Consider the following 57,671-nt stretch of genomic DNA (forward strand, 5'->3'; position numbering starts at 1 on the left):
GTCACGCCGGGCGTCCAGGGCCAGCCGGGTCGCGCGCTCACGCAGTTCATCGTCGTACTTCTTCGGTGCGGGCATTACCGGTGTTCCTCCCAGGTTTCGATGTCTCCATCAAACCCGGTCCGGAACACAACCCAGCTGACAAAATGGCCCAACTACTCGGTGTTGCAACCACCGGTTGAGCTCGCCTATGGCGACGGTCGAGCTCCAAGATCTACACACGGACGCCGTCCGTGGCGATTGGCTGCCCCCGTGGGGGCAGCCAATCGCCACAGTCGACGCCTACCGCCATGACGTTGCCGCAATATCCCCGAAAACGCGGCCTCCGGAAAGCACGACACCGCAAAATCCCCGAACATGTCCCCTCCACCCACCGCCGCAAGACCGACCCGCCCGGACAGCACCCACCGGCACAGCGGCGCCGCGCCAGCCAAGGTCCGCGGGCCAGGATCACGGCCAGGCCGCGCCGATCAAGGGCATTCGCATCGATCAAGGGCAAACACACGCGGGAAGAGATCCAACCACGTGCATTCGCCCTTGATCGGCGGAAAGAGGGGCGGGCCGCCGCGCGACCGGCCGACGGAAAGGGAGCGGCGCGACCGAGCCACCGGCAGGGGGCGGCGCCACCGGCCCACCAGCCCGGCGCGGCGCAACCGGGCCGCGGAGCGGGGGGTTAGGTTAGGCCGGCGTCGTGGGCTAGGAGGGCTACCTGTACGCGGTTGTTCAGTTCGAGCTTGGTCAGTACGCGGGACATGTGGGCCTTTACCGTTGCCACGCTCATGAAGAGTTCGCCGCTGATTTCGGCGTTCGACTTGCCTTGGCCTACCGCCAACACCACCTCGCGTTCCCGTTCGCTCAGCCGGCTGAGCAGGTCGCTGGCGCGGCGCCGTCGGCCGTCGGCGCTGCCGTCGCTGACGTGCGCGATCAGCTGCCGGGTGACCACCGGTGACAGCATGGGTTCGCCGGAGGCGACGCACCGTACGGCGCGGAGGATCTCGGCGGGCGGGGTGTCTTTGAGCAGGAAGCCGCTCGCGCCGGCCCGGAGTGCTCGCAGCACGTACTCGTCCGCGTGGAACGTCGTGAGCACGATGATCTCAGGAGGGTCGGGGCGGCGGCGGAGTTGTTCGGTGGCGGCGAGGCCGTCGACCTGTGGCATACGGATGTCCATCAGGACCACGTCGGGCCGGTGCTGCCGGACGGCGGCGGCCACCTCGGCCCCGTCGGCCGCTTCGCCGACGACCGCGAGGTCGTTGGCCCCCCGCAGGATCATGGCGAGTCCGGCTCGCACCAGCGCGTCGTCGTCCACGATGAGCACCCGCACGGGCTCACCCTCCGACAAGTTCGGGGAGCTTGTCGAACCACCCGGCCGCGCGGAAGAAGGCGGACCCGCAGACGCAGACGGCCGCGCGGAAGAAGGCCGCCCCGCGGAAGGCGGATCCGCGGAAGAAGGCCGCCCCGCGGACGCAGCCGGCCCCGCGGAAGAAGGCCGCCCCGCGGAAGGCGGATCCGCGGAAGAAGGCGGACCCGCAGACGCAGACGGACCCGCGGAAGAAGGCCGCCCCGCAGACACAGACGGACCTGCGGAAACAGGCGGGCCCGCAGAAGAAGGCGGCCGCGCGGACGAAGACGGAGCCGCGGAAACAGGAGGGCCCGCGGAAACAGGGGGCCGCGCGGAAGAAGACGGACCCGCGGGCGGGTTCATGATGGCCACGGGAGCCAGGCCCAGAGGCGGAAGTCGCCCGAAGCCGTCCGGCCGTGTTCCAGGCGGCCGCCCGCCAGCGCCGCCCTTTCCGTCAGCCCCACCAGCCCCGTACCCGCACCCGGGATCGCCGGCGACGTCGCCCGGCCCACCGGCCACGGGTTGCGTACCTCTACCGAGAGCCCCGAACCGGCCGCCCCCGCCACGATAACGTCCACTGTGGATCCCCCCGCGTGCTTGCGCGCGTTCGTCAAGCCTTCCTGCACGATCCGGTACGCGTTGCGCCCCACGCCCACCGGCACCGCCGCCAAGTCTGGCACCTCGCGGTCCAGCCGCACGCGCATTCCGGCCTGGCGCGACTCTTCGATCAAGCTTGGCAGGTCGGCGAGGGTGGGCTGGGGGCGGTCGGGAGCGTCGTCGTCGCCGCCTTCGCGCAGTACACCAATCACCTCGCGCAAATCCTGCAGCGCCTGATGGGCGCTGTGGCGGATGACGCCGGCGGCTTCCGCGACCTCTTCCGGCGGCGCGTCGGGACGGAACTCCAGCGCGCCCGCGTGCAGGCTCAACAGCGAGATGCGGTGCGCCAGCACATCGTGCATCTCGCGCGCGATGCGCGCGCGCTCCATCTGCTGCGCCTGCGCGACCCGCAGCTGCTGCTCGGACTCGGCGCGGACGGCGCGCTCGCGCAGCGACAGCACGAGCTGCCGCCGGGCCCGCACGACCATGCCCCAGCCCAGGATCAGCGCGGTGACGACGAGCGCCCAGACGACGTCCACCCAGAACAGGCTGCTGGCCCAGTCGGGTCGCAGCACCGGGAAGACGAGCCCGCCCGCCACGCCGAACACGCCGGTCGCCGCCGCGACCGGGAAGCGCCGGTGCACCGCCACCGTGAAAAACGCGATGATCGCCGCGCCGACGCTGGTCACCGAGTACACGCCGGCGATGGCGATCACCAGGCAAACCGCGACGGGCCAGCGCCGGCGCCCCCACAGCAGTACGGAGCAGGCCAGCCCCAGGAGGGCGTCGATCGCGAGCGTGCCCTCGGTGACGCCCTGCTCGTCGCTGGCCGCCATCAGGACCAGCACCATGATGATCGAGAACAGGAACGCCAGCACGTCGACGACCCAGTCGCGCACCGTGCGGCGGGCCGGCCGCACGTCGGGGTCGAGCTCCGCGAGCAGCACGCCCGGCAGGAGCGCCCGATACTCGGGCACCACACCAGCCATGATCCAAATGGTACGGGCCGCCGCGCGCCCCGGCATCCAACCAAAGTAGAAGCGCGGGCTTAGACCTTGGTCGCGCGCCGCCGACCTGTGACGGAGGCCGCGGTACCGCTGGCGCCCGCACACTGGACCCATGATCAGCGTGGAACACCTGACGAAGCGCTACGGCGCGCACACAGCCGTCGACGGCGTCACGTTCGCGTGCGAGCCCGGCACGGTGACCGGGTTCCTCGGGCCGAACGGCGCCGGCAAGTCCACCACGATGCGGATGATCTGCGGGTTGACACCGCCCTCGGGCGGTTCCGCGACCGTGCACGGCGTACCGTACCGGCGGCTGCCGAACCCGGGCCGCGAGATTGGCGTACTGCTCGACGCCTCAGCCCAGCACCCGGGGCGCACCGGCCGGGAGGTACTCGGCCTGGCCGCACAGACGATGGGCGTCGACCGGCGGCGGGTCGGCGAGTTGCTCGACCTCGTCGGGCTGAACGCCACGGCCGCCAAGCGCCGCGTCCGGGCGTACTCGTTGGGCATGCGCCAGCGGCTCGGCATCGCGCTCGCGATGCTGGGCGACCCGCGGGTCCTGATCCTGGACGAGCCGGCGAACGGCCTCGACCCGGAAGGCATCTTCTGGATGCGCGGCGTGCTGCGCGACTTCGCGGATCGGGGCGGCACGGTGCTGCTCTCGTCGCACCTGCTGCGCGAGGTCGAGGCGGTGGCGGACCGGCTGGTGGTCATCGGGGGTGGCCGGGTCGTCGCGTCGGGTACCAAGGACGAGCTGCTCGCCGGCTCCGGCGTACGGGTGCGCGGGCTGGAGCCGGAGAAGCTCGAGTGGGCGCTGACCACGGCGGGCGTGCCGGTGACGCGTACCGCTGATGGCGCCCTCGTCGCGCAGGCCGACGCCGAGACGGTCGGCCGCGTGGCGGCGGCGGCCGGGGCAGTCCTTCTGGAGTTGCGCCCCGCCGACGACGGCGGCCTGGAGCAGCTGTTCCTCACCCTGACCGCCGGACGGACCGTCAAGGAGGCCGTGAAATGAGCGTGATCGCCGCACCGCGGGTGGCCGGTACCAGCAGCCGCCCCGGCCTTGGCCGGCTCACGGCCGTCGAGCTGCGCAAGATGACCGACACGCGGGCCGGGTTCTGGCTGATGGTGACGATCGGGCTCGGGTACGTCGCGCTGGCGGTGATCATGCTGTTCGCCGCCGACCCGGCCGACCTGACGCTGCGCAACCTCTTCCAGCTGATGATGATCCCTTCCGGCGTGCTGCTGCCGGTGCTGGGCATCCTCGCGGCCACCAGCGAGTGGACGCAGCGGACGGCGCTGACCACGTTCACGCTGGTGCCGGAGCGGAGCCGGGTGGCGGTCGCCAAGCTCCTCGCCGCAGTCGCGCTGGCGGTGGCGTCGGTGGGGGTCAGCCTCGCCGTCGCGGCGGCCGGAAACGTGGTCGGCTCGGCGCTGTTCGACGGCGACGGCTCGTGGAGCCTCGGCGCCATCCTCCCGTTCTCGCTGCTCGCCCAGGTGATCAACATCGTGATGGGCGTGGCGTTCGGCATGCTGCTGATGAACTCGGCGCTCGCGATCGTCGTCTACTTCATGCTGCCGACGCTGTGGAGCGTGGTGGGCGAGATGGTGAAGGCCCTCCAGACGCCGGCACAGTGGCTGGACCTGGGCGTCACCATGCAGCCGCTGCTGGAGGGCAGCATGCCCGGCCAGGCGTGGGCGAAGCTCGCCACGGCCAGCGCGGTGTGGGTGCTGGTGCCGCTGGCCGCAGGCTGGACGCGACTGCTCAAGCGCGAGGTGTCATAGCGGGTACCGCACGCCGGTCAGCTCCTCGGACCGCGCCCAGAGCCGCCTCGCGAGCTCCGGGTCGCGGGCCGAGGCGGCTGGGCGTACGACGGTGGGACGGCCCCACAGCTCCAGCGGCCCGCGCGGTCCGATGAACTGGCCACTGGCCGCCTCGGGCGCGGTCGCCGCGTACAGCTGGGGCAGGGCGCCGACCTCCGCGGGCTGCGCGAACAGCCGGCCGCCGAACCGCAGCGCCGCCCGCAACGGGCCGGTGGGACCGGTCGAGGGCAGGTTCGTGTGGGCGTACCCGGGGTGGGCGAGCAGGCTGCGCACCGGGCTGCCGGCGGCGCGGAGCCGGCGGTGCAGTTCGAGCCCGAACAGCACGTTGGCGAGCTTGGACTGCGCGTAGAAGGCGGGCGCCGAGTACCGGTGTTCGCCGGTGAGGTCATCGAAACGGATCCTGCCCTGCCGGTGTACCGCCGAGGCGACCGTGACCACGCGCGGGTCGCGGCCGGCGGCGAGGGCGGGCAGCAGCAGCCCGGTGAGCGCGAACGGGCCGAGGTGGTTGCCGGCGAACTGCGTCTCGTACCCCTGCGGGCTGAGCGCGCGCGGCGGCATCATCACGCCGGCGTTGTTGACGAGCAGGTCGACCGGCCCCACATCGGCGGTGAGCCGCTCCGCGAACAGCCGCACCGAGTCGAGGTCGGCCAGGTCGACGCGGCGCACCTCCAGCAGGGCGCCGGGCTGGGCGGCCAGCAGCGCGTCGCGGGCCCGCCGGCCGCGTTCCTCGTCGCGGACCGCCATCACGACCCGCGCGCCGCGCCGGGCCAGCTCGCGGGCGGTCACCAGGCCGAGGCCGCTGTTGGCACCGGTGACGATCGCGGTGCGCCCGGACTGGTCCGGCATGTCCGCCGCGCCCCACGACCTCACGGGTAACTAGTCTAGACCTCATGCGGCCTTACACGACAGACACGACGGCGTGGCAGGAGAGCTGGGACCGGCAGCAGGAGGCGTACCTGCCGGACCGCGAGGAACGGTTCGCGGCGCTCCTCGACACCGTCGACACCGTGACCGGCGGGTGGGCACCGAAGATCCTGGACCTCGCTGGCGGTACCGGATCGATCTCACTGCGGGCGCTGCGCCGCTTCCCCGGAGCGACCACGACGGTGCTCGATGTCGACCCGGTGTTGCAGCACATCGCCCGCGCGTCCCTCGACGGCCGGTCCGCGGTCGTGACCGCCGACCTGCGCGGTCCTGAGTGGACGGCCGCGCTCCCCCACCGGGAGTACGACGCGGTGCTCACCGCCACCGCCCTGCACTGGATCGAGGCGGACCGGCTGGCGGCGTTGTACGGGGAGATCCGCGACGTGCTGCGCCCCGGCGGCGTCTTCGTCAACGCCGACCACATGCCAGACGACGGCCTGCCCGGTTTCAACGAGAAGCGGCACGCGCGGTCCGAGGCGCGGCGGGCGGCCCTGTACGCGGCCGGCGCGGTGCTGTCCTGGGAGGACTGGTGGGCACACGTCGCCAAGGACCCGACGCTCGGCCCGCTGGTGGCCGAACGCGCGAAGGTCTTCGCCAACCATCACAGCACCGAGTGGACCCCGCCCGTGTCGTGGCACCTGGACGCGCTGCACGCCGCCGGATACACGGAGGTGGGCCTGGTGTGGCGCGGCGGACCGGACGCCGCGGTGGCCGCCATCTCCTGAGTGATCATTGCGTCATTCAAGTCGTAAGAGCGACTTGAATGACGCAATGATCACGGGAGGAGCGAGTAGCCGTAGCGGTGCAGTAGTGGGAACGAGAGCGCGGTGCAGAGCGCGCGTGGACCCAGCGGCTGCGCGCGCCGCCACTCCTCGTCCGGGTTGAGCGCGACCGGCCCGGTCCTGAACCGGCCCGGATTGCCCGACACGGTGTGGTTCTCGCCCAGCCGCACGGTGCGGCCGTCCACGAACGGCCCGCTGCCCGCCGCCACACCCGCCCACGCCATCAAGCCCTCGACGGTGCCGCGCGGGTCGGCGACGAAGTCCTCGTACCGCAGCAGCCGCCGCCCTCCCTCGTACCCGCGGGCCACCTGCTCGGTGAGCAGGTTCCACGCGAGCCACTTGGTGGTGCTCTCGGCCGGCCCGTGCTGGTCCATCAGCATCGGCCGGTGCCGGTCGAGCTGCGCCTTCGGGCGGGTCCACGAGTACGCGACGGCGCGCGGGTCGCGCACCATCTGCACCAGGTACGGCTCGACGCCCGCCACGCGCGCCAGCACCGCCGCACCGGAGGGCAGCTTCGACGAGTCGACCACCAGGTCGGCGCCGGTCACGTCGGCAACGGCCGTGTACAGCCTGCCGACCAGGTCGCGGTACTCGGCCGCCTCCGCGTCGAGTTCACCGCGGGTCAGCCTCCGCGTGTTCCGCACCCTTGTGACGCGGTACTGGAGATCAGCCGTCCGCCTCGGGCATGGCGCCTCGCTGCCGTACGCCACATGGAGCACCTTCGACCACAATGGGCACTCGGCGATCTTCTCCCCGCACCCGCAGCGCCGCCCCTGCACCAGGCCCCGCCGCCACAGGTAGTACAGCTCACCGGCCGAGAACACGTTCTCGTACGAGCCGAGGATGTTGTCCAGGATGGTCGTACCGCTGCGGCCCCAGCCGGCGATGTAGAGCACTTTCACCACACCAGTCACACCGAGTGAGCCTGGCAAAGGTTTCTTGGTTTTCTTCACTAAAAAGGTCAAGAATGCCTGGGACGTAGCATCGAGCGCATGAGCGAGCACTTCAACGTTGTCGTGCTGGGCGCCGGACCCGGCGGCTACACGGCGGCAGTCCGGTCGGCGCAGCTGGGACTCCGCACAGCGGTCGTCGAGGAGCGGTACTGGGGCGGCGTCTGCCTCAACGTCGGCTGCATCCCCTCCAAGGCGCTGCTGCGCAATGCCGAGCTGGCACACCTGTTCCACCAGGAGGCGAAGACCTTCGGCATCCAGGGCGAGGTGACCTTCGACTACGGCGCCGCGTACCAGCGCAGCCGCAAGGTCGCCGACGGCCGCGTCAAGGGCGTCCACTACCTGATGAAGAAGAACAAGATCGCCCAGTACGACGGGCGGGGCACCTTCATCGACGCGCACACGATCCAGGTGGGCGACCAGACAATCACCTTCGACCACTGCATCATCGCCGCCGGTGCGACCACGCGCCTACTGCCGGGCACGTCCGTGAGCGACCGGGTCGTGACGTACGAGGAGCAGATCCTCAGCGAAGAGCTGCCGGAGAGCGTCGTGATCGCGGGCGCCGGGGCGATCGGGGTCGAGTTCGGGTACGTGCTGCACAACTACGGTGTCAAGGTCACCATCGTGGAGTTCCTCGACCGGATGGTGCCGCTCGAAGACGCCGAGGTCTCCGCTGAGCTGGCCCGGCGGTACAAGCGGCTCGGCATCGACGTGCTCACCTCCACCCGCGTCGAGTCGATCGACGAGTCCGGTCCGAAGGTGCGCGTCACCGTGTCGCGCGACGGCCAGCAGCGGGTGCTCGAAGCCGACAAGGTGATGCAGGCGATCGGCTTCCAGCCGCGCGTCGACGGATACGGGCTGGACAAGACCGGCGTACGCCTCACCGACCGCGGCGCGATCGACATCGACGGCCGCTGCCGCACCAGCGTGCCGCACATCTACGCGATCGGCGACGTGACCGCCAAACTGATGCTCGCGCACGCGGCCGAGTCGATGGGCATCGTGGCCGCCGAGACGATCGCCGGCGCGGAGACAATGGAACTGGACTACGTGATGATCCCGCGCGCCACGTACTGCCAGCCGCAGATCGCCAGCTTCGGCTGGACCGAGGAGCAGGCCCGTTCAAAGGGCTTCGACGTACAGGTGGCGAAGTTCCCGTTCACGGCCAACGGCAAGGCGCACGGGCTGGGCGACGCGGTCGGCTTCGTGAAAATCCTGAGCGACGCCAAGTACGGCGAGCTGCTGGGCGCCCACCTGATCGGCCCGGACGTGACCGAGCTGCTGCCGGAGCTGACGCTGGCCCAGCAGTGGGACCTGACCGTGCACGAGGTAGCCAGAAACGTCCACGCCCACCCCACCCTCGGCGAAGCCGTAAAGGAAGCCATCCACGGCCTAGCCGGCCACATGATCAACATGTAGCTGATTGCGCGGCCGCCCGGCCGCCGCCCGGCCGGCGCGACACGGCGTGTCGCCACGCCACCTACGCCGATCAAGGGCGAACGCACGCGATTGGATCTCCGATCCGTCGCGCGGGCGCCGCCCGGCCAGCGCGACACGGCGTGTCGCCACGCCGCCTACGCCGATCAAGGGCGAATGCACGCGGTTGGATCTCTCTTTTCCGCGTGCATTCGCCCTTGATCCATGCAATCGCCCTTGATCGGCGAGCACCGCGGCGCTCTCCGCGGGCCCTCGCGGCCGTCGCGGGCGCACTCGACGCGCCCAAGGCGCGCACGGGCCCGCGTTCCACGCCGGCGGCGCCGCGCGGCATAGGCGGCGACCGCAGTCGCCGCCTCTTTCCGCCGATCAAGGGCGAATACACGCGATTGGATCTCCGATCCGTCGCGCAGCCGCCGCCCGGCCAGCGCGACACGGCGTGTCGCCACGCCACCTACGCCGATCAAGGGCAAACGCACGCGATTCGATCTCATTTCGCGTGCATTCGCCCTTGATCCATGCAATCGCCCTTGATCGGCGAGCACCGCGACAGCCTCAGCGGGCCCTCGCGGCCCCGCTCGACCCGCCAAAGGCGCACACACGGGCGATTCGCCCGCTTCACACCACCGCGCCACCGCCCGGCCGCAGACGGCGCCCGCGACATCGCGGAAAGCGCGGCCTCCGAGCCAGCCTGAAGGCGCAAGAACCCCGAAGTTCGTCCGCACGCCGCGCGCTCGGCCGGTCCCGCGCTCCCACCGAGCGACGACCTTTCGGACCATAGGCTCATTTGCCCCGGTCCGCGTCAGCGGCGGACCGCTTGCTCCCGCGGGCACCGCGGCGGCCGGCGGCTCGCAGAGCGAGCCGAATTCCCCGGCCCCCGCTGCCAGCTCCGAGCGCCCAGCCCAACCCGCCGCCAGCTCCGAGCGCCAAACCCAACCCCGCCGCCAGCTCCGGGACGCCAAGCCCCAACCCCCGCTGCCAGCTCAGAGCGCCAAGCCCAACCCCGCCGCCAGCGGCCAGCAACGCGGCCGCCGGCGGGATCACGTGCTGGACGCGGAGGGTGAGGCCGCGGGAGCTACGGCCCGGACCACGACGGCCGTCGCGGTAGCCCAATGCTCGATCAAGGAGATCTCCATCGATCAAGGGCGAATGCACGCGGAAAAGAGATCCAACCACGTGCATTCGCCCTTGATCGACGCAAAAACAGCCCGCCGCAGCGCAGCCACCACGCCGCGCCGCGGGGCGCGCGCCCCGCGGCGCGAGCAGCGCGGCGCGGGGCGCAGGGACGGGTGGGGTTAGCGGGACGAGGCGATGCGGCGGCCCACCGCGGAGATCAAGCGGTCGAGCTCCGAGCCGAACGGGTTGTCGTGCACCAGGTACGTCCACGTCGCGCTCGGCCGCACGAGCGTCGCCACCTCCGGCTCCCAGTCTTCGTCGATCTCGGATTCCTCGAACGTCGCCACCGTCCGCTCCTCGATCTTCGGGAACAGGTCGTTGAACGCCGGCACCGCCGCCCGGTGGAACTCGTCGAGCGGGTCGAGCCGCCCCAGCGCCCGCAAATGCACGCCCTCGCGCACCTCGGACAGCTCGGCCAGGTGCTCGGCCCACAGCCGGTCGAGGTGGTAGAGCGCGATCGACCGCCCGACCCGGTTGACGAGCTCGTCGTCTTCCAGGCTCTCGGCCTTCTCCTCGCAGCGCTCGCGGAGCATGTCGCCGGCCACGTCGGTGGTGAGCAGCCGCTCACGCCGCACGGCGAGCGCCAGGCGCTGCTGCTCGATCACCACGCTGTACCGCCACGTGTTGCGGTGGATCTCGTGGTTGACGCCTTCGGCGACCCGCTGGGCGTGCTCGATCGCGTAGTTGACCGCCTCGTCCTCCACGAGCCCGTCGGCGTGCATCCGGGGCGATGCCGGGATCAGCTCGGGCGCGTGCCGCACGACCAGCTCGTCTTCGAGGCTCACGAAGAACACCGACGTACCCGGGTCGCCCTGCCGGCCGGCGCGGCCGCGGAGCTGGTCGTCGACGCGGCGGCTGTCGTGCCGGCCGCTGCCGATGACGTAGAGCCCGCCCAGGTCCGAAACCCGGTCGTAGTCGGTCTGGTCGCTGCCGCCGAGCCGGATGTCGACGCCGCGGCCGGCCATCTGCGTGGAGACGGTCACGGCGTTGTGCATGCCGGCCTCCGCGATGATCGCGGCCTCCTCCTCGTCGTTCTTGGCGTTGAGGACGACGCACTCGACACCGGCCGCCTTGAGGCCGGCGGCGAGCTGCTCGGACTCCTTCACATCCAGGGTGCCGACCAGCACCGGGCGCCCCGTCTCGTGCGCCGAGCGGATCTCCTCGATCAGCGCCTCTTCCTTCTCGGCGCGCGTCGCGTAGATCCGGTCGGACTCGTCGACGCGGACACACGGCGTGTTCGGCGGGATCACCGCGACTTCCAGCTTGAAGAACTCGCGTAGCTCGTGCCCCACCAGTACCGCCGTGGCGGTCATGCCGCACAGCGTCTTGTACAGCCCGATGTACGCCTGCACGGTGATCGTGTCGAGCACCTCGCCCTCGGCGGTGGCGCCCAGCCCTTCCTTGGCCTCGACGGCGGCCTGCAGCCCGTCGGGCCAGCGGCGGCGCTGCGCGACCCGGCCGCGCATCTCGTCGACGAGCTCGACGGCGCCGTTGCGCACGATGTAGTCGACGTCGCGGTGCAGCAGCGCGTGCGCGTGCAGCGCCACGTTGACCGCCGAGAGCTGGTCGAAGTTCTCCGCGGCGTAGAGATCCACGTCGTCGAGCTCGGACTCGATCCGCGAGAGGCCCGCCGAGGTGAGCGCCACGCTGCGGCCGTCGTCGGCGATCTCGTAGTCGCGCTTGTTGCGCAGGCCGCGCACGAGGGCGTCGGCCGCGTGTACCGGGTCCTGCTCGCCGGGCACGGTGCCCGCGAGCACCATCGGCACGCGGGCCTCGTCGATAAGGATCGAGTCGGCTTCGTCGACGATGCACGTGGCAAGCTCGCGCTGCACCCGGTCGTCGATGTCGACCACGAGCTGGTCGCGCAGGTAGTCGAAGCCCGCCTCGCTCACCGAGACGTAGGTGACGTCGTTGTTGTAGGCCGCGCGCCGCTGCTCCGGCGTGGACGCCTCGGTCACCCAGCCGACGCTGAGCCCGAGCAGCTTGTAGACCGGTGCCATCCACAGCGCGTCGCGCCGCGCCAGGTAGTCGTTGACGGTCAGCACGTGCACCGGCCCGTGACCGCGCCGCACGTGGCCGTACGCCGCGATCGCGGCGGTCAGCGTCTTGCCCTCACCGGTGGCCATCTCGGCGACCTTGCCGGACAGCAGGGCCATCGCGCCGATGAGCTGCACGTCGTAGGCGCGCTGGTCGAGCCCGCGGCGCGCCGCTTCCCGCCCGACGGCGCAGATCTCGACGTACTCGTCGGCCTTACCGGCGGCCTCGGTCAGCTCGGCGTCGTCGAGCTCCTTCAGCGCGTCTTCGCGCGCCGCGACCTTGGGCAGCAACTTCTCCAACGGGCCGAGATCGACCGTGGTGCCAGGGCGCTGGAGGAACCGCTGGACCCTGCTCTTCAACCGTGAGGACACACCCATGAGGCGCAACGGTACTAGGGCGTGGGTCACAGTGGGGTGCCCGGGCTGCGGCGGACCCCAACGCTACACCTCCAAGATCACCGACACCTCCTGCCTTCGACGCTCGGCGAGATCGGTCAAAAGCGACGGAGCCTCGTCGAACGGCACGACCGCGGTCACCAGATGCTTGCGCACCACGTCCCCGTACACGCGCAAGAGCTCGATCGTCTCGGCCGACAGCCGCTCGCGGTCCCACGCCGTCGCGAGGCCGCGCGGCACCCGGCCGATCTGCGCGCAGCGCAGGCCGAGACCGTTGTGGTGGAACTCCTCTCCCAGCCGCACCGCATCGGCCCCAGCCTGGTAGAACGCCAGGTCGATCACCGTGCCCTGCGGCCGCAGCAGCCGCAGCGCCAGGTGCAGCGCCGACGCCTGGCCGCGGCACTGAAACACCAGGTCCGCGCCCCGATCGCCCGGCCCGTGCCGCCACCGGGTCTTCAGCGCGACCGCCGGGTCGCCGTCCGCCGGGTCGAGCGTCGCGAGACCGAGGGCCTCCGCGACCGCTCGCCGCCGCGACGTCTCATCGAGTACGCGGACATCCTGCGCGCCGTGGCGTTGGCAGAACAGCGCGGTCAGCAGCCCGACGGCGCCGGCGCCCACCACCGCGACACGCCGTCCCGCGACACCGTCCCCCAACCCGCGAACCGCGGCACCGAAAGCGTCCGCCGCGGCGTGCAACAGCCCGTTCGCGCAGATCGGTCCCATGTGCGCCACGTACACCCCGAGTGCCGGATCCAGGTCCTCCGGCAGGGGTACGACCCGGTCGACGAGGGGGTCGGCCAGATACCCGGTCCGGTGCCCGTACGCCATCGCGACCAGCTCCCCCGGTGCCACCGCCGGGGTACGGCTCTCCGCCACCCGGGCGACCTCCATGTACCCCAGCCGGGTCACCGGGTACGGCGTCGAGGGCTCGCCGTCGCGGAACAGCCCGAGCGATGCGTCGAACCGCGCCGACAGGTACGGGTTGGTGCCCTTGACGTAGCTCAGTTCGGTGCCTGTGGACACTCCACTGTAGAGCGTCTGGACCCGGAACGTGCCGTCCCGCAATGCTTCCGGCTCTTCCGACCGGATCTCCACCGCACCCGGTCCCGGCACGACGACCACGCGCTCAGACATCGCACGCCTCCCCGGTGGCCGCTGACTGAGCGATCGCACAGGCCAGCCGGTGGGTGCGCAGCCCTTCCGCGTACGGCACCCGGATGTCGTCCCCCTCACCCCGCACCGCGTCGATGAAGGCTCTGTCCACCGCCACCCGCGCCGCTTCCGGGTCACCCGGCATCCGGTACTCCCGCTCGCCCTCGCGTACGACGAGTTCGTCCTCCCCCACCGCGAGCGCGAGCCCGTCCGCGTAGATCTCCAGTCCCGCGCGATGCTTCCACCCGAGCACGCAGGCCGTGCTGAGCGTCCCCACCGCCCCTCCGGTGTAATGCAACGTGGCGGCCGTGACCGAGTCGACGTCCGCGCCGTCCCCCGGCGGGGGTAGGCCGTTGCCCACCGCGCACACCCGGCTGACCTCGCCGGCCAGGTGCCGGGCCAGGTCGAGCACGTGCGCGGCTTGCTCCACCACCGGCCCGCCCGACCTGTCCCGCCGCGACCACCAGGCCACCGGCGGCACCTTGTCGAGCCAGGCGCCGTTGACCAGCCGCACCGGCCGCCCGTCGAGCAGTTCGCGGGCCCGCTCGACCACGGCCAGGTACCGCCAGTGGTGACCGACGGCGGTCGGCGCGCCGTCCACCATGGCGGCGATCTTCTCGGCGGTCTCCAGGTCCGCGGCCAGGGGCTTCTCCACGAACAGCGGCAGCCCCGCGGACAGCACCGCCTCCTCGACGGGCCCGTGCGCGAACGGCGGCACGCACGCGTACACGGCGTCCAGATCCGCCCTCAGCAGCGCGTCGGCGTCCGCGAACGCCCTGGTCCCGTGCGTATCGGCCAGCCGCGCGGCCGCCTCGGGCAGCACATCCGTCACGCCCGCCAGTTCCACGTCCGGGAACCCCGACAGCACGCGCGCGTGCCGCTGCGCCACGTTCCCGGCACCGATCAAACCCACGCGACTCCTGCCCATGCGTCCCTCCCAACCTCCGTGTGGCGATTGAGTACCCCGATCCGAGGGAATTCGTACGTCCATGTGGCAATCCCGTTCGGTCATCCCTGTGGTGGAGGCCTGGTCGACATACCGGACCGGGTCGGCGGCGCAGTGGACGCCGCGTGAGCTCGTACGCGCCAAGGCGCGCAGCCGGGTCAGCGTGGTCATCCCCGCGCGCAACGAGGAGGAAACGGTCGGCGAGATCGTCGCGACGATCCACGGCAAGCTGGTTCGCGACGTCCCGCTGGTCGACGAGATAATCGTGGTGGACTCCCGGTCGAGCGACGGGACCGCCGCCGTGGCCCGCGCGGCGGGCGCCCGCGTCGTGGAGCAGGACGAGATGACCCGCGGCCTGCCCCGCATGGAGGGCAAGGGCGACGCGCTGTGGGCGGGGCTCGCCGCCGCACAGGGCGACGTGGTCGCGTTCGTCGACGCCGACCTGCGAGACTTCCGTCCGCACTTCGTCACCGGCCTGATCGGGCCGCTGCTGACCGACACCTCGGTCGCGTTCGTCAAGGGCTTCTACCACCGGCCGCTGGACTGTGCCGCCGGCTACGAACGGGACGGCGGCGGGCGGGTCACCGAACTGATGGCGCGCCCCCTGCTGAACCTCTTCTGGCCCGAACTGTCCGGCATCGTCCAGCCGCTGGCCGGCGAGTACGCGGGCCGCCGGGCGGTGCTGGAGCGGCTGCCGTTCGTGTCCGGGTACGGCGTGGAGATCGCGATGCTGATCGACCTGCTCGACATGGTCGGCTTGGACGCGTTAGCCCAGGTCGACCTCGGCGAGCGCCACCACCGCAACCAGGAGACCGAGGCACTGGGCCGGATGGCGGCGCAGATCCTGTTCACGGCATGGTCGCGGCTGCACCGCAAGGGCATGGCCGCCACACCCACCCCGCCGGCGGACGCCCTCACCCAGTTCCGCCGCGGCGGCGCCGAGGCACTGCCCAACCTGGACCGCGAAATCGTCGTAACCGACATATCCGTAACCGAACGCCCGCCACTCGCCCAACTGGTGGTCCGGTGAGGGGTTGTGTAGCCGCGAAGGGTGAGGCCGCGGGAGCAACGGCCCTGGACCGCCGCGGACATCGCGGTAGCCCGGCATCTGATCTTCTGGGCGGCCCAGTGATCAAGGGAGTCGGCGCGGCGCCGCCGCTGGAAAGGCGCCGCCTCAAGGCGCCGCACGACCGAGCGAACCAGGAGAAACAGTGAGCGAGGAAGTTGGCGCGGCGGCGCTTTTCCAGCGGCGCCACGCACCCAATCCTCAACGAACCCCGCCGCCGCTGGAAAGGCGCCGCCTCAAGGCGCCGCACGACCGAGCGAACCAGGAGAAACAGTGAAGGTGCTCATGAACGCCGGGCCGTGGTTGCCGGTGCCGCCGCGCGGTTACGGCGGCATCGAGAACGTGGTCGCGACCCTCGTGCCGCCGCTGCGCGAGCTGGGCGTGGAGGTGGTGCTGGCGTCCGTCGGCACGAGCGCGCTCCCCGTCGACGAGCTCCTGTCCGTGTATCCGGACGGCCAGTTCGGCGCCCTCCAGCGCCCGTACAACCAGGTCTGCGGCGTCGCGCAGGCACACCTGCACGGCGTGGTGCGGGCACTGCGCGAGCGCGACGACATCGATCTGGTGCACGACCACGTCGAAGCCGTCGGGCTGGCCACCGTCGCCGCGCTCGGCCCCGACGCGCCGCCCGCGCTGCACACCCTGCACTGGGATCTCGCCAAGCACCCCGACCTGTACGGCGGTTTCGACGGCGGCGGGCGGGTCCGGGTCAACGGTGTCTCCGCGTCGCAGCTCGCCCGCGCACCCGAGGCGCTGCGCGCGCACTCGGTCGGCCACGTGCACCTGGCCACCCCGCTCGCGACCGGCGCCGACCGCCGTCCTCGCCCCGCCAAGGGCGGCTACCTGCTGATCCTCGGCCGGATCACGCCCGGCAAGGGCCAGGACCTCGGGGCGCGGCTGGCGCACCAGTACGGGTTCGACCTGATCCTGGCGGGCCCCGTCGGGCCGTACCGCGACCCCGCCGACCTGCCATCCGACGCCGACAACCCGGACGCCCGATACTTCCACGAGAAGGTCGCACCGCACGTCGACGGCCAGCGGGTGCGGTGGATCGGCACCGTCCACGGCCAGGAGCGCGACGACCTGGTGGCCGGTGCCAAGGCCGTACTGGCGCCGCTGCGCTGGGAGGAGCCCGGCGGCACATTCGTCGTGGAGTCGCTCGCCCTGGGTACCCCGGTGGTGGCCCTGGCGCGCGGCTGCCTGCCCGAACTCGTCGACGACGGCCACACCGGCCTGCTCACCGACGACGAGGACGAGCTCGCCGAGCTCGCCCTGGCCGCCGACAAAATCGACCCGGCTGACTGCATGGCCGAGGCCGCGCGCCGGTTCACGCCCGCGCGGATGGCGATGCGGTACGTGGAACTGTATTCACTCATTCGCGATCATGTATTCATGTCGATACGCTGAGTTATGGGGTTGGATCGCGAACTGTTCCCTGAGCCCGTCTCGCGCCCACCGGGGCCGATCATCACCGGGCATGTCGTGCAGCTCCTCGGCGGGTACTCCCGCGAGGTCAAGGTCGGCCAGCCCGCGCTGATGGCGGTCTTCGCCGCCGCCACCGTCGCCCGGCTGATCGTCGCCGCGATCCTGTCGGTACTGCGCGCGGGGAGCGGCAGCGGCGGCCGGCGCTCGTTCAAGGAACTGAAGAAGGGCCCAGAGTTCCTGGTCACGCCGCTACGACTGCGCGACAGATACGGCACGCTGTGCGAGCTGGAAATCCACGGCCACCTGCCGCAAACCGCCCTGGAACCGGCCGACCACATCCAGGTCACCGTCCGCCGCCAGAAGGACCCCGACCTCGCCCCCCGAGTGGAGCGCATCGTCAACCTGACCACCGGACAGCTCCTGACCCCCCACCCTCCAACGATGTGGTCCCACCTAGGCCCCGCGCTCCTCATCCAAGCCACCACCGGCCTAGCCCTTCTAACCACAGCAGCCGCCTGCACGTTGTCCACCTAACCCTCACGCCTACTCCTCCCCCGCGCCCTGCCGCCCGTGTCCCGCTACCCACGTCCCCGCTGCCCGCAGGGCTCTTCCGCGCCCCGCGTCGCGCCCCTTTCCGCGCCGCGCCCCTTTCCGCCGATCAAGGGCGAATGCACGTGGTTGGATCTCTTCTCCGCGTGGATCGGCCTCCAGGCCGGCCCGGCACGGCGTGTCGCCACGCCCGGTACGCCGATCAAGGGCGAACGCACGCGGTTGGATCGCTAAACCGCGTGTATTCGCCCTTGATCCATGCGATTGCCCTTGATCGGCGCGCAGGGCGCGGCCGACACCTCGCCACGCCGCCGCCAACCCCAAACCCGGCGGCTGGCCCCGGCCGTGACGGCGCGCCGGCTCACACCCCGGGTGACCTCTTCGTCGATCAAGGCCATGTGCGTGGATCAAGGGCAAACGCACGCGGAAAAGAGATCCAATCACGTGCATTCGCCCTTGATCGACGGAAAGGGCGCACAGCGCGCGAGCATCACGCGGCCGCGACCCCAACGAACGCACCACCAGCATCGAGCGCAGCACGCACGGCCGACCCGGGACCGGAAGGCCGGGATATGTGACGTTACGTGGCAGGGATACGCCCTACGGTGGACGGTATGGCTGGGAAAGTGGCTCCCATCGCGACAGAAACCGGCAAGAAAAAGGTCTTCGCGTGGGCGGTGGAGTGGCCGGGTTGGTGCAGGTCGGCCAAGACCGAGGAGCTCGCGATCGAGGCGCTCGCCGCCTACGCGGGCAGGTACAAGGCGGTCGCCGAGGAGGCCGGCCTCGCGTTCCCACAAACCGACACCTTCGACATCCAGGAGCGCCTGCCCGGCTCAGCGAGCACCGACTTCGGCGTACCGGGGGCGATTGCCAGCGCGGACCGCAAGCCGGTCAAGGCCGCCGAGGCCGCCCGAGCCGGCGAGCTGCTCACCGCCGCCTGGGACATCCTCGCCACTGTCGCGGCGAGGTCACCGGCCGAGTTGACGAAGGGACCGCGGGGCGGCGGGCGGGACCGCGACAAGATGCTCGACCACGTGGTGGGTTCCGAGAGCGGATACGGGCGGATGATCGGGGTCAAGCACAAGCAGCCGGCGTTCGACGACGAGGAGGCGGTCGCCGCGCTCCGGGCCGATCTGAAGCGCGCGCTGTCGAGGCCGTCGGACGGCTCGCCGCTACGGCCGAACGGTTGGCCCGCGCGGTACGCGACCCGCCGCATCATCTGGCACGTCCTCGATCATGTGTGGGAGATGGAGGACCGGCATCCCTCTCGGGTATGAGATGGGCATCACCCACTACTGCGCATGACGTAGGGCACAAACCCACTGTCGGCCGACGTGCGAAGCCCTTTCGCGAGAGATCATCGTGTACATGAGTGCGTTGGCGCTGGCGGTCCTCTTCGCCATCGCGTCGGCCGCGGCTTACGCGGGCGGTGCGGTGACGCAGGAGCGCCTTGCCGCCGATGCCGAGCGGCACACCGTACTGGCGCTGCTGAAGCTCGGCCGGTGGTGGTTAGCGGTCGGCCTGAACGCGGCCGGCGGTGCCCTGCACGTCGCCGCCCTGGCGTACGGGCCCCTTTCCCTGGTGCAGCCCCTGGGTCTGCTCACGCTGGTACTGGCCCTGCCCATGGGCGCGGCTCTCGTCTCCAAGAGGGTCGCCACCGAGCACTGGCGCGGCGCCGGCCTGACGATCGCGGGGCTCATGGTGCTGCTGGTGCTCGTGGGGCCCGGCAACACGGCGACCGTCCTCACGACCGGCCGAGCCACCACGCTGGCGGTCGTGGCGGTCATCGCCGTCCTCGCCGTCATGGTCGCCGCCAAGTACGCCAAGGCGAGCATCGCCCGCAGCATCCTGTACGCCGTGGCGTCGGGTGTCGCCTTCGCGGTGGCGTCGGCCCTCACGCAGACCGTCACGCTCCGCGCCTCCACCGACGGCGCGAGCACGCTCGTCAGCCCCGTCGCCCTGGTACTCGCCGCGATGTCGGTCGGCGGCCTGCTCCTCTCGCAGGTCGCGTACCGGGATTCCGGCCTCGGCGCCCCGCTCGCGACGGTGAGCCTGGCGAACCCGATCGCGTCGGCGGTCATCGGCATGGCACTGCTCGGCGAGCGCTTCGCGGGCGGTGGCCGTGGCGCGGTGGTGGCCCTGAGCGCGGCGGCGGTCGCGGCGGCCGGCGTCGTCATGTTGACCCGCCCGGCGGAGGTCGAAGAGGCCACCACCGAGGCCCCGGTCGACACCCAGCCGCTAGAGGTGCCGAAGCCGCGCGAGTCGGAGCCCGTAGTACTGGTAGCGTAAGCGCCCCGCTCGTACCACTATGGAGTCATGGGCGAGGAGGTCGCGCGGCGCGAGTTCAGCCGGGAGGACCGCGCCCGATACCGGCTGAAGGTGCGGCAGTGCCTGGACGTGTTCGCGGAGATGCTGCGGGCGGCCCGGTTCGATGTCGAGCGCCCGATGACGGGCCTGGAGATCGAGCTCAACCTGGTCGACGAGGCCGCCGAGCCGGCCATGCGCAACGCCGACGTGCTCGCCGCCATCGCCGACCCGGACTTCCAGACCGAGCTGGGCCAGTTCAACGTCGAGATCAACGTGGCGCCGCGCCGGCTGGCCGACGACGGCACCGCCGGCTTCGAGCAACACGTACGGGCCAGCCTCAACGCGGCCGAGCAGAAGGCCCGCACGGTCGGCGCCCACATGGTCATGATCGGCATACTGCCGACGCTGCGCCGGGAGCACCTGACGCTGGAGTCGCTGTCGGCCAACCCCCGCTACGCGCTGCTCAACGAGCAGATCTTCGCGACCCGCGGCGAGGACCTCGACATCCGCATCGACGGCGTCGACCGGCTGGCGGTCACGACCGACACGATCGCGCCCGAGGCCGCGTGCACGAGCACCCAGTTCCACCTGCAGGTCAGCCCGGCGCAGTTCGCCGCCTACTGGAACGCGGCGCAGACCATCGCCGGCGTCCAGGTGGCGCTCGGCGCGAACGCGCCGTTCCTGTTCGGCAAGGAGCTGTGGCGTGAGACCCGCATCCCGCTCTTCGAGCAGGCCACCGACACCCGCCCCGAAGAGATAAAAGCCCAAGGTGTACGCCCACGCGTGTGGTTCGGCGAACGCTGGATCACGTCGGTGTTCGACCTCTTCGAGGAGAACGTGCGGTACTTTCCCGCACTGCTGCCAGTGTGCGACGACGACGATCCCGCGCAGACCCTGGCCCGCGGCGACACGCCAAAACTGACAGAGTTGCGCCTGCACAACGGCACCATCTACCGCTGGAACCGCCCGGTCTACGACGTGGTGCACGAGCGCCCGCACCTCCGCGTCGAAAACCGCGTGCTGCCCGCCGGCCCGACCGTCGTCGACACAATCGCCAACGGCGCTTTCTACTTCGGCACAGTCCGCATGCTCGCCGAGTCGGACCGTCCATTGTGGTCACAGATGTCGTTCAGCGCCGCCGAGGAAAACTTCCACTCATGCGCCCGCCACGGCATCGACGCCACCGTATATTGGCCCGGCCTCGGCAACCTACCAGTCACCGAGCTCGTGCTGCGCCGCCTACTACCGATGGCACACGAGGGGCTCGACCAGTGGGGCGTCGGCTCCAGCGAACGCGACCGGCTGCTGCGCATCATCGAGCAGCGCTGCCTCACCGGCCGCAACGGCGCCGCGTGGCAAGTCGAAACCCTGCACGCCTTGGAAGACAACAACAACCTCGACCGCCGGTCCGCGCTGCGCGAGGTGCTCAAGCGATACATCGAGCACATGCACGAAAACATCCCCGTACACGAGTGGCCTGTCTAGGCTAGAAACGCCGATATGCCGACCCGGGCGTTACGCACCAGGTCGAGGCCGGACGCTCATTCGGGGTCCGAGCGCTCCAGGTCCGGATCCTCGCGGTAGTCGCTGGGCACGTCCACCACCTCGGTCTCCGGCTGGAAGTCGGGGTACAACCGCACCAGGTCCCATTCGTTGATCCAGGCGCGGACGTACTGGCGCATCCGGGTCGCGCCGAGCCGTTCCAACCCGGCCACGTCCGGCGGCTGCCAGCCAAACGCCCTGCCGTGTAGGCCGCGTAGCCGGTCGTACGCCTCCTTGAGCTCGACGTCGTCCGGCGGCGTGAGCAGGTGCATCTCCCGATCGATAATCCGCATGCCCACCTCGGCAGCCGCCGCGAGGGCGGTCCCCTCGGCCGTCTCCTTGGCGCGGAGCTTCGCCGGCACCACCTCCCGGTCGTTGCGGCTGATGACCTCGGCCTCGAAGTCGTCGGTCATCGCCAACACGGCAGCGATCGGAGCCCCCTGGCCGTGCTCGCCACGCATCCACCGGGCCAGCTCCGCGTACGATTTGGCGCGTTGCAGCAGCGAGTACCGCCCGATGAGCTCGACCTCGTCGAAGAGCACCAGCCACCCGGGCGAACCCGCGGCGGCGAGCAGCCGGGCCGCGAAGCGCAACCGCTGCCTGGCCAGTTCCACCGCGGCGACCGGTGGCAGGGCGGGCCGCTGCTCGCCGATCTCCTTCAGCCGCCGCCGCAGCTCGGGAACTGCGATCGGATCGCCGGACCAGAACCGCAGGATCGTCTCCGCGAACGCGGCGTCGCGCTCCCGAACGTGGGCGAACAGCGCGAGCGTCGCGGGGAACCGCTCGTTGAGCTCCGACCCACTCGACACTGCCCAACGCAGCAGCTCGGCGTAGGCCCGGCCGTCAAGGTCCAGCGCCATCGCCGCCTCGATGATCGCCGGCCGGGCTTGCCCGGCCCGGAGGGCGGAGGCCGCCGCGGCCCGGAACACCTTCGCCGGGTCGTGCAGCGGCGTCTCCTTGCTGATCACTACCCGGCTGACCGTCCATCCGGCGCCGAGGGCGAGTCCAGCCAGGTGTTCCAGCAGGTGGCTCTTGCCAGCCCCGAACCCGCCGCCGAGCAGCAGGCCACCCGCCGCGCCGCGGCCGGCGCCTTCGCACAGTGCCTGGAACCGGTCCTCGATGGCGCTCTGTCCACTGCCCAGCGCCTCGACGGCGTCCCGGCTAGGCACGCCCGCCCGCAGCGCTTCGACCGCCCTCCGGGCAGTGAGGGTCGGATCCATACTGCCGTTCACTGTGTTCACTCCGCCTCCTGTCCGCCCGCGCCGATCCGGACCAGTGCCGCGTACGGGTTGGGTCGCCGCCGGTCGCGTACCTCGTCGGCGACGCGCAGTCGCAGGGCGGTGTACGCGGGAAGACCGCGCGCCTCGTCGTTGATCAGCACAGGCGGCACCTGTACCGCGACGAACAGCCCTTCGGTCTCGTCGGTGGCGTCGATCAGCTGGCGCACGAGCTCGTACGCGTCGAGGGTCGCGGCCTTGGAGTAGTAGTGCCCGTCACGCAGTCCCACCGGTGGGCGGCGGGCCACGGCGAGCCGGTCGAGGTCCAGGTGCAACACCAGTCCGGAGCGGCCCGCGATGCGCAGCCAGCGGGTCAGCGACAGCAGCAACGGCCTGGCGTTGTACCTGTTCACCTTGGTGCGCAGCCCAACCCTGCGCAGGTCCGCGGCGGGGAGCCGCTCGCCTCGCAGCCAGCCGATCACGGTCTCCCGCTCGGTCTCGCTCACGTCGCCGCGCCCCAGCCGCTCCTGGCACAGCCGCAGCATCGCGACCCGGAACTCGTGGCTCAGTTCGGTGTCCCGCAGCACGATCTGCTCGATCGCGCGGCGGACGCTGCGGTACAACTCGGCCGCGTCCACCTCGTGGTGGCGGGCGACCGCTGCCAGGTCGACGCCCTGGCGCTCGCCCGGGACGGGGAACGCAGCGCTCTCCAGTGCCGCGCGCACGACCGCCTCGGCCAGCGCGACCCAGTCGAGCTGCTGCGCGATCGCGGTGAACACCTGGTCGATCAGGTGGACGCGGGTGGTCGCCGCGTCGACTGCCGCGTGCTCGAACCGATCGCCGGACTTGGCGAGCCCGGTGGAGAGCCGGAGTCGTTCCGCGTCGTCCCCCACGGCAAGGACCTTGACCGCGGCGCCTCCACGCCCGATGTAGCTGGCGAGGTACTCCCGCTCGATGAACTCCAGGTACTCGTAGGCACCGATCGCCGCGACCGTCATCGCGGCGCCTCGGTGAACGAGATCCCCCAGTACCGCTGCTGCTGGCCGTTGCGTGCCACCGTGACCAGGGTGCCGGAGCCCTTGGTGCCGGTGCTCGCCGCCCACCTCAGCGTGCGCGGGCTGCGTGCGGTGTGCGTCACGCCGCTCTGGTCGAGCAGGTACAGGTCCCGGGCGAACTCCTGCTTGGAGTACTGGCCGCGCTGGCCGGGCAGCATCGTCAAAACCGACCAGATATCGACCAGCCGGATCACCGCGTCGTCCCGCTTGTCCGTGCCGGACACGAGCAGCTCGTACGCCGAACGGAGGCTGTCGAGGAACGCCTCGGCCTTGAACCGCGGCCCCCGCTCCTGTGCCCGTGCGAGCGCCGCCACCAGCACGGACGGTCGCAGCCGGCGATCGCGGACCTTGTCCACCTCGACCGCAGCGTCGCTGGGCAGGACCCGCAGCAGGGACGGGTAGCACAGCAGCCGGTCGTCATCCTCCACGATGGACAGTCCCTGGGTTTCCGCCTCGGCAAGCAACTCCTTGACGTATCCACCGGACGAGAGGTACGCCTGCTCGTCGAGGTCGAAGCCGTCGGCGGTCCCGCGAGTGTCGTCCGCGAGCCGGTTTGCGGCATCGCGGGCGGCGGCCAAGGACTTGCGCAGGTCACGTACGTGCCCGCTGCGAGCGGCACCCAGTGCACGCTTTAGCTCCCGCACGGTGACGGTCGCGCCGCGTAGGGCGGCCTCCACCTCGCGCTCGGTCGCGGCGAGCGTCTCCTCCATCGTCCCCAGCTCTGCCTGTGACACCGTGAGATTTCCCCCTATGGGCTGATTCGCCCGGTGGATACAGTTAGGACCGTGCGTGACCGCAAGGGCGGTCTCGCTGTCCAATCCGAGCAACGGCGTAAGGACCTCCCGGTTGACGTCGGGCAGATGTCCCAGCGCCGGCGGCCGGAACGACTGCCGATCATGCTCCTCCAGAAACACGCCGCGAGCGGCGATAACCTGCCGGTGCAGGGCGTCGTGCCGACGCGAGCACTCAGTGAGCAGCGCGGCGATCCGGGCGGCCGCCATGGTGACCTGCTGGTCGTCGGACTCCAGCGACTCGCGGACCTTGGCGAGCAGGCGGTGCTCGGCCTCCATCCGGCCGGCGATGTGCTCCCGGGCCGTGGCCAGACGATCCGGAACGGCCGTTGCCCACTCCTGAATGACGGCGCGCAGGTCCCGGCGGGTGTTCTTGATCAGCTCGTGAAGGTCCTCGGCGAGCGATACCGACAGCAGCCGGGCCCGGACCGCGGCACGTTCCGCGGCGTCGAACGCCCCTTTGGACAGCTGGCGTTCCAGCAGCACCTCGTTGGCGACCTGCTCGTCCTCGACATCGAACTCCAGCCCACCCACCAGTGCGTTGATCGCGTCGCGGGTGGCGTTGAGCACGACCTCGCCCCGCACCGGGTCCTCCCGCTCAATCAGCAGTCGGAACTGCACCTGCCGCTGCTGGTGGGTCCGCGCATCGTCGGTGAAGTCGCTGATCCGGTACGTGAACGGCGCCTCGCGCTCCCCCCGATTCAGAAGGGCGTCGACGGTATATTCGCCGACGCGGCGGTGCTCCGACACCGGCCGCTCCGGTGCGGAGCGCCGGGCAAGCGTGCTGAGTCCTTCCACGACCTCGTCGTAGGTGGCCTCCTCCGCGAAACCCTGCTGGGCGATGACCAGATCGATCGCGGCGAGGGCAAACGTCGCGATATCGTAGGTGGCTGCCGGCCAGTCCTGCCGGTTCGCGGCAATGATCGCCTCGATAATCGGGCGGGATCGCATGAGCACCGCAACCCGCGCCGGGAAGGTGCGGTCGAAGGCCGAGAGTTGCGCCGAAACTGGCGCCCCGGACACCGCGGTGCCGCCGGGCAAGTCGAAGAGCTCGTCCACTCGTCCCTCCACCAGCTTCGGTACCTGTACGGTAACCGACCGTCGTCGGCGGAGAGGGAACGGTTCTGCGGACGCAGCGTCCCGACGCTTTACACCCCGGCTCGGCAGACGCGTAGCGGGTCTCCAGTCCACGCTGCGGCTTGACGAACTGCCGAATGTACTCGCGGGTTTCCGCATCAGTTGTGTAGATGACCGTGCCCCGCATGCCCCGAGTCAGCAGCACCTTGTACGTGTTGCGGATCAACTGATCGGCCCGTTCGTCGGTCGCTTTGTTGCCCTTGAGTTCCGGGTCCCTCGACTCGAGACGTCGCGTGACCAACTGGCCGTCGCGCGCCACAAGGTCGGGGCCGATGATCACAGCCGACCAGTCGTACTCGAATCCCTGTGCTGTGTAAACACAGCCGACCTGCCCGAAGCCAGCAGGGTCCGTGGCCCAGTACGCCTTGCCGGGAGCGCCACCGATGCTCCGGTCGCTGTTGGCGTTCCAAGGACGCCGCCAGTCCCCGATCTGCACATCGTCGACCAGTGACCCATCAGGCAGCGGCTTGCTCCAGGGCCAACAGAAGCCCGCCGAGATACGCGCCGTTCCGCCCATGCTCTGCCATTCGGCCAGGACCGCCTCCATCTCGAACGGCGAGTCGGCCATCCGTACGTCGAAACGCCCGTCACCGGCCCAGATCGACGGTTGACGGCCTTCCAGACCGAGCAGGTCGAGAACCCAGTGCTCGTATGCTTCGCTGCCGCCGCACCGGAACTGACCGTGTAACGGCACAAACTCGAAATCCAGCCCGAGTTCGCCGGCCCTGCGCCGGATGATGTCGACGGTCCCCAACTCGCCGGGCCGCACAACTTGATGCTCGTCGAGCAGGAACATTGGTACCCGCGCCGCGGCGATCAGTTCATCGAGTTGCAGGCGTCCGGCAGCCTTCACGCGCAGGTCCTGGGACATGAAGCGGCTCAGCGAGTTCCTCCTGATTCGGTGGGCCTCATCGCAGACGAGCACGTCGAGGCCGTTGCGGCGTGCGTCTACGAAGAAGTTGAAGCACTTGAAGATCTCTTTGATCCGGGAGGAGCCGCGTCCGGCGTACCTGCGCATCGACTCGGTGAAGGAGTTCGACCCGGTGGCGTGCAGCACGGGGTATCCCTGCCTGGCCAACTCCGCGAGGACCGACAACGCGATCACGCTCTTGCCACTACCGGGACCACCGGCCACCACAACGACGCTCTTGATGTCTTGCTCTCGTGCCTGCTGAACCTTGTGCAGCACCAGTTCGTACGCGACGCGTTGCTCGTCCAACAGCGGAGAAGGCCCAACACGCGCCACGGGCTGGGTCCCTCCACTGGGTCTTCCCACGCTCTCATCCTGGTGGCTGCGGCGGCACCGCCAGCCTCGACGGCGCCGCCGCGGTGTTAGGCGAGCCCTCGACCTTTCTGGTTCGGGGCAGCCAGTGACTGCCGCGCGGGTTGCGGCTTAAGCACCACGGTCTCAGTCCAGTTACGCGTCCCCTTGGAATTCCACCCGGGGCAGGTCGGTGCGTAACAGCGCCAATGCCATCCCTTCTGCTTCGTGCGACGCAACTGCACGGTGGTTCCACGGCAGGCACCGCAGCGCGGCGGCGCCGCAAAGACAGTGGCGTGTTCATGTTCGAGGAGTTTGCGCGCGAAGTGCTCGCCGTGCAGCGTCAGCATCACCTCGCGCGTTGTGCGCTGAGATAGGGCATTGAGGCTGCCGAGCAGCACGATTCGCTCGTCAATGACGACGATCTTCTGGTGCATCTCGTGTACTTCGACGACCGTCGGCAGGGCCGTCCGGAGTTGAGCGAGGTATGCCTGACTGGAGGTCCTGCCCTGCAGGTTGTCGCTGGGGTCGCGGACGAACAGCCGGACGGCGACGCCGCGGGCGACCGCGTCGGTGAGCACCGGCAGCAACGAGGTGACTCGGCTGGTAGTCCATGGCGCCCACAGCCAGATCGAGCGCTCAGCAGTGGAGAGGTGGCCGGCGAACGTATCGTAGAACTGGCGTTCGTCGCTGATGTCGCTGATACGGACGTGCTCGGCGAGCACGTCAGCGAGTTCGTTCCCGAACACGCCGAGGCCGAAGCGATCCTTGTCACGGAGGACGGTTGGGGCGACCAGGCAGGCGCCAGAAACCATGCGGGCCCGGCGCTCACGCAGGAGCTGTGAGACGCACGCCAAGGGACTGTCCGGCTTAGCCGCATCGACGCGGCGACGGCTGGCGATCAGGTACAGCCGCGTCTGGGCTCTGGTGATCGCCACGTTGAACAGGCGAATGCCGCTACGGGCGTAATCGTCCGCGTTTAGTGAGGCGGCCGACATCCACCGTTCTGACCGGTCGTCCTCTACCAGGTCGAACACGACGACCGGGAACTCGCGCCCCTGGAACCGGTGTGCGGTGCCCACCTCGGTGACGGTGCCGCTGCCCTCCTCCTGGTCGCGCAGCGCCTCAAGCGTCGCCTCCACCTGATCGCCATACGGCGTCACGACGCCGACCCGCTCGCCCCGGGTCTGGTGATAGTCGGCGAGCACCCGGCTGAGCAGCGCACCCGCCGGCCACCATCCCTTGTGCGGCCCGGTAGGCCGCACCACGCCCAGGTCGTCGAGGTCGTCAACGTTGATGAGCACGATTTCAGGGTCATCTTCGGTATGTGCCCGCACCTGCTGCCCAGCCCTGAGCAGGCCGTCGTAGGCGACGGCGTTGGCCAGTCCCATGATTTCCGGGCCGAAGCGGTGCTGCACATCCAATGCGGTGCAACCCGGGTGCTGACGAGCCTGCGCGGAGGTCCGGATACCGCAGTGGGCGAATACGTCGGGGACGAGCCATCGGCGCACGTCTGGTCGCGGGTCCTTGCTGACCGGCGGCGGCAGGATCGCCCCGAGCTGCATGAAGTCGCCGAGGAGTACAGCAGCGCGGCTGGCTCGGGAAACGGCGAGCAACACCTCCGGAACGTTCGCCGCGCCAACCTCGTCGACCAGCACGACATCGTAGGGTCCCGCCATGACCGTTGGGTTGGTACGCATTCGCGCAAGCGTCGTGGCGACCACCTGGGCCGCGCGGATGATCTCGCCCTCCGCGTCCTTGCGTAGGCGATCGAACTCCTCCTGAACCTTCGCGTACTGTCGCTGCCACGTCGCCACTTGGACCGCCTGACCAGCCACTCGCGAACGCAGCTGGTCCCGCTCCTGCGCCAACGACGGCAGGCCGAGCTGGTCGACATGCTCAAGCCAGCGAAGATCGTCCCCGCTCAGACGCGCCTCCGCCTCGGCCGCCGAGAGCGTCCGGATCGCCGCATCCGCAGCCTCAGTGGCCTGACGTAAGGCGATCTCGGCCTGGGCGAGCATCCGCCGGGCTTCGACAAGCTCCCTATCGGCAGCGACCAGATCCTCCCTGCTCGCCCGTACGGTGGCCTCGATCTGTCCGATCTCTCCCTCGACCTCGGCCACCCGGCGTGCCAGCAGCTCGGTGGCCTGACCAGCGCGGGCCTCGGCGTTTGCGGCTGCCTGAGATTCGTCGGAGAAGGAACGGCGCAGCCGTTGCCGTGTGCCGCGGTTGCGTAGCTTGGCGATCAATGTTTCGCCGTCGAGTCTTCGCAGCCAGGCGGCGAGCCGCTCGGCGTCACCCCGCGCATGCAACGCATCACCGACTAGTTTGTCGGTCGCCGCCCGCGCGTCGTCCAGTTCCTTCCGCAGCGCGTCGATCCGCAGATACGCCGCACGGGCGGCGGCCCATTCACGAACCCGTCCGTCTGCACGTATCGTCCGATCCCGCAGCTGGGCGGCCTCGACCGCTGCGGCCTCCCGGGTTGCCTTTGCGCGTTGCTCCTGCTCCGCGAGCACCGGCAACTGGTCGCGGAGGGCCAGCCGCCGTTTCAGACTTCGATATCTCACTGGGTCGAATTCCGTCAGCCTTTCTTCCAACTGCCGAAGTTGCGACTCGTCTTCACGGGCGCGCACGAGCAGCTGCTCGAGAGTCTTCCGTTCAAGCTCCACTGTGGTGAGTCGCTCGCGCACCAAGGCGGGTAGGCAGATGTCTTCGTGCGCCAGGATTTCGGGGTGGTGCGGCGTGCCGACGCGCAGCAACGCGCCATCCGTGTACCGGCGCGCCTTCGCCACGCCGAGCAATGCGTTGTCGACGGCGATGTTCGTCGCCGATACCAGCAACACCCGCTGCCCAGCCGCCACCAATGCGCTCATCGCCTCGGTGAGTACTCGCGTCTTGCCAGTGCCCGGCGGTCCCCATACGAGGTGCACCCCACGCCCCGTGCACGACTCGAGCGCCTGCCGCTGTCCCAGTGTGAACCCAGCGACCTGGCGCGGTCGTTCCGGAACGGGCGTCAGACGACCATGTGCGAGATCATGCGCCAGGCCAGCGTCGTCCAGTTCGGCGATACCGTCGCGCAGCTTGACAATGAGGTACGTCGGCGGCTGTCTCTGTCGCCACAGGTAGGCATCGGCCTGGTCGACGAACTCGGCCACCCGGATCCGAATCACCGAACCGTCCTGCACAACGTCCAACACCTGGTAGCCAGCACCGCTCCTCGGCTCTTCAGGGCCGGCTAGTCTCAGCGCCTCAGGTTGATCGGTGTCCGCTCTTGAGTTGCGCACATCCACCGCGTACCAGCCGCGGGCACCCTCCTGTCGTGCCCGCCCAATCCGCGACATGCCAGGCGTACTACGTTCTCCGCCCTCCTTGCTGATCCAGAAATCCAGCGCGCTGCACACCTCGTCACGCCAGTCCGGCAACAGCGACCTCCATCGCTTCGTGGCGAACGCCGACCGAACACTACCCTCCGCAGTCGGGTACGCACCAGACCGAGACAGCATCCTTCACTGATCATTCCCGATACCGGTCTTGCGGCATGAAACGAATGCCGATTGAATCTGTTGGCGATGGCGAATCTTATGCAGAAACGTGATCGCATGCGGCGGATATTTCCAGGCCACCGGTACCGACTCGAGTTGATCTACTGGTTAGCCTCGCCGGCTTCTCTTCGGAGAACACCCTCGTCATCAACCTCGCCGACTACTGCAGTCGGATCCTCAACGGATGCGTCGGCGCCGGACGGTGAGGATGGCCAAGTTTGGTTTCAGATCGCGCCAGATCTGGCCGCACAGTTCGCCGCGGCGCAGCCCGCTCGCGAGCAGGAGCCGCCAAACCAAGATGGAGTGCGCGAAGGATGGGAGGGCGCCTGCACCCGCTCCGGATTACTCACATGGACAAGTGGATCATCGCGCGCCGGGCGGCGACCCGCATCTGCCCGTGTGTCATCTGCTAGAACCTCGTAGCATGCGAGATTCATCCTTCTAAGTTCTTGACGTTCGAATTGCCTGTCTGTAATTCTGACAGGCTCCGCGCCGTCGCGAGGTTCGCCGACTTGATGCGCAGGGCGTCGTTCACGAGTCGCGGAGGAGTGAACTGCGTGATAGAACCCGTAATGGCACAGCCGGACACACTGGCGTCCCGTTCCCGGAGGGCGCCCCGACCGATGCCAGTTATTGTGCTGGCCGATGTCAGTGGCAGCATGGACGGTGACAAAATCGTCCAGCTCAACCGGAGTATCGCGGCGATGTTTGACACCTTCGGCGCGGAAGACTCCGCCCGGGGTGAGATCCATGTCGCGGTCGTCGCCTTCGGCGGCGACGAGGCTATGCTGCACCAGGCGATGGTTCCCGCGTCGCGCGCCCAGTGGGTCGACCTGGCCCCGCGCGGACGCACCCCCATGGGCAGCGCCTTGACACGCGTCCGCGAGCTGCTCGACGACGCCGAGGCGGTGCCGGAGCGAGCGTTCCCACCGGCCCTGGTGCTGGTCTCGGACGGCATGCCGACCGACGACTGGGAGATGCCGTTGGATGCCCTGCTGTCCTCACGCTGGGGGAGCCGCGCGCTGCGAGTGGCCGTCGGCATCGGCACCGACCGGACGGCCGAGGCCGACGAGGTGCTGCGCACATTCAGCACGCCCGGCGTCGGCGTCCTGCGGACCGACCAGATCCACGACATCAGCGGACTGTTCCGCTGGGTGACGGCCACCGTCACGAGCGCTCTGCACGAGCGTACGGGTCAACAGGGGGTACGGCTGGAGGAGTTCGACTGATGGCCAGTCGACCGGAGGCGGACTGGCCATCGAGCGTGCGGACCGCGCGCAGCGGTCGGCATCTGGAACTCGTCCTCGATGCACCACTCGGCCAGGGCGGTGAGGGTGTGGTGTTCCGCACCCACCACGGCGGGCTGGCGGTAAAGCTCTGCACCGGCGCCTCGGCGTCCGGCCTGGAGGACCGCCTAGGCCGGCTACGCTGGCTGCCGCTGCACGGTGTCCCGATCTGCCGCCCGCTGGAGCCGCTGGCCACGCCGCACGTCGGTTACGTGATGGAACTCCTGCAGGACATGGTCGCGTTCCGCGCGGTCTGCGGGCCGACGAGCGACGACGTCGCCGGCTGGTACGCGCAGGGTGGCGGGCTGCGCCGTCGGCTGCGGCTGCTCGCTCGGTGCGCCGCGATCCTAGGGACGCTGCACGACCGGGGCATCGTCTACGGCGACGTCTCGCCCGGCAATGTGCTCGTCTCCGCCCGGCCGGAGCACGACGAGGTGTGGCTCGTCGACGCGGACAACCTGCAGACCGAGAGCGGTCCCGGCCCATACCGCCTCATCACCGCCTACTACGCGGCGCCGGAGGTGCTGCGGGGCACGTCCGGCAACACAGTGTTCAGCGATGTGTACTCGTTCGCCGTCCTGGCGTACGAGACGCTCACCACGAACCACCCGCTCATCGGCGACTACGTCGACCAGGGACCGGCCGAGCTGGAGGACGACGCCCAGCGTGGCCTCTTGCCGTGGATCGAGCACGGCACGGACGACCGGAACCGGACCCCGCACGGCTATCCGGCCGAGCAGGTCCTGACCCGGCATCTGCTGGCCCTGTTCCGGCGGTCCTTCGAGGACGGCATGCAGGACCCCCGCGCCCGGCCAGGCGCTGGCGAGTGGGCCGCCGCCCTCGACGGCGCGGCCGACCGATGCGTGCAGTGTCCGAAGTGCCCGCACAGCTACATCGTCGCGAAGGACCGGTGCCCGTGGTGCGGCACCGCCCGCCCGGCGGTCGTCCCGGTGCTGGTGCGAGAGCAGTTCCCGTGGCTCGGTGACCGGCGTCCGCTGACGCTGGAAGACAAGGGCCTGACGTTGTTTGTCCAGGCCGACCGGCCGCTGATCGTCACCGCCCGCACCGTGTACCGAGGGGCTGACGATCCGCTCGCGGTGGTGGCCCAGGTCGACTGGAACGGCGGGGACACCCTGGTCGTGCGGAACCGGGGCACCGGTGTGATCCGCCGGGTACCGCCGAAGGGCGGCCTGGGCCGGTCGCTGTTGCCGGGCGGCCGCGCCGACGAGCCGGTGTCCGCGGCGTGGACGTGGCACTTTGGCGACGACAGCCGGCCGCACCGAATGCTGGTGCCGCAGCCGGTGGAGGTGGCGGGTGTTCGCTGAACAGCTGGGGCCGGGCGAGATCCGCATCGTGTCGCTGCCCACCGGCCCGGCGACTTCGGTCCCGCGGTGGCTGACCCAGCTTACGGACAAGCACGCCAAGAACCGGGAGGTCGTGCTCCGCCACCGGACCGGCCGCGCGGAGTTCGAGGTGGCACCCGGCCGCGGCGGGAGCCAGCCGATCCGGCTCCGGGTCGAAGACCGGGACACCGTCGACTGGCTTACCACCGCCGGGCACACGCTCGTGTCATGGGTCGTCGAGGCCACCCCGCAGCAGATCAGCGTGCAGTGTCATGCGTTCGCCACAGCGGACGTTGGCGCAAGCATGACCGTCGGCATCGATGACGGGGTGGCCGAACAGGTACGGATCGCCACCCAGCGGGCGGTGACCGGCTTCGAGCCGATCCGGGACTGGCTACGCGAGGAGTTCGCGCTTCCGGCGCTGCCGGGCCAGACCGCGGAACGGTACGTCCATAGCGGAGGTCCGGGCCGCGATTCGGGTTCCGGCGTCCGCGCCCTCACCCTGCACGGTCGGCGATGGGTCGCTGACATCGCCCTGACCGACGATGCCCTTCGCCTCGTGCGCCTCACCGACGCGTCCTCTCGGCAGCACGCTCGCTGGTTCCGGCTCAGCCCGATCGACTTGCGGTTCGTCGACCGGGGCGACGAGGCCGCCGCCAGTGAGGTCATCCGCGCTGCGCTGCAGGGGCTCACGTCGGACGGGCGGACATACCTCGACCTTTGGCAGGCGTACAACGAGATCGAGCGCGAGTCGCTGGTCGACGAGGCCCGGCGCATGGGTTCGGCTCGGTACCGGTCATGTCAGATCACCGCGGACGGGCTCTGGCGTTTCGAGCTGCAGCCCGACGATCGCGCCGGATCCTTCCTCCGCGCGGTGGCCTCGTATGGCGGAAGGCTGCAGCTGGAGGCGTCCATGGACCTTCCGCCCGAGTTGCAGGACGGGCGCGGCCGGCCGAGGGCCGGCGTGCACGGCGAGGTGCGGTACGTGGTCAGGAACAACTGGACCGTCGACCTCGCCGTCGACGGGGACGACGCGCCGCCGCCGACCGGGCACCTGTTCCGGTCGCTCTCCGGGGACCGGGTCCGCCTGCGCCGCCGAGACCTGGCCCGTGAGCGGATCGAGACCGACCAGGCCGAGATGCCCGGGCTGCGGCTGCTCATCGAGGGGGTGCCGCGGCCAGGAGCCCATCCGCGCGCTGAGCGGGCTCACGACAAGGCCATCGCCGCGGCTATCGGAGGCGCCGACGGCCCGGCCCCCACCGGTGTCCAGCGGGCCGCGCTGGGCATGGCGCTGCGAACCCCGGACGTCCTGCTCGTGCAGGGACCGCCGGGCACAGGCAAGACCCGCTTCATCGCGGACCTGCTGCGCTGCCTCGACGAGCTGGGCGAGCGCACAGTGTCGATGCAGCGGACCCTGATCTCCAGCGTGCAGCACGACGCGGTCGACAACGTCGCCCGCAAGGCGCGTCGGCATGGTCTGCCGCCGACCCGCGTCGGGGCGCGGCCGGGTCGTGACTGGGAGAGTTCCCGCGAGTGGCGCGACGGCGTCGCTGCGACCGTCGAGCGGTATCTGCAGGAGCACCGGCCGGCGTCCGCCCGCCACGACGCCGCGCGAAAGCTGCGGGAGCTCGCGTCGGCCTACGAGCGCCACCCGATGACCGGCCCGGACCTGATCGCGCTCCTCGCCACCGTCAAGGAGCTGGCCGGTGTCCGCTTGCCCGGCGAGCTGCGGGACGAGCTCGACCACCTGCTGGCCGACCGGGCCGTGGTCGACCGGGTCGCCGTGACGCTGGCCGGCGACGAGCGGGAGCGGCTGGCGCGGGAGGCCAGGTCGCTGCGCGTCACGCCGGTCGCGTTCGCCGACGACGGCCCGCAGCGCGCCGTCCGGGCGCTGCGCGAGCTGGATCGGCTGCTGGACGACCCGGCCCGGAGGTTGCTGGAGGCCGTTGTGAAGGTCGGCGACAGCGGGGACGACCTACTGGCCGAGCTCGCCGCGCTACGCGTCGAGCTGCTCGGGCGACTCGCCGCCGACACCGCCTTACTCCACGCGCCGATGCACGATCCCGACGTGGAGGCGCTGCTGCACCTCGTCGCGGACGCCGTGGTGGAGGATGCCGCCGAGACCGCCGACAGCGCCGACGAGGTCCTGCTGGCCTACTGCGACGACCTGCGGGAGGACCTCGCCCTCGTGGAGTCGACGCTGGCCCGGTACAACGCCGTGCTCGCCTCAACAGTCCAGCAGGCGAACTCGGAGGAGATGTCGCGGCTGCTCGACGCGCCGCTGCCCGTGTTCGACACCGTCGTCGTCGACGAGGCGGCGCGGGCCAACCCGCTCGACCTGATGATCCCGATGGCGTTCGCCCGGCGGCGCATCGTCCTCGTCGGAGACCACAAGCAACTGCCGCACGCCTTGGAGCAAAAGGTCGAGCGGGAGCTGCGCCGCAACCGCTCGCTCGACGGCTCGGAGCTGTCGAAAAGCCTGTTCGAGCGCTGGTTTGACCTCTTCGCCGACGAGAGGCCGGCGGTGCGGACGATCGTGCTGGACACCCAGTTCCGCATGCACCCCGCCCTCGGCCGGTTCGTCAGCGAGGTCTTCTACGGCGGCGCCGACGCGATCAAGCCCGATCCGTCGACGGCACGGCTGACCCACGACCTGTCGACCTACGCCGGCAAGGTGGCGACCTGGATCGACGTGCCGCGAAGGGACGGCGACGAGCAACGGTCCGGGACGAGCCGGACCCGGCCGGCCGAGGCGCGTCGGCTGGTCCGGGAGCTGTCCGACCTGGCCGAGTTGGACCGGGACCGAAGGCTGTCGTTCGGTGTGATCACGTTCTACAAGGCCCAACAGGAGCTGCTGGAGGCCGAGCTGCAGCAGGCCGGGCTGGCCGTGGTCGACGACGACGGCACCTTCATGCCCGTGCCGACGATGCAGTTCACGGCCGAGGAGCGGCCGCGGCCTAGGCTGCGGGTAGGCACCGTGGACGCGTTCCAGGGCATGGAGTTCGACGTCGTGCTGCTGTCGGTGACGCGTAGCAGCGAGGTCCCGCGGCCCGTCGGCGGTCCCGCCGAGGCCGTGAAGCGGTACGGGCACCTGCTCAGCGACAGCCGGATGTGCGTGGCGATGAGCCGGCAGCGCCGGTTGCTCATCGCCGTCGGAGACGCCGCCATGGCCGAGCGGTCGGCCACGCCGGAGGTGCCTGGCCGGCCGGGCCGGTCCGTCGCCGAGGGCATCGTCGCATTCCGCGAGTTCTGCGAGGGGGTACACGGTGCTGGCATTCGGTCCTGAGTCCCCCGTCGCCCGGCCCGAGTTCGCCGAGTTCCGGGGTCGGCAGCGGTGGCTGCTCTGGCCCGCGCTGCGGTACCGCGTCGTGTCGCCGCTGGTGCACGAGGACCGACTCAACGTGTTCCAGGCAGCGGTGCTTGGCCTAGCCCGCGCCGGCCTGCGTGAGGCGGCCGACATCGGCCGGCTCCTCGGACTGCAGGACGACCTCGTCGAGTTGGTCCGCTCCGACCTGCGCGCGCTGAGTTACCTCGACCGGTACGGCGTCATCACGACGAACGGCCGCCACGTCCTGCAGGACAGGTTCCCTGACCCCACACGGGCCATCACGACCTACGTCTACCAGGACGTGACGACCGGCACGCTCTGGCCGGCCTCGACCGTCGAGCCGGGTCACTGCCCGTGCGACTGGCAGAGTCGGACGGCCGCGACGCTCCAGCTGCGCACCGCAGGCGCGCCGCTACGGAAGCACGCGTTTGCCGTCCATCCCGACGGCTGGACCGGTACCGAGCCACCGGCGCACGAGCAGGTCGTGGAGGCGGTCTCCCGCGGCGAGGCGGCGAAACGGCAGGGCGGCGGCCGGACACGGCGCTGGCAGGCCGGCCCGCCCGAGCGGGTGGTCTCGCGCGTTTCGGTGATGACCGATGGGCAACCGGTGTGGATCCCGCTGCCACTGCTCGCCCGGAAGCGCGACGAGGGTGGCGAGACCACGGTGACGTGGGACGCGATGAGCCCGTTCGGCGGGCACGCCAGCCCCTACCTCCGGCGGCTGGTAGCGACCCAGGTCCAGCGGTCAGCCCGGCTGCGCGACCACGTTGAGCAGTTCGTCGGCCGCCGGACCGAGGGCCTCCTGACCGAGTCCGACCTCATCGACGTCAAGCTACGGCGCAGCATCGCCGAGACGCTCGAGCACCGTTTCACCGCCCGGGTGCGCGACCACGACGCCGTGTTCGAGCTGCTCACGCTGCTGGAGCGGGAGATCGACCGGGCGCGGCGACGCGGCGACGGCAGTCCCGAGGTGGGCGACGTCGCGCGGTACTCCTGGCGGCTGCACGAGCTCGTGCTGCGCGACCTCGTGGCTCGGCATCGGCCACCGCTGCGGGCCGTCGAACGGCTGCGGGATCCGCTCGCCCGGCAGCTCGGCACCTACTGCCGGCAGCTCGGGATGTCGTTCGGCGAGCACGCGCGGCTCGGCGTGGTGAAGGCCGATCAGCTCCGGCGGGGAATCAGACAGCCGGACCGGGCGACGACCCCGGTGCTGCTGGCCGCTGCACTCGTCAGCGCCGCCACCGGCGCACCCGACCATCCTTTCCGCCAGGTGGCGGCGGCCTGGCCGACGCTGCTCAGCGACCTCACGAACGTGTCGAAGGACCGGAACACGGGCGGTGCGCATGCCGCTGCGGTGCCGCTGAACCTCGACTACGGCGCGACTGCCTGGCGGCTTGCGCAGGACACCGCGGCGGCCTACCTCGGCGTGCCGCTGCCCGATCTCCGCACACGTAGCGAAAGGGACCGGTCCACAAATGGGTAAGCGAAGGACCTCGAACCGGCCGCCGAGCCATCGCCGGACAGCCCAGCAGGCGGCTGCCGACAAGATCGCCGACTTGGCAGCGGCCGCCAAGCAGGCCGAGGACGACACGAAGGTCAGCGCTGCGCTCGCCGAGCAGGGTCTGGAGCCGGCGGCGAACGACGACGCGGTGCTCTCCGCGTACGACACGCTGCTGCGCCAAGCCGCCGACTACGAGCGGGCGGCCGCAGCGGCTCGGGAACGGAGGCAGGCCGCCGAACTCGCCGAGGCCGCTGCGGACGCCGCCCGCCAGCGTCTCGACGCCGAACTCGCCGAGGCCGCTGCGGCCCGCAAGACCGCCGAGGCGCTTCAGGCCGAGGCCACCACCGAGCTGGAACTGCTGCGCGTCCGGAGCGAGCGGGTGAGCGCCCGCGAGCAGGAGGCCCGGGACGGGTTCGCCGCAAAGGCCCAGGCGGCCCGCGCCGAGCTCGAAGACGAGCTGGAACGCCGCCGGCAGGCGGCACGGCACGAGGAGCAGGAGCGGCGGCGCGTGCTCGACGAGGAACACGCGAAGCAGGTCGCCGGGCTGGAGAAGGACCGCGCGGCGTTCCGCCGGTCCGAGGACGATCTGCACCACCAGCGACAAGCGCTGCTGGAGCAGCAGATCCAGGTGCAACGCAGGCTCGATGACCTGGAGTCAGAAATCAAGGCACACGCCGCGGCCAAAGTCGCCGCCCTCGACCGCGAGCTGCAGGTCCTGCGGATCCAGTCCGACGCCCGGATCGAGATGATCGACGAGCTGCGCCAGGAACTCGCCGAGCGCGAGAAGCAGCTGCTGCGGATCGGCGGCACCGATCCGCAGTACCTGATCGACGAACGCGACCGCCTGGCCGCGGACAACGCCGAGTTGCGCGGCAAGCTCGCCGAGCGGCTGGCCGACGACGACCTGCACCGGTTGCGATGGCTGGAGCAGCAGCACCGGGAGGTGGCGGGCGAGCGCGACCGGCTGGCGTACCGGGTGCAGGAGCTCGAGGGAGCGGCCCTCGCGAGCCGCATCAACAACCTGCAGATGAAACAGCTCAGCGACGCCGAGCGGCACTTCGAGGTACTCGCCCGGGGCTACGAGAGCCGGATCGCCGAGCTGCAAGGCGCCGTGCAGGAACTGACCCACGACCGTCCCGACCCCGGCACGCCGCTGTTCCCCCGCTGCGTCGCGATGGACGACGATCCCGAGCTGAGCGAACCCGGCGTCATCAGCGCCGACCGGCCCGACCTCTCGCGGCTGGCCCGGTCGCTGCAGGCCGTCATGTTCGCCGACAGCCGGCGGGCGTACCGGCTCAACGACGTGTGCGTCCTCCTCGGTGGCCTCGCGATGAGCCGGCTGCACCTGCTGGAGGGTATGAGCGGCATCGGCAAGACGTCGCTGCCGGTCGCCCTCGCCAAGGCGCTGGGCACCGAGTGCACCGTCGTGGAGGTCCAGGCCGGCTGGCGCGACCGGACGGACCTCTTCGGGCACCACAACACCTTCGAGCGGCGCTTCGAGGAGTCTGAATTCCTCCAAGCCCTGTACCTGGCGCAGACGCCGAGGTACCGGGGACGGCCGTTCTTCATCGTTCTCGACGAGATGAACCTGGCCCGGCCAGAGCAGTACTTCTCGGTCCTGCTGTCGAAGCTCGAGTACGAGGGCGAGCCGATCCAGCTGGTCACCCGCGGCACCGGGCGGGCGCCGCAGTGGTTCGTGGACGGCTGGCGGATCCGCTTGCCCAGCAACGTCTGGTTCATCGGCACCGCGAACCAGGACGAGTCGACGCTGGAGTTCGCCGACAAGACCTATAATCGCGCGCACCTGATGGAGCTGCCGGCCCAGCGTCCCAGGCTGCCGAGGCCGGCAACGCTCCCGGAGATCGAGCCGTACAGCACCATCGCGCTGCGCAAGTCATTCGAGCATGCCAAGCAGGCGCACGGTGCGGACACGGCCGAGGTGCGCGAGTTCCTCGACGTGATCGCCGACGACCTGCGCGAGCACGGCCGGGCGGTCATGGGCCCGCGGCTCGAGCGCCAACTGGAGGCGTTCGTGCCCGTCGTCGTTGACGCCCATGCCGGCGACCCGGTCGCCGAACGGCCCGAGGGCGAGGACAGCGGACAGGACGGCCGGTCGCTCGCCGCCGACCACTTCCTGGCCTGGAAGATCCTCCGTTCCCTGCGCGGTCGGTACGACGTCACCCCCGGGGGCCTCGGCAAGATCCGGGACGCAGTGTGCACCGCCTGGGAGCTACGCAGGTTGCGCGGTGCCCCGATGCGGTGCGTCCGCCTCCTCACCGACGAGCAGCGGCGCAGGGAAGGATGATGGCCGATCGGCCCGGCGCACCGGACCCGCTTGTCGTCGGCACCGTCATCGACGTCGCACGAGCGCTGGCCACGAACACGACCCTCGGCGCGTGGCTGGCCGACACCATGTTCGTGCCCGACGCGTCGCACCACGCGGAGCTCAGCCCATTCGAGCGTGCCGGGCTCGACGTGCTCGACGTGCTTGCCGACGTCTGCCTCCGGCCGCACGACCGACTCGACCGGGTGGACGAGCTGGTGCGGGCGGACCTAGCGCGCCGCGTGCCGCCCGCCGGCCTCGCTCGCCTGGCCGGCCACACTGAGGACTGGGCGGGCGTGGAACACGGGCGCATCATGCCGCTACGCGTGCTGTCGCAACGGTTCGCCGAAGACGTTGATTTCTACGAGAACCAGGTGGCCGCGCAGCTCGTGGACCGGCTCGGCGAGCACCTGACCAGGCGCATCCGGGAGCTGACAACGCTCGCCGATGGGCTGACCGACCTCGACGAGTACAACCGGGCGCTGGAACACGCGCGGTCGTGGCGCCGGCTCGACCGGGTCGCCCGCCTCGTCGCCAAAGCGGTCTCCGACACCACCGCGTCGGCGCTGGCGGTTGCCGAGACCCTCGAGGTGTTCCGCCGAGCCCGGGCACGGCTCGCGGCGCTGCACGGATCGCCGGTGCTGCGGCGGGCCAACCGCCAGGTGCCCGTGCCGATCCGGCTCATGCGCACCAACCTGTTCGTGGACGACGGGCGGTACCGGCAGGTCGGCGCACTCTGGGAGCTGTGGGCGGTCCACGCAACCGCCGTCATGGCAGGCGTGAGATCGGCGGAACGTGCGTTCCCCGAGGCATACGCGCACTACGTCGCCGCGCTCTCCCTGCGCGCGTTGGCGATCCTCGGATACCGGCCGGCCGACCCGGCCGATGCACTGCCGGTGGCCGGCTCCACCGTGCTCCTGCGCGGCCCGGCCGGTAGTGTCACGTGGTCGATGGCACAGGACGGCACCCTGCGCATCGCCGCCGACGGACGACACCTGGCCCGGCTGGCGCCGATCAGCCACGACCTCGGCCAGCCCGACGCCGAACAGGCTCGGTCCGCCGCGCTCAGCATGCATGCCGACCCCACGATCGTGGTGTATCCGGGGCTCCGTGCCGCCCAGGCGGCATTGCCGGCCGCTACTCAGCGCCTCGTGCACCCGGCCGGCTTCGGTGCGCTGCCTTGCCTGGTTCCTGTGACACCGTTGGAGATCGAGGGAGAGGAACGGCTCGGCCGGGCGCTGCGGTGGGTCCTTCAAGGCCGCCGATTCGTCGACGAATATCCACCGACCGCGGAGCTGTTCGCGAGCGTGCCAAGCAGCAGCGATAGCTGGTGGCACCCGGCAGGGCTGACGCGCGTCGCGGTGACCCGCCGGCCGTCGATCGACGAGGTGGAAACGCTGGTCGGTGCGGCGACCGGACGTGAGCGGGAGCCGCGGAGGTCCACGGCGTCGTCGCTGCCACGGGCCATGGCCGCAGTCGAGGCAGCGGTACGGTCGTTCGACCTGTTCGAGACGTGCCCCACCTGTCACAGCACCACGACCAAGTTCGAGCCTCGGGACCGGAACACATTCCAATGCCACTGTGAAGTCTGCTCGACAGGGTGGGGGACCCGGATCTGCGGATCGTGCGGCAAGGTCTATCCCGTTTTGTGGCTACACAACGTCCTACCCGACGGGACCGGCGGCGATCGTCTCGACGTGACGGCGGGTGCGGACCTGCTGGCCGTGCCTTGCGTTGACGGCCGCCTTGCGCCGGGTAACCGATTCCGGTGTACCTGGTGTCACGCCTGCGCTGGCCGTCCAGGATGTGGTTGTCCGGTTGCCCCTGCGTCACAGCTCGAACAAAGGCAGCCAGAAGCAACACCGACTGCGGCTCGTCCAGCTCCCGACCGATCGCTCCCGTAGCTCTCAGCGACTGGCAGAACAGGAACTGCCAGTCGCGAGGGGCCCACTGGTTGCCCAACACCCGCGCGGACAACATCTTGGGCAGCCATCCCCCGGGAGCCGGGTGTCCGATCGGGTGATGTCGGACATCATGCGAGCGTTACCGTCGTTCCGCGTCCAGACCACTACGCGCGGTGCAGGGAAGGAGCATGCCCGGCCGTGAATCGATACGCGCTCACGATCGCCATCAGCCGTCTCAGCCGATGCGGATCGTCGGCGTATACGGGGGCGGGGACTGGCGTCCGGCCTTGACCGCACCGGCCGGCCACGCGCCGCGCGGGCACCCTGTGGGCAGCTGGCGGCCCGCGGATAGCTGCGGCCTACGTGCGGGCGCGCCGCGCGGGCAGCACCTATCGCCTACGGGCCGTCGTGCTTGAGCGGCTCGCGACCGGTACCCGCGGTCGCCCACACCGCGCCACCGGCAACTCACGGCCCGGTAACCCTCGGTCCAACATCGCCCGCATCCTCAGTGCAAAGGACGTAGCGATGCGGCGCAATCACGTCGGTACGGCCGGCGACGGCCGCCATCACCAGCCAGTACGCCGCCTCCGGTGTACGGGCGCCAGTAGCAGGCGCCTCGCCGACACGCCATATGTTGTCAGTCGACCGTCAGCCCCTGGAAAGTGATGGTCGTCTTGGGTAACCCGCCGCCGCCCGCGATGGAGTTGTCGTGACCGCCGGCGGCAACCTGATCGACGACCTCCATGCCGGCCGTCACCGTGCCGAACGGGGTGTATAGCGGATTGAGCTGCCCGTCCTTGAAGACGATGAAGAACTGGCTGCCGTTCGTACCCGGCCCGGCGTTCGCCATCGCCACGATGCCGCGGGTGTACTGGGCACCGGCCAGGTTCTCGTCGGCGAACTGATAGTCCGGGCGTCCGGTCCCGTCGCCGACTGGGTCGCCGCACTGGAGGATCGAGAGCCCTTCGGTGACCAACCGGTGGCAGCGCGTGCCGTCGAAGAAGTGCTTTGCCGCCAGGTGCTGGAAACTTGCCACGGTGCACGGGGTCGCCGCGCGGTCCATTGCGATGGTGATTGCACCGAGGTTTGTCGTGATACGCATCGTGGCGATACCGGTGCGCGGCGCGTTCGCGAAGTCGGGCATGCCGACGGCCTTGATCTCAGACCCTCCCGCCAATGGCTGAGCGCCGCATGCTCCACCGGCCCCGCCCGTGGTCGGGCTCGGCTCCGCTGGGGCGGCGGTATCCAGGTCGCCGCCGGAATCGGAGTCGGAGTCGCCGTTCGTCACGTAGTACGCGACGCCCGCGGTGACGCAGCCCGCACACAGCAGCACCGCGACCACCGCCCCGATGACCAGGCCTATGACCAGGCCGCGGTTGCTCTTGGCCGGTGGTGGACCCTGCGGCGCCATCCCAGGCGGCATCCCCGGAGGCATCCCTGGCGCCGGTCCCTGGTGTGGCATCCCGGGTGGCGGTCCCTGAGGCGGCATTCCGGGCGGCGCTGGCCACTGCGACGAGTAGGCCGGCTGCTGCGGACCCGGCGGGTACGGCGGATAGGACTGGTCCGGCTGGCCGAATTGGTACGAGTCGTCCGGCCGCGACTGATCCGGCGAGCCGGGCTGGGACGACTGGTCCGTCCACGGCTGGCCGGGCTGGTAGGACGGGTCCGGCTGCGATTGGTAGGAAAGGTCCGATTGCGGCTGGTCCGGCTGGCCGGCCGGGGGTGCCTGATCCGGCTGCGGCTGGTCCGGCTGGCCGGCTCGGGGCGACTGGTCCGGCTGCGGGCGGCCTTCCGGATCAGGCTGGGGCTCCGGCTGGCCGGGCTGGGGCGGCGGCGTGTAGGTCACCCGAGCGAGGGTACCCACCCGGACATAGATGCCCCGCTACCGCGGCGGCAGCCCGCGATCAAGGAGATCCGCATGGATCAAGGGCAAACACACGCGGAAAGAGATCGAACCACGTGCATTCGCCCTTGATCGGCGTGAGACAGAGCCGGCCAGCGCGGCGGCCGGCGGGAGAGGGCCGGCCGCGACGCCGCACGGCGCGGAGCCGGCCGGCGCGGCAGCGCGGCGCGAAGCCGGCAGCGCGGCGCGAAGCCGGCAGCCCCGAGCCGGCAGCAAGGTGCGCTACGCGTTGCGCCAGGAGTCGGGGTTTTCGAGGAGGGCGTTCATAGAGCCTGAGCGAAATGCCTCGACCGTCACGTCGACCGCACCGAACCCCGCCGACCGGATTGCCTCGCGCAATGACGCGTCGCTCCGCGCGGGTACCACCGCGTGGTCGTCCACTTCGAGCCGCACCGACTCCCCAAGATCTCGCACGCGGACGTTGTGCACGTGGTGGGCGGCGAGCAGCCGCCGCGCGGCGGCCTCGGCCCGCTCGACCCGGGCCAGGCGCTGCGGCGTGATCGTCACGCCGTACGCGATGCGGCTGGACAGGCACGCGGCGGCCGGCTTCTCGGCGGTCGACAGGTCCCAGCCGCGCGCGATGGCCCGCACCGCCTCCTTGTCGAGGCCCAGGTCGGCGAGGGGTGTGCGGGCGCCGCGCTCGGCGGCGGCCCGGATGCCGGGCCGGAAGCCGGCGGCGACGTCGGACGCGTTGGTGCCGGTGGTGATCGCGGTGTAGCCGTGCTCGGCGGCGACGCCCCGCGCGGTGTCGAGCAGGGTGCTCTTGCAGAAGTAGCAGCGCGTGGGACCGTTGTCTCGGTAGCCGGCGACGTCGAGTTCGCGGGTCTCTACTAAATGGTGCTTAACGCCCAAATCAGCACAAAACTCCGACGTCAGCGATTGCTCCGAGGCAGGCAGCGACGGCGACACCGCCGTGACCGCCGCCACGTCCGCCGCACCCAGCGCGCGCACCGCCGCCGCCAGCACCACGCTGGAGTCGACGCCGCCGGAGAATGCCACCAGGGTGCGGCCGTATCCTGCGAGTTCGTGAACGAGGCGGTCGGGGGGCAGCATGACTGAACGGTACCCAAACGGCGGCGCGCCGGAGATCGCGGATCTCGGGTTCGCCAGGCTCGACCTCCAGCGGGCGGCCCGCACGGGCGACCCCGAGGTGGTCTTTGGCACCGGGAAGACACCGGAGCAAATTGTCGCGGCGCTCCGCGCATTGCACCACGCGCACCCCGACAATGCTGTGCTCGCGACCCGACTTTCCGACGAGGCAATCGCCCACTGCCGCACCGAGCTACCCGACGCCGATGTCGACGAGGTCGCCCGTGTCGCGATACTCGGCGAGCCCGGGACGCCCCGCGGACGGGTCGCGGTGGTCGGTGCCGGCACCGCCGACCTGCCCGTCATCCGCGAGTGCGCGGCGACCGTGCGAGTGTTCGGCTCGGAGCCCGATGTCATCGTCGACGTGGGCGTCGCCGGCCTGCACCGGTTGCTCGCCCAGCGCGACCGCATCGACACCGCCAACGTCGTCGTCGCGGTCGCGGGCATGGAGGCCGCCCTGCCGTCTGTCCTGGGTGGACTGGTCGGCGCACCGCTCATCGCGGTGCCCACCAGCATCGGCTACGGCTGGCACATGGAGGGTCTGACCGCGTGGCTCGCCACGATCAACAGCTGCGCACCCGGCGTCGTGACGGTCAATGTGGACAACGGTTTCGGCGCGGGCGTCGCGGCCGCACGCATCGCGCGAGCCACCGCATGAGTGGCGCGCTCTGGGTCGACGCGAGCAACGGCGCCGCTGGCGACATGCTGCTCGCCGCGCTGCTCGACGCGGGCGCGTCGCTCGACTCGGTGCGCGCGGGGCTCGCGCGTCTCGACCTGGGTCTCTCGCTGGACGTGGCCGAGGTCCGCCGGCACGGCTTCCGCGCCACGCATGTCACGGTCAGGGCACCCCACAGCCACGAGCATCGCGGCCTCCGCGACATCCTCACGCTGATCTCGCCCTTGCCAGATCTGGTACGCGGACACGCGTCGACCACGTTCCAATGGTTGGCCGAGGCGGAGGCGCGCGTCCACGGCACCACAGTGGACGAAGTTCACTTCCACGAGGTCGGCGCGCTGGACGCGATCGCCGACGTGGTGGGCTGCGCGCTGGCGCTCGACGACCTCGGCCTGCTGGACGCCCCCGTGCGGATGGTCTCACCGGTCGCGGTCGGCTCGGGTACGGTGCGAGCAGCCCACGGCCGACTGCCGGTGCCCGCCCCCGCGGTCGCCGAGCTACTGGCTCACGCCAAGGCTCCGCTGGCCGCACACTCGGCCACAATGGAGCTGTGCACGCCGACCGGGGCAGCTCTTCTGGCGGCGCTCGCGACCGGTTGGGGTCCGCCGCCCGCGATGACGCCCCGGGCCGTGGGTGTGGGTGCTGGCACCGCCGACCCGCCCGGTCACGCCAATGTCGTGCGCGTACTGGTCGGCACGGCGGCCGCCACAGCAGACTGGTCCACATCGGAGCTGTACCAGATCGAGGCCACAGTGGACGATCTCGACCCTCGCCTGTGGCCGGACATCCTCGACGAGCTGCGCGCCGTGGGCGCCGCGGACGCCTGGTGCGTGCCGGCCCTGATGCGCAAGGGCCGCCCCGGTCAGGTGCTGACCGTGCTCGTCGACGCGGACCGGCTGGACCTGGCGTGCGGAGTTGTCTTCACGCAGACCACCACGCTGGGCCTGCGCGTGCAAACGGTGTCGCGGCGCGCGTTGCGCCGCGACACCGTCGAGGTGACCGTCGCCGGGGCGGCGGTGCGGGTCAAGCGTGGCCACCTCGGCGACCGGGTGGTGACCGCCCAGCCGGAGTACGACGACGCGCTCGCCGCCGCCCTCTCGACCGGGCTACCGATCGCCGAGGTGCTCGATCAGGCCCGCGCTCTCAGTAGCCGTACCGGCTCTTGAGGTGCCGCCACCAGTCCCGGAACATCCACATGTCGAACGTCGTGATCTGGCTCGCGCTGCCCGCCTTCATGATGAACCCCTGGCCAGGTGTGGGGTCCCAGTCGTAGAAGTCGTCCAAGCCATATGTGTGCCCGAGTTCGTGCAGGAAGATGTGGATGTTTTCGGAGTTGAGGGCGCCCATGAAGTACTCGCGTCCCATCCGTTGGCCCCAGTCGCCGCCGGCGCCGCCGCCGAAGCCGTCGGTCAGCCACAGCGAGTGGTCGTAGTGGCGTGCCGCGCCACCCGGGCAGTTCGGGTATGTGCCGCCCTGGTTGAAGAATCGACCACACGGCGCCGAGCACTGCGGGGCGTTCTCCCGGATGTCGTTGACGTAGATGTCGACGGAGTTGTCCGTCCACTGTAGCTGCGCGCGATCCCGCACGGCCCAGCCGACGACCTTCACCGGCACGCTGGTGTACGGGAAGCCGTTGTGGCCGACCATCACGTCCATCCACTTCTTGTACTGCCGGGCGAGCGCGGCGTGGATCTGGTCGCGCTGTGCGGCGGTCACGGAAGCGGAGGAGTCCCAACGGACGCAGTAGTTGATGTAACCGCGGTTGGCGAACAGCTGGTCCCAGCCGTAGTTGCGGAACCCGTACAGGTTGCCGTTGTTGTAGGTCTGCTCCTGGTGTGTCCACACCGCGTTCAGCGGCGCGACCAGGTTGCTCGGCGGGTTCCAACCGCTGGTAGACGGCGGCGGGCTGGTCGGTGGCGGCGTCGTCGGCGCGGGTGTGGTGGGCGCCGGGGTGGTGGGGCCGGGGCCGCCGGTCGTCGGCGTGATCGCGCCGGTGCACGTCGTGCCGTTGAGCGCGAACGTGGTCGGCGCCGTGTTGGTGGTGCTGAACTGACCGTTGAAGCCGAACGACACGGTGCCGTTCGTGGCGATCGACCCGTTATAGCTCGCGTTGTTGGCCGTGACCTGGCTGCCGCTCTGCGTGACGGTCGAGTTCCACGCCTGGGTGATGGTCTGCCCTGACGGCCACGACCACGTCAGCCGCCATGATGTCAGCGGGTCACCGAGATTGTTGATGGCGACGTTGCCGGTGAAACCGCCACTCCACTGCGACGGCACCGAGTACGTCACCCGGCACCCGGCCGCTGCCGCCTGCGCCACGACCGTGGTGGCCAAACCCGCGGTCACCGCTACGGCGGTAACGCCGGCGGCCACGAGGGCGGCGCGCCTTTTGGCTCTCATCATGCTCCTCACGTTGTGTGCGCGACCCCGCCCGGTGACCGCTTGATCGATGGTTGTGACTTTATAGTTAATCAATGTCCAGCCGGTTGCAACACCCGCCGGTCCGGAAGGATGGTAGCGCTCCCACGATCAAGAAGTTAACATCCCGTCAACGATGGGAGCGAATATGTCACGGCGTCGATGGGCAAGTCTGCTGACGGTCGGTGTGCTCGCCCTGGTCGGCGTCGGTGCCAGCCCGCCCGCACCCGCGGCGGCCGCGATACCGCTCGACCAGCTCGCTGTCACCACGACGCAGGTGGCGTTCGGGCTCCAGCGCCCCACGTCCCTGATCGGAGTGCCCGACGGCCGCCTGCTCATCACCGAGAAGCCCGGCCGGATCCGCGCCTTCCACCCCGACACCGGCCTGGATGCCGCCGCGCTGCTCGACATCAGCGACCGGGTCGACGTCTCCGGCAACGAGCGCGGGCTGCTCGGCATCGCCGCCGCGCCCGACTTCGGCACGACCGGCATCGTGTACCTGGCGTACACCGCACTGCCCGAGGGCACGCTCACGCTGTCCCGGTTCCAGCTCGGCTCCCCCGCCAGCGAGCAGGTCATCCTGACTCAGGCGCACGCCGAGTTCTCCAACCACAACGGCGGAAACGTCGCGTTCGGGCCGGACGGTTACCTGTACTGGAGCCTCGGCGACGGCGGCGCGGCCGACGACGTACTGGCCAGCGGCCAGAACCTGGGCACCCTGCTCGGCAAGATCGTGCGGCTCGACGTCAGCCGCACCTGCGGCACCGCCGCCTACTGCGTACCCGCTGACAACCCGTTCGTCGGCCAGGCCGGCGCCCGTCCGGAGATCTGGACGTACGGCCTGCGTAACCCCTGGAAGTTCTCCTTCGACCCGGCCGGCGGATCGCTGTGGATCGCCGACGTCGGCCAGGGCACCTGGGAAGAGGTCAATCACCTCGCCACCGGCACGGCCGGCGCCAACCTCGGCTGGTCCTGCCGCGAGGGCCTGGTGGTCTTCAACCCCGACCGCTGCGTCGCCGGTGCCACCTACACCGACCCGGTCTTCACGTACCCCACATCGCTCCAGGGATGCGCCGTGATCGGCGGCCACGTGTACCGAGGCAGCCGCTACGCGGATCTCGCCGATGGCACGTACGTGGTCACCGACTACTGCTCCGCGACGATCTGGGGCATTCGCCAGACCGCCGGTGGTGCACACGAGTCAGCGGTGCTGGCACAGCCCGACATCGTGCAGCCGACCAGCCTGGGCGTCGCTGCCGACGGCGAGCTGTACCTCATCAACGACCTGCCCGGCCAATTGCACCGGATCTCGTTCGAGCGCAAGGTGCCGCCGGTCGCGTGCAAGGTGACCTACCAGACGCAGGTGTGGGGCACCGGTTTCCTCGCCAACGTCACGCTCACCAACACCGGCAGTACGCCGGTCGACGGCTGGACGGTGGGCTGGACGTTCCCGGGACCGCAGAAGGTCGGCAGCACCTGGAACTCGCAGGTGACCCAGACGGGCACGACCGTGGCGGCGCGCAACGCGAGCTGGAACGGGTCCGTCGCGCCCGGTGCGTCGGTCACGTTCGGCTTCCTCGGCACCCCGGGAGGCCCCCAACCCGCCCCGACGGCCTTCACGCTGAACGGCTCCCCCTGCGCTTAAAAACCGTGATCAGGGCGTCCCTCAAGTCGTTCTAACGACTTGAGGGACGCCCTGATCACGGAAAAGGGGTTAGGCGCCGGCCGCCTCCAGGCGGGCGAGCTGGTCGTCGGTGAGTTTCACGTCCAGCGCCGGCATCGCCGCCGCGTACTGCTCCAGCGTGCGCGGCCCGATCAGCGGCACCATCGCCGGTGACGCCTGGTGCAGCAGCCACGCCAGGACGAGCTGGTTCGGCGTGACACCGACCTCGGCGGCCACCTCGGTAAGCACCCGGATCCGCGCCTCGGCGTCCGGACCCTCGTAGGGCTCCATGATGCCGTGCCCGCGCCGCTTCTCGGCCGAGTCGTAGACGCCCTTGAGCAGCGGCGAGTACGCCACGAGCGTCAGGTCGTCGTGCGCCCGCAGGTAGTCCATCTGCTCGTCGTCCACAATGGAGACGTGGCTCAACCCGGCGCGGCGCCGCAGATAGCTGTGCTGCTGCTGCAGAGCCACCGGCGCGGGCCAGCCGTTCTGGGCACACAGCTGGCGGATGCGCTCCAGCCGCCAGGTGCGCACATTGGACCACCCGATGTACCGGGCCTTTCCGGCCGCCACGATCTCCGCCAGCGCCGACAGGGTCTCCTCCAGCGGCGTGGACCGGTCGTCGACGTGCACGTAGTACAGGTCGACGTGGTCGGTGCCGAGCCGCCGCAGGCTGTCGTCGATGGCCCGGCGCAGCGTGTCACCGCCCGCGCCTTCGAAGCGAGTGGCGATCTCCGACCACGGCCTGTCCCGGAGGGCGTCCGGCTCGGAGATCCACGCGCTCCCCTTGGTGGCCAGGAACACCTCGTCACGGCGTCCGGTGCGCGCGAACCACCGGCCGAGCAGCTCTTCGCTCTCGCCGCCCCGGCCGCCCGGCGGCCACCACGCGTAACAGTTGGCGGTGTCGAGGAACGAGCCGCCGGCGTCGAGGTACCGGTCGAGCATCTCGAAGGAGGATTCCTCGTCGGTCGACGTTCCCATCAGCATGCACCCGAGGGCGAGCTGGCTGACCTGCTCGCCGGTGCGTCCCAGCGCTACTGTCCTCATGCCTCGAAACGCTATGAATTAGAGCGCACTCGAAGTCAAGAGCATTGCACTAAAGCGCTCGACGCAACCAATCCTCGACGCCCGCGACGTGCACCGTCGCCCATGACCGAGCAAGCTCCGGCTCGCGCGCCGCGATCGCCTCGATGATCGCACCGTGCTGCTCGCGGGTCTTGTCGACGGCACCTTCCTGGGTGAGCCCGCGCCAGATCCGGGCCCGCGTGGTCGGGCCGGACAGGCTGTCGATGAGGGAGCACAGCACACCGTTGCCGGCACCGGCGGCGATCCGCCGGTGGAACTCCAGGTCGTTGGCGACCAGCTCGTCGATCGTCGGGGCGTCGCCGAGGGCGGCATGGATCGCGCGGAGGGAGGCGATGTCCGCGTCGGTCATCCGCCGCGCCGCGAGGGCGCTCGCCGCCGGTTCCAGGATCCGGCGTACCTCGAAGAACTCGAGCACGGTGTCGTCGCGGTGGAAGTCGACGACGAAGCTCAACGCGTCGAGCAGCAGCCCCGGCGCGAGGCTCGTGACGTACGTGCCGTCGCCCTGCCGCACGTCGAGCACCCGGATCAGCGACAGCGCCTTGACGGCCTCTCGCAGCGAGTTGCGGGACAGGCCGAGCCGCTCCGCGAGGTCGGCCTCGCGCGGCAGGCGGTCGCCGGGCCGCAGGTCGCCGGCCACGATCATGCCCTTGATCTTCTCGATCGCCTCGTCGGTGACCGCCATCGCTCGCTCACGCCTCCTACGGCAGCCGGTACGTGCGGGTGGCCGTGCCGCCGAACACCGCCATCTGCTCGCGCGGCGACAGCGCCGGCAGCGCCTCGACGAGCGCGTTCTTCACCCGCGCGTACGAGGCCGCCAGCAGGCACACCGGCCAGTCTGAGCCGTACATCAGCCGCTGCGGGCCGAAGAGCTCGACCGCGGTCGCCACGTACGGGCGCAGGTCGGCGACCGTCCACTGTCGCCAGTCGGCCTCGGTGACGAGACCAGACAGCTTGGCGGTCGCGTTCGGTGCGGTGGCGAGCTCCGCCAGCGCCCCGGCCCACGCCGCGTGCTCACCGGCGCGGATCCGCGGTTTCGCCAGGTGGTCGAGCACGAAGCGCAGCTCCGGCACGTCGCGGGCGGCCCGCGCCGCCGCGGGCAGCTGGTCGTCCCGGATCACCAGGTCGAACGCCAGGCCGGTGCCGGCGATGGTGTGCAGCCCGCGACGCACGTCAGGCCGGTCCAGATAGTCGGGATCGGCCTCGCCCTGGATCTGCGGCCGGACGCCGACCAGCAGGTCGCCGCCGGGCAGAGCGCGATAGCCGGCGAGCGTGTCGGCCAGCGCCGGGTCGGTCGGATCGACCCACGCGACCACGCCGGCGATCTGCGGCGTCTCCTTCGCGTACGCCAGCAGCAGCCCCGCCTCGGCGGTGTCGCACCGTCCACCCTCGACCAGTACCGTGCGCTCCACACCGGACTCGGTAAGCACGGTCTGGAGGTCCGCCGGTGTGAAGGAGCGCCGGATGGGCGCCAGCTCGGGCGCGTCCAGCCACGTGTACCCCTGCCCGGTGCGCCAGAGGTGATGGTGCGCGTCGACGATCATCGGATACCCGAAGGCTGCGGGACCGGTGCGTCGGCGCGCAACAGGCCGGCGGCGACCAGCTCCGCCCACAGGTCGGCCGGCGGCGGTGGCGCCGCGATCAGCGCGGCGTTGCGCTTGACCTGGTCGGGGCTCTCCGCGCCGACCACGACGGTGGCCACCGCGGGATGCGCGGCGGCGAACGCCATCGCGGCGGCCGGCAGCGACGTTCCGTGCCGGGCACAGACCTCGGCGATGGCCCGCGCCTTATCCACCACAGTGGACGGCGCGTCGCCGTACTCGTAGTGCAGCCCGTCGTGCGGCCGGTCCACGGCCAACAGTCCACTGTTGAACACACCCACGTTGACGACTCCGATCCCCTTGCGCCGGCACTCGGGCAGCAGCGCGTCGAGCGCCGGTTGCTCCAGCAGCGTGTACCGGCCAGCCACCATCACGGCGTCCACATCGGTCTCCATGGCGAACCGCCGCAGCACGTCCACCTGCTTCGAGCCCACCCCGATCGCCCGCACGACGCCCTGCCGGCGCAGGTCATGCAGCACCGGGTAGGCGCGGCGCAGCGCCGTCTCCTGATGATCCTCCGGATCGTGGATGAGCGCCAGGTCGATCCGGTCCAGGCCCAGCCGGTGCAGGCTGTCCGACAGCGACCGCCGCACCCCGTCCGCGCTGAAGTCCCAGACTCTCTGATGGGTGGCCGGCACGTCGAACCCTTCGGGGTCACGCGCCCCGCCACTGTCCGGAGTGGGCACCAGCAGCCGTCCCACCTTGGTACTGACCGTGAACTCGTGGCGAGGGCGCGCCCGCAGCGCGGCGCCAAGCCTGCGCTCGGACACGCCCAGGCCGTAGTGCGGCGCCGTGTCGAAGTACCGCACCCCGGCGTCCCACGCCGCCGCCACGGTGGCCGCCGCGACGTCGTCCTCGATGGCGGTGTAGAGGTTGCCCAGCTGCGCGCAGCCCAGGCCCCACCGTCCGAAGGGGAGCTTCATGGCAGCTCCCAGACCAGCGGCACGCCGGAATCGTCGCCGGAGTAGTCGTCTTCGACCTCCAGCAGCTCCGCCATCCGGGCCTGCCACGGCACGTTGGCCGGATGGTCGCGCAACGCGGCCCGCATGGCCTTGTAGTCGTCGACCTCCACCACGTGAAAGAGGTCACGGCCGGAGCGCCAGATCCGCCAGGTGTGCACGCCGGCGGCGCGCAGCGCGGCGTCCAGCTCCTCCGGGATGGTGGCGTGTACCCGGTCGTAGTCGCCTTCCTTGCCCGGCTTGAGTCTGGTGTGCAGCGCGATCCGCTCCATTGCGGTCCTCCCGGGAGGGTCAGGGCTGGCGCATCCGCAGGCCCTGCATGCCGCCGTCGACGGCGAGCACGGTGCCCGTGGTAGCGCCGGCCAGCGGGCTGGCGAGGTACGCGATAGCGGCCGCCACCTCGTCGGGGCTCACCAGCCGTCCGGTGGGCTGGCGAGCCTCCAGCGCGGCCAGTTCGGCGGCTGGGTCGGGTGCGGCGGCAAGCAGCCGGCGTACCCAGGGAGTGTCCACTGTGCCCGGATTGACGCAGCATACCCGGACGCCTTCGCGGACATGGTCGGCGGCCATCGCCAGCGTCAGCGACTGCACCGCGCCCTTGGTGGCGCTGTACAGGGCACGCTGCGGCAGTCCGGCGGTGGCCGCGATCGAGCAGGTGTTGACGATGGCGGCGTGCTCCGAGGCGCGCAGGTGCGGCAGGGCGGCGCGGCTCACCCGTACGAGGCCGACGACGTTGACGTCGAAGACTCGGTGCCACTCGTCGTCCGGATTGGACTCCACTGTGCCCAGAGCGCCGATGCCGGCGTTGTTGACGAGCACGTCGAGGCCACCGAGCATCTCGACGGCGGCCGCGACCGCGGCGCGTACCGAGGAATCGTCTGCCACGTCGGCGGTGAAGCCGGCCAGCGGTGCCGGCAGCCCGTCTGGTTTGAGGTCGAGGCACGCCACCCGGGCACCGCGCTTCGCGAGAAGCACGGCGGTGGCCAAGCCGATGCCCGACGCCCCGCCGGTGACGATCGCCTTGAGCCCCGCGAAGTCCGCGCCAGATGCGGTCATGCTGCCCCGATCTCCTGGCGTTGGCGGCCCAGGCCGTCGACCTCGAGTTCGACGACGTCGCCGGCGCGCAGGTACGGTTTGGGCTCGGGCTGGCCGAGCGCCACGCCCGCCGGTGTGCCCGTGTTGATGAGGTCGCCGGGGTAGAGCACCATGAACTGGCTCAGGTACCGGACGATCTCGGCCACTCCGAAGATCATGTCCTTGGCGCTGCCGTTCTGCCGTGCCTCGCCGTTGACCCACAGCCGGAGCCCGAGGGCTTGCGGATCGGGCACCTCGTCCGCGGTGACCAACCACGGGCCCAGCGGGTTGAAGGTCTCGCAGGACTTACCCTTGTCCCACTGCCCGCCGCGTTCGAGCTGAAACTCCCGCTCGGAGACGTCGTGCGACACCGCGTATCCGCCGACGCAGGCCAGCGCGTCCGCGTGGGACTCCAGATACCGGGCGGTGTGGCCGATGACGACGGCGAGCTCCACCTCCCAGTCCGTCTTCGTGCTGCCGCGCGGCACCAGCACCTGATCGTATGGTCCGATGACTGTGTCGGCGGCCTTCATGAACACGACCGGCTCGGCCGGCACCGGCAAATCACTCTCGGCGGCGTGGTCGCGATAGTTCAGCCCGATGCACACGATCTTGCCCGGACGCAGCGGAGGGCCGATGCGCAGCCCCTCGGGGTCGAGCACCGGCAGATCGCCACCGGCCAGCGCGGCGGCGACGCGGTGGGGTCCGGACCCGGAGAGAAAGGTGCCATCGATGTCCAGCACGACGCCGGACAGATCACGCAGGCGACCCTCGTCGTCCAGTGCGGCGGGGCGCTCGGCGCCAGGTTGTCCGACCCTCAACAACTTCATACATCGGATGTCTACCAGCACTGACCGTTACTGACAACACCCGTGTGAGATGATCCGGCGTGTCCGACGCACGGTCTCGCCCAGCGCTCCCCGGCCGCCCGTGGTACCGGCCGATGGTCGCCCGCCACGCCAACGAGCCGCACCGGGTCGCCACCCCGCTCGAGCTCTTCTTCGACCTGTGTTTCGTGGTCGCGGTCGCTCAGGCGGCCGCCGCGCTGCACCACGACATCGCCGAGGACCATATCGCGCACTCGGTGCCCGCCTATCTCGCGGTGTTCTTCGCGATCTGGTGGGCCTGGATGAACTTCACCTGGTTCGCCTCGGCGTACGACACCGACGACGTCATCTACCGCGTCACCACGCTCGTGCAGATCACCGGCGCACTGGTACTGGCGGCCGGAGTGCCCCGAGCATTCGCCGACAATGACCTGACCGTGATCACGTACGGATACGTGATCATGCGCATGGCAATGGCGGTGCAATGGCTGCGTGCCGGTCAGGCCGATCCGGAGCGCCGCACGTGCGCCCGCCGGTACGCGCTCGGCATCAGCCTGCTCCTGCTGGGCTGGCTGGGCCGCCTGTGGCTCCCCGACGAGCTCGCCGTGGTCGCCCAGGTGCTGCTGGTGGTGCTGGAGCTGGCGGTGCCGATCTGGGCCGAGCGCGCCGGCCGCACCACCTGGCATCCGCATCACATCGCCGAGCGGTACGGCCTCTTCGCGATCATCGTGCTCGGCGAGTCGGTGCTCGCGGCGAGCATCGCGGTGCAATCCGCCGTCGACACGCACGGCGGTGACATCGGATTGCTCTCGGTCGCCGCCGCCGGCGCTGTCATCGTGTTCGCGATGTGGTGGCTGTACTTCGACCGCCCGGCCCGCGACCTGCTCGACTCGCTGCGGATCGCGATCGTCTGGGGGTACGGGCACTTCCTGGTCTTCGCGTCGGCGGCGGCAGTCGGCGCGGGAATCGCGGTGGCCGTCGACGTCGAGACCCATACCGCGCACGTGGGCGAGGTCGCCGCCGGGTACGCGCTGGCCGTCCCGGTCGCGGTGTACCTGGTCAGCGTGTGGGCGCTGCACATCTGGCCCCAGCAGCCAGGGCCGGCGACGATCGCCTACCCGACGGCGGCCGCACTCGTGCTGCTCACGCCGCTCACCCCGGTGTCAGTTCACCTGACGGCGGGGCTGCTGGTGGCGCTGGTGGTCGCCACGGTGGTGACCACTCGCGTCCGGTCGGTCCCAGAGCCGGGCGGCGGCGGCAGCGTCGACGGTCGTCCAGCCGTGCTGGCGCAGGAGTAGCGCCTCGGCGATCCGCCAGAGCATGGCGTCGACCTCGTCCAGGTCGGCTTCGCCGAGGTCGGGGCGGCGCCGGGCGAGCCTCGCGCGCTCCTCGCCCACGATGAGGTGCGCGCGGTACGTGAGGTCGCCCTGCAGCCGCTCCCGATCACTCAGCACACGTACACTGTAATACTACCAGGCGTAGTAGTCACGGCCCCCAAGGGAACCTGGGCGCCGGATCGCGCAGTTGACCGAGGAACCGGAGGGCATTGCCTCCGAGCAATGCGGAGCGTTGCTCGGAGCTGAGAAAGTCGGCCTTGCGGATCACCTCGCCCGCCGGGCGTTCGCCCAACGGGTACGGGTAGTCGCTGCCGAGGAGCACGCGCTCGTCCCCCATCACCGTCACCAGCAGCCGCAGGGCGACCGGGTCGAAGACGACGCTGTCGACGTAGAAGCGGTCGACGTAGTGGCTCGGTGGGTGCGCCGACCGGCCCCGCACCACGTCGCCGCGGCGGTGCCAGGCGTTGTCGGCGCGCCCCAGCCAGTACGGGAAGCTGCCCCCGCCGTGCGCGAAGCAGATCCGGAGCGACGGCGGTACCTCGTCGAAGACACCGCCGAGCACCATCGCGAGCAGCGACAGGTGCGTCTCGGCCGGCATGCCCGCGAGCCAGCGGGCCATCCACCGGTCGATGCGCCGGCCGTCCGGCATGTCCCACGGGTGTACGAAGACCGGCGCGCCCACCTCGGCGCAGTGCCGCAGGAACGCCACGATGCCCGGGTCGTCGAGGTCGCGGTCGCCGACGTGGTTGCCGATTTCGACGCCCGCGTGCCCGGCGGCGAGGCAGCGGTCGAGTTCGGCGCAGGCGGCGTCGGGGTCCTGCAGCGGGACCTGGCAGAACGGTACGAGGCGGCCCTCGCCGACCGCCGCGCACTCCAGGGTCAGGTCGTTGAAGATCCGCGCCACCTTGAC

At 70.6% G+C, this 57,671-nt stretch carries 43 protein-coding genes (1 of these 43 running past the window's edge); 20 read left to right on the top strand and 23 right to left on the bottom strand.

Annotated elements, in window-relative coordinates; translation table 11 throughout:
- Positions 1–670 precede the first annotated feature (670 nt).
- Together QMG73_RS33950 and QMG73_RS33955 are read right to left on the bottom strand one after the other, a co-directional pair.
- Positions 671–1,336, bottom strand: a complete 666-nt coding sequence (locus QMG73_RS33950) for a response regulator transcription factor (RefSeq protein ID WP_281902632.1) — start codon at positions 1,334–1,336, stop codon at positions 671–673.
- 359 nt (positions 1,337–1,695) lie between these two features.
- A complete protein-coding gene (locus QMG73_RS33955; protein WP_281902763.1) occupies positions 1,696–2,925 on the bottom strand; it encodes a sensor histidine kinase in 1,230 nt (409 codons plus the stop codon).
- 127 nt (positions 2,926–3,052) lie between these two features.
- Here QMG73_RS33955 and QMG73_RS33960 point away from each other — a divergent pair, with 127 nt between their 5' ends.
- Both QMG73_RS33960 and QMG73_RS33965 read left to right on the top strand, forming a co-directional pair.
- Positions 3,053–3,952, top strand: a complete 900-nt coding sequence (locus tag QMG73_RS33960; RefSeq protein WP_281902634.1) for an ABC transporter ATP-binding protein — start codon at positions 3,053–3,055, stop codon at positions 3,950–3,952.
- Complete coding sequence (locus tag QMG73_RS33965; protein WP_281902636.1) at positions 3,949–4,722, top strand: ABC transporter permease; 774 nt, start codon at positions 3,949–3,951, stop codon at positions 4,720–4,722. Before QMG73_RS33960 ends, QMG73_RS33965 begins: the two co-directional genes overlap by 4 nt.
- Here QMG73_RS33965 and QMG73_RS33970 read toward each other — a convergent pair.
- Positions 4,717–5,631 (bottom strand): oxidoreductase, encoded by a 915-nt coding sequence (locus QMG73_RS33970; RefSeq protein WP_281902638.1) that lies wholly within the window; start codon positions 5,629–5,631, stop codon positions 4,717–4,719. The genes QMG73_RS33965 and QMG73_RS33970 overlap by 6 nt on opposite strands.
- A gap of 20 nt (positions 5,632–5,651) precedes the next feature.
- On the opposite strand from QMG73_RS33970, the gene QMG73_RS33975 reads away from it, so the two are divergent.
- A complete protein-coding gene (locus QMG73_RS33975) occupies positions 5,652–6,410 on the top strand; it encodes a class I SAM-dependent methyltransferase (RefSeq protein WP_281902640.1) in 759 nt (252 codons plus the stop codon).
- Positions 6,411–6,460: 50 nt separating this feature from the next.
- On the opposite strand, the gene QMG73_RS33980 is transcribed toward QMG73_RS33975, so the two are convergent.
- A complete protein-coding gene (locus tag QMG73_RS33980) occupies positions 6,461–7,381 on the bottom strand; it encodes a sulfotransferase (protein WP_281902642.1) in 921 nt (306 codons plus the stop codon).
- A gap of 78 nt (positions 7,382–7,459) precedes the next feature.
- Between QMG73_RS33980 and lpdA the strand changes: the two genes are divergently transcribed.
- On the top strand, positions 7,460–8,839 hold the full coding sequence (gene lpdA / locus QMG73_RS33985; protein WP_281902644.1) for a dihydrolipoyl dehydrogenase: 1,380 nt from the start codon (positions 7,460–7,462) through the stop codon (positions 8,837–8,839).
- Between the two features lie 1,310 nt (positions 8,840–10,149).
- Here lpdA and secA2 read toward each other — a convergent pair.
- The 3 genes from secA2 to QMG73_RS34000 form a co-directional block, all read right to left on the bottom strand.
- Positions 10,150–12,444 carry an accessory Sec system translocase SecA2 gene (secA2, locus tag QMG73_RS33990; RefSeq protein ID WP_281902646.1) on the bottom strand — a complete coding sequence of 765 codons (2,295 nt, stop codon included), beginning with the start codon at positions 12,442–12,444 and terminating at the stop codon, positions 10,150–10,152.
- A 63-nt stretch (positions 12,445–12,507) separates the two neighbouring features.
- Entirely contained in the window at positions 12,508–13,596 is a 1,089-nt protein-coding gene (locus QMG73_RS33995; protein WP_281902648.1) for a zinc-binding dehydrogenase, read from the bottom strand.
- On the bottom strand, positions 13,589–14,542 hold the full coding sequence (locus QMG73_RS34000) for a Gfo/Idh/MocA family protein (protein WP_281902649.1): 954 nt from the start codon (positions 14,540–14,542) through the stop codon (positions 13,589–13,591). Before QMG73_RS34000 ends, QMG73_RS33995 begins: the two co-directional genes overlap by 8 nt.
- A 61-nt stretch (positions 14,543–14,603) precedes the next feature.
- Here QMG73_RS34000 and QMG73_RS34005 point away from each other — a divergent pair, with 61 nt between their 5' ends.
- From QMG73_RS34005 to QMG73_RS34030, 6 genes are all read left to right on the top strand, one after another.
- Positions 14,604–15,590 (top strand): glucosyl-3-phosphoglycerate synthase, encoded by a 987-nt coding sequence (locus QMG73_RS34005; protein WP_281902651.1) that lies wholly within the window; start codon positions 14,604–14,606, stop codon positions 15,588–15,590.
- A 321-nt stretch (positions 15,591–15,911) separates the two neighbouring features.
- A complete protein-coding gene (locus tag QMG73_RS34010; RefSeq protein WP_281902765.1) occupies positions 15,912–17,030 on the top strand; it encodes a glycosyltransferase in 1,119 nt (372 codons plus the stop codon).
- Between the two features lie 3 nt (positions 17,031–17,033).
- Complete coding sequence (locus QMG73_RS34015; RefSeq protein ID WP_281902654.1) at positions 17,034–17,582, top strand: hypothetical protein; 549 nt, start codon at positions 17,034–17,036, stop codon at positions 17,580–17,582.
- A 629-nt stretch (positions 17,583–18,211) separates the two neighbouring features.
- Positions 18,212–18,874, top strand: a complete 663-nt coding sequence (locus QMG73_RS34020; protein WP_281902655.1) for a hypothetical protein — start codon at positions 18,212–18,214, stop codon at positions 18,872–18,874.
- A gap of 91 nt (positions 18,875–18,965) precedes the next feature.
- Positions 18,966–19,886 (top strand): DMT family transporter, encoded by a 921-nt coding sequence (locus tag QMG73_RS34025; RefSeq protein WP_281902657.1) that lies wholly within the window; start codon positions 18,966–18,968, stop codon positions 19,884–19,886.
- 27 nt (positions 19,887–19,913) lie between these two features.
- Positions 19,914–21,389 (top strand): glutamate--cysteine ligase family protein, encoded by a 1,476-nt coding sequence (locus QMG73_RS34030; RefSeq protein WP_281902658.1) that lies wholly within the window; start codon positions 19,914–19,916, stop codon positions 21,387–21,389.
- Between the two features lie 56 nt (positions 21,390–21,445).
- Here the strand turns inward: QMG73_RS34030 and QMG73_RS34035 are convergent, their stop codons facing one another.
- The 5 genes from QMG73_RS34035 to QMG73_RS34055 all read right to left on the bottom strand — a co-directional run bounded on the left by QMG73_RS34035 (position 21,446) and on the right by QMG73_RS34055 (position 30,329).
- On the bottom strand, positions 21,446–22,687 hold the full coding sequence (locus QMG73_RS34035) for a BREX system ATP-binding domain-containing protein (protein ID WP_281902660.1): 1,242 nt from the start codon (positions 22,685–22,687) through the stop codon (positions 21,446–21,448).
- The gene (locus QMG73_RS34040) at positions 22,684–23,661 is read right to left on the bottom strand and encodes a BREX system ATP-binding domain-containing protein (RefSeq protein ID WP_281902662.1); all 978 of its coding nucleotides are present in this window, start codon (positions 23,659–23,661) and stop codon (positions 22,684–22,686) included. The genes QMG73_RS34035 and QMG73_RS34040 overlap by 4 nt, the downstream gene beginning before the upstream one ends.
- Positions 23,658–25,130: a hypothetical protein gene (locus QMG73_RS34045; RefSeq protein ID WP_281902664.1), complete on the bottom strand. Its 1,473-nt coding sequence runs from the start codon at positions 25,128–25,130 to the stop codon at positions 23,658–23,660. Before QMG73_RS34045 ends, QMG73_RS34040 begins: the two co-directional genes overlap by 4 nt.
- Positions 25,108–26,865, bottom strand: coding sequence for a DUF2075 domain-containing protein (locus QMG73_RS34050; protein ID WP_281902666.1), 1,758 nt, complete (start codon positions 26,863–26,865; stop codon positions 25,108–25,110). Before QMG73_RS34050 ends, QMG73_RS34045 begins: the two co-directional genes overlap by 23 nt.
- Positions 26,866–26,978: 113 nt before the next feature.
- The gene (locus QMG73_RS34055; protein WP_281902668.1) at positions 26,979–30,329 is read right to left on the bottom strand and encodes an AAA domain-containing protein; all 3,351 of its coding nucleotides are present in this window, start codon (positions 30,327–30,329) and stop codon (positions 26,979–26,981) included.
- Between the two features lie 743 nt (positions 30,330–31,072).
- Here QMG73_RS34055 and QMG73_RS34060 point away from each other — a divergent pair.
- Genes QMG73_RS34060 through QMG73_RS34085 form a run of 6 tightly spaced genes read left to right on the top strand, consistent with a single transcriptional unit; the run spans position 31,073 to position 42,134 of the window.
- Positions 31,073–31,678 carry a vWA domain-containing protein gene (locus QMG73_RS34060; RefSeq protein WP_281902670.1) on the top strand — a complete coding sequence of 202 codons (606 nt, stop codon included), beginning with the start codon at positions 31,073–31,075 and terminating at the stop codon, positions 31,676–31,678.
- Positions 31,678–33,060 carry a protein kinase domain-containing protein gene (locus tag QMG73_RS34065; RefSeq protein ID WP_281902672.1) on the top strand — a complete coding sequence of 461 codons (1,383 nt, stop codon included), beginning with the start codon at positions 31,678–31,680 and terminating at the stop codon, positions 33,058–33,060. Before QMG73_RS34060 ends, QMG73_RS34065 begins: the two co-directional genes overlap by 1 nt.
- Positions 33,050–36,364: a DEAD/DEAH box helicase gene (locus QMG73_RS34070; protein WP_281902674.1), complete on the top strand. Its 3,315-nt coding sequence runs from the start codon at positions 33,050–33,052 to the stop codon at positions 36,362–36,364. Before QMG73_RS34065 ends, QMG73_RS34070 begins: the two co-directional genes overlap by 11 nt.
- Positions 36,345–37,889: a hypothetical protein gene (locus QMG73_RS34075; RefSeq protein WP_281902676.1), complete on the top strand. Its 1,545-nt coding sequence runs from the start codon at positions 36,345–36,347 to the stop codon at positions 37,887–37,889. The genes QMG73_RS34070 and QMG73_RS34075 overlap by 20 nt, the downstream gene beginning before the upstream one ends.
- Positions 37,882–40,212 carry an AAA family ATPase gene (locus QMG73_RS34080; RefSeq protein ID WP_281902678.1) on the top strand — a complete coding sequence of 777 codons (2,331 nt, stop codon included), beginning with the start codon at positions 37,882–37,884 and terminating at the stop codon, positions 40,210–40,212. The genes QMG73_RS34075 and QMG73_RS34080 overlap by 8 nt, the downstream gene beginning before the upstream one ends.
- The gene (locus QMG73_RS34085; RefSeq protein ID WP_281902680.1) at positions 40,212–42,134 is read left to right on the top strand and encodes a DUF2357 domain-containing protein; all 1,923 of its coding nucleotides are present in this window, start codon (positions 40,212–40,214) and stop codon (positions 42,132–42,134) included. Before QMG73_RS34080 ends, QMG73_RS34085 begins: the two co-directional genes overlap by 1 nt.
- A 637-nt stretch (positions 42,135–42,771) precedes the next feature.
- Here the strand turns inward: QMG73_RS34085 and QMG73_RS34090 are convergent.
- Entirely contained in the window at positions 42,772–43,980 is a 1,209-nt protein-coding gene (locus QMG73_RS34090; protein WP_281902681.1) for a peptidylprolyl isomerase, read from the bottom strand.
- 279 nt (positions 43,981–44,259) lie between these two features.
- On the bottom strand, positions 44,260–45,090 hold the full coding sequence (gene larE, locus QMG73_RS34095; protein WP_281902682.1) for an ATP-dependent sacrificial sulfur transferase LarE: 831 nt from the start codon (positions 45,088–45,090) through the stop codon (positions 44,260–44,262).
- On the opposite strand from larE, the gene larB reads away from it, so the two are divergent.
- Positions 45,089–45,784: a nickel pincer cofactor biosynthesis protein LarB gene (gene larB / locus QMG73_RS34100; RefSeq protein ID WP_281902684.1), complete on the top strand. Its 696-nt coding sequence runs from the start codon at positions 45,089–45,091 to the stop codon at positions 45,782–45,784. The two genes, larE and larB, sit on opposite strands and share 2 nt — an antisense overlap.
- Positions 45,781–46,968 carry a nickel pincer cofactor biosynthesis protein LarC gene (gene larC, locus QMG73_RS34105; RefSeq protein ID WP_281902687.1) on the top strand — a complete coding sequence of 396 codons (1,188 nt, stop codon included), beginning with the start codon at positions 45,781–45,783 and terminating at the stop codon, positions 46,966–46,968. Before larB ends, larC begins: the two co-directional genes overlap by 4 nt.
- Here larC and QMG73_RS34110 read toward each other — a convergent pair.
- Positions 46,946–48,205: a cellulose-binding domain-containing protein gene (locus tag QMG73_RS34110; RefSeq protein ID WP_281902689.1), complete on the bottom strand. Its 1,260-nt coding sequence runs from the start codon at positions 48,203–48,205 to the stop codon at positions 46,946–46,948. The two genes, larC and QMG73_RS34110, sit on opposite strands and share 23 nt — an antisense overlap.
- A gap of 163 nt (positions 48,206–48,368) precedes the next feature.
- Here QMG73_RS34110 and QMG73_RS34115 point away from each other — a divergent pair, with 163 nt between their 5' ends.
- Entirely contained in the window at positions 48,369–49,865 is a 1,497-nt protein-coding gene (locus QMG73_RS34115; RefSeq protein ID WP_281902691.1) for a PQQ-dependent sugar dehydrogenase, read from the top strand.
- A 69-nt stretch (positions 49,866–49,934) separates the two neighbouring features.
- Here QMG73_RS34115 and QMG73_RS34120 read toward each other — a convergent pair whose 3' ends face one another.
- The 7 genes from QMG73_RS34120 to QMG73_RS34150 are packed head-to-tail and all read right to left on the bottom strand — an operon-like array spanning position 49,935 to position 55,427.
- On the bottom strand, positions 49,935–50,930 hold the full coding sequence (locus tag QMG73_RS34120) for an aldo/keto reductase (RefSeq protein WP_281902693.1): 996 nt from the start codon (positions 50,928–50,930) through the stop codon (positions 49,935–49,937).
- Between the two features lie 49 nt (positions 50,931–50,979).
- Positions 50,980–51,651, bottom strand: a complete 672-nt coding sequence (locus QMG73_RS34125) for a FadR/GntR family transcriptional regulator (protein WP_265250317.1) — start codon at positions 51,649–51,651, stop codon at positions 50,980–50,982.
- 16 nt (positions 51,652–51,667) lie between these two features.
- On the bottom strand, positions 51,668–52,510 hold the full coding sequence (locus QMG73_RS34130) for an amidohydrolase family protein (protein WP_281902696.1): 843 nt from the start codon (positions 52,508–52,510) through the stop codon (positions 51,668–51,670).
- Positions 52,507–53,490 carry an aldo/keto reductase gene (locus QMG73_RS34135; protein ID WP_281902698.1) on the bottom strand — a complete coding sequence of 328 codons (984 nt, stop codon included), beginning with the start codon at positions 53,488–53,490 and terminating at the stop codon, positions 52,507–52,509. Before QMG73_RS34135 ends, QMG73_RS34130 begins: the two co-directional genes overlap by 4 nt.
- A complete protein-coding gene (locus tag QMG73_RS34140) occupies positions 53,487–53,798 on the bottom strand; it encodes an L-rhamnose mutarotase (RefSeq protein ID WP_281902700.1) in 312 nt (103 codons plus the stop codon). The genes QMG73_RS34135 and QMG73_RS34140 overlap by 4 nt, the downstream gene beginning before the upstream one ends.
- 19 nt (positions 53,799–53,817) lie before the next feature.
- Complete coding sequence (locus QMG73_RS34145) at positions 53,818–54,579, bottom strand: SDR family NAD(P)-dependent oxidoreductase (RefSeq protein WP_281902702.1); 762 nt, start codon at positions 54,577–54,579, stop codon at positions 53,818–53,820.
- Complete coding sequence (locus tag QMG73_RS34150; RefSeq protein ID WP_281902704.1) at positions 54,576–55,427, bottom strand: fumarylacetoacetate hydrolase family protein; 852 nt, start codon at positions 55,425–55,427, stop codon at positions 54,576–54,578. Before QMG73_RS34150 ends, QMG73_RS34145 begins: the two co-directional genes overlap by 4 nt.
- A 59-nt stretch (positions 55,428–55,486) precedes the next feature.
- Here QMG73_RS34150 and QMG73_RS34155 point away from each other — a divergent pair, with 59 nt between their 5' ends.
- Positions 55,487–56,722, top strand: a complete 1,236-nt coding sequence (locus QMG73_RS34155) for a low temperature requirement protein A (protein WP_281902706.1) — start codon at positions 55,487–55,489, stop codon at positions 56,720–56,722.
- 187 nt (positions 56,723–56,909) lie between these two features.
- Here the strand turns inward: QMG73_RS34155 and QMG73_RS34160 are convergent, their stop codons facing one another.
- On the bottom strand, positions 56,910–57,671 hold the 3' portion of the coding sequence (locus QMG73_RS34160) for an amidohydrolase family protein (RefSeq protein WP_281902708.1). 306 nt of this gene lie beyond the right edge of the window; only the last 762 of its 1,068 coding nucleotides appear in the window; the start codon falls outside the window, past its right edge — the gene reads right to left on this strand; it ends in the stop codon at positions 56,910–56,912.

The organism is Phytohabitans aurantiacus (assembly GCF_027923225.1).
Lineage (GTDB): Bacteria > Actinomycetota > Actinomycetes > Mycobacteriales > Micromonosporaceae > Phytohabitans > Phytohabitans aurantiacus.

Excerpts from the sequence above, each read along its gene's own strand:
- QMG73_RS34020 (WP_281902655.1), top strand. The coding sequence starts at position 18,212 with ATGGCTGGGAAAGTGGCTCCCATCGCGACAGAAACCGGCAAGAAAAAG.
- QMG73_RS34085 (WP_281902680.1), top strand. The coding sequence starts at position 40,212 with ATGGCCGATCGGCCCGGCGCACCGGACCCGCTTGTCGTCGGCACCGTC.
- QMG73_RS33995 (WP_281902648.1), bottom strand. The coding sequence starts at position 13,596 with ATGTCTGAGCGCGTGGTCGTCGTGCCGGGACCGGGTGCGGTGGAGATC.
- QMG73_RS34130 (WP_281902696.1), bottom strand. The coding sequence starts at position 52,510 with ATGATCGTCGACGCGCACCATCACCTCTGGCGCACCGGGCAGGGGTAC.
- secA2 (WP_281902646.1), bottom strand. The coding sequence starts at position 12,444 with ATGGGTGTGTCCTCACGGTTGAAGAGCAGGGTCCAGCGGTTCCTCCAG.
- QMG73_RS34145 (WP_281902702.1), bottom strand. The coding sequence starts at position 54,579 with ATGACCGCATCTGGCGCGGACTTCGCGGGGCTCAAGGCGATCGTCACC.
- QMG73_RS34110 (WP_281902689.1), bottom strand. The coding sequence starts at position 48,205 with ATGATGAGAGCCAAAAGGCGCGCCGCCCTCGTGGCCGCCGGCGTTACC.
- QMG73_RS33960 (WP_281902634.1), top strand. The coding sequence starts at position 3,053 with ATGATCAGCGTGGAACACCTGACGAAGCGCTACGGCGCGCACACAGCC.
- larE (WP_281902682.1), bottom strand. The coding sequence starts at position 45,090 with ATGCTGCCCCCCGACCGCCTCGTTCACGAACTCGCAGGATACGGCCGC.
- QMG73_RS34120 (WP_281902693.1), bottom strand. The coding sequence starts at position 50,930 with ATGAGGACAGTAGCGCTGGGACGCACCGGCGAGCAGGTCAGCCAGCTC.
- larC (WP_281902687.1), top strand. The coding sequence starts at position 45,781 with ATGAGTGGCGCGCTCTGGGTCGACGCGAGCAACGGCGCCGCTGGCGAC.
- QMG73_RS34135 (WP_281902698.1), bottom strand. The coding sequence starts at position 53,490 with ATGAAGCTCCCCTTCGGACGGTGGGGCCTGGGCTGCGCGCAGCTGGGC.
- QMG73_RS34015 (WP_281902654.1), top strand. The coding sequence starts at position 17,034 with ATGGGGTTGGATCGCGAACTGTTCCCTGAGCCCGTCTCGCGCCCACCG.
- QMG73_RS34140 (WP_281902700.1), bottom strand. The coding sequence starts at position 53,798 with ATGGAGCGGATCGCGCTGCACACCAGACTCAAGCCGGGCAAGGAAGGC.
- lpdA (WP_281902644.1), top strand. The coding sequence starts at position 7,460 with ATGAGCGAGCACTTCAACGTTGTCGTGCTGGGCGCCGGACCCGGCGGC.
- QMG73_RS34115 (WP_281902691.1), top strand. The coding sequence starts at position 48,369 with ATGTCACGGCGTCGATGGGCAAGTCTGCTGACGGTCGGTGTGCTCGCC.
- QMG73_RS34080 (WP_281902678.1), top strand. The coding sequence starts at position 37,882 with ATGGGTAAGCGAAGGACCTCGAACCGGCCGCCGAGCCATCGCCGGACA.
- larB (WP_281902684.1), top strand. The coding sequence starts at position 45,089 with ATGACTGAACGGTACCCAAACGGCGGCGCGCCGGAGATCGCGGATCTC.
- QMG73_RS34125 (WP_265250317.1), bottom strand. The coding sequence starts at position 51,651 with ATGGCGGTCACCGACGAGGCGATCGAGAAGATCAAGGGCATGATCGTG.
- QMG73_RS34060 (WP_281902670.1), top strand. The coding sequence starts at position 31,073 with ATGCCAGTTATTGTGCTGGCCGATGTCAGTGGCAGCATGGACGGTGAC.
- QMG73_RS34000 (WP_281902649.1), bottom strand. The coding sequence starts at position 14,542 with ATGGGCAGGAGTCGCGTGGGTTTGATCGGTGCCGGGAACGTGGCGCAG.
- QMG73_RS34150 (WP_281902704.1), bottom strand. The coding sequence starts at position 55,427 with ATGAAGTTGTTGAGGGTCGGACAACCTGGCGCCGAGCGCCCCGCCGCA.
- QMG73_RS34040 (WP_281902662.1), bottom strand. The coding sequence starts at position 23,661 with ATGACGGTCGCGGCGATCGGTGCCTACGAGTACCTGGAGTTCATCGAG.
- QMG73_RS33965 (WP_281902636.1), top strand. The coding sequence starts at position 3,949 with ATGAGCGTGATCGCCGCACCGCGGGTGGCCGGTACCAGCAGCCGCCCC.
- QMG73_RS34010 (WP_281902765.1), top strand. The coding sequence starts at position 15,912 with ATGAACGCCGGGCCGTGGTTGCCGGTGCCGCCGCGCGGTTACGGCGGC.
- QMG73_RS34005 (WP_281902651.1), top strand. The coding sequence starts at position 14,604 with ATGTGGCAATCCCGTTCGGTCATCCCTGTGGTGGAGGCCTGGTCGACA.
- QMG73_RS34065 (WP_281902672.1), top strand. The coding sequence starts at position 31,678 with ATGGCCAGTCGACCGGAGGCGGACTGGCCATCGAGCGTGCGGACCGCG.
- QMG73_RS34025 (WP_281902657.1), top strand. The coding sequence starts at position 18,966 with ATGAGTGCGTTGGCGCTGGCGGTCCTCTTCGCCATCGCGTCGGCCGCG.
- QMG73_RS34030 (WP_281902658.1), top strand. The coding sequence starts at position 19,914 with ATGGGCGAGGAGGTCGCGCGGCGCGAGTTCAGCCGGGAGGACCGCGCC.
- QMG73_RS33975 (WP_281902640.1), top strand. The coding sequence starts at position 5,652 with ATGCGGCCTTACACGACAGACACGACGGCGTGGCAGGAGAGCTGGGAC.